General features: G+C 61.5%; 53 protein-coding genes, 1 pseudogene and 1 CRISPR repeat array (2 of these 55 only partly in view). Of the genes and pseudogenes, 27 read left to right on the forward strand and 27 right to left on the reverse strand.

Going from position 1 to position 57170, the window contains the following annotated elements; translation table 11 throughout:
• The 10 genes from trpB to leuC all read right to left on the reverse strand — a co-directional run.
• Window positions 1–632 carry the 5' portion of a tryptophan synthase subunit beta gene (gene trpB / locus V5B59_RS15080; RefSeq protein WP_034916005.1) on the reverse strand. 568 nt of this gene lie to the left of the window's left edge, so 632 of the gene's 1200 nt are visible here — the first part of the coding sequence; the start codon lies at window positions 630–632; the stop codon falls past the left edge of the window.
• A gap of 144 nt (window positions 633–776) precedes the next feature.
• Window positions 777–1424, reverse strand: coding sequence for a phosphoribosylanthranilate isomerase (locus V5B59_RS15085; protein WP_169068942.1), 648 nt, complete (start codon window positions 1422–1424; stop codon window positions 777–779).
• A 20-nt stretch (window positions 1425–1444) separates the two neighbouring features.
• Window positions 1445–2230 carry a tRNA pseudouridine(38-40) synthase TruA gene (gene truA / locus V5B59_RS15090; protein ID WP_169068910.1) on the reverse strand — a complete coding sequence of 262 codons (786 nt, stop codon included), beginning with the start codon at window positions 2228–2230 and terminating at the stop codon, window positions 1445–1447.
• A gap of 3 nt (window positions 2231–2233) precedes the next feature.
• Window positions 2234–2830 (reverse strand): CbiQ family ECF transporter T component, encoded by a 597-nt coding sequence (locus V5B59_RS15095; protein ID WP_169068909.1) that lies wholly within the window; start codon window positions 2828–2830, stop codon window positions 2234–2236.
• Window positions 2831–2903: 73 nt separating this feature from the next.
• Window positions 2904–5924, reverse strand: a complete 3021-nt coding sequence (locus V5B59_RS15100; protein WP_169068908.1) for a FimV/HubP family polar landmark protein — start codon at window positions 5922–5924, stop codon at window positions 2904–2906.
• Window positions 5925–6066: 142 nt separating this feature from the next.
• Window positions 6067–7197 (reverse strand): aspartate-semialdehyde dehydrogenase, encoded by a 1131-nt coding sequence (gene asd, locus V5B59_RS15105; protein ID WP_169068907.1) that lies wholly within the window; start codon window positions 7195–7197, stop codon window positions 6067–6069.
• A 22-nt stretch (window positions 7198–7219) separates the two neighbouring features.
• Window positions 7220–8284 (reverse strand): 3-isopropylmalate dehydrogenase, encoded by a 1065-nt coding sequence (gene leuB, locus V5B59_RS15110; RefSeq protein WP_169068906.1) that lies wholly within the window; start codon window positions 8282–8284, stop codon window positions 7220–7222.
• A gap of 10 nt (window positions 8285–8294) precedes the next feature.
• Window positions 8295–8933 carry a 3-isopropylmalate dehydratase small subunit gene (gene leuD, locus V5B59_RS15115; RefSeq protein ID WP_034915998.1) on the reverse strand — a complete coding sequence of 213 codons (639 nt, stop codon included), beginning with the start codon at window positions 8931–8933 and terminating at the stop codon, window positions 8295–8297.
• 142 nt (window positions 8934–9075) lie between these two features.
• The gene (locus tag V5B59_RS15120) at window positions 9076–9186 is read right to left on the reverse strand and encodes an entericidin A/B family lipoprotein (protein WP_372703478.1); all 111 of its coding nucleotides are present in this window, start codon (window positions 9184–9186) and stop codon (window positions 9076–9078) included.
• 14 nt (window positions 9187–9200) lie between these two features.
• Window positions 9201–10625 carry a 3-isopropylmalate dehydratase large subunit gene (gene leuC, locus V5B59_RS15125; protein ID WP_169068904.1) on the reverse strand — a complete coding sequence of 475 codons (1425 nt, stop codon included), beginning with the start codon at window positions 10623–10625 and terminating at the stop codon, window positions 9201–9203.
• 474 nt (window positions 10626–11099) lie between these two features.
• On the opposite strand from leuC, the gene V5B59_RS15130 reads away from it, so the two are divergent.
• On the forward strand, window positions 11100–12206 hold the full coding sequence (locus V5B59_RS15130; protein ID WP_332352011.1) for a sugar-transfer associated ATP-grasp domain-containing protein: 1107 nt from the start codon (window positions 11100–11102) through the stop codon (window positions 12204–12206).
• 76 nt (window positions 12207–12282) lie between these two features.
• On the opposite strand, the gene V5B59_RS15135 is transcribed toward V5B59_RS15130, so the two are convergent.
• From V5B59_RS15135 to V5B59_RS15145, 3 genes are read right to left on the reverse strand one after another with little or no spacing between them, the layout of a single operon-like run.
• Window positions 12283–12864, reverse strand: coding sequence for a TerD family protein (locus V5B59_RS15135; protein ID WP_034909988.1), 582 nt, complete (start codon window positions 12862–12864; stop codon window positions 12283–12285).
• Window positions 12865–12906: 42 nt separating this feature from the next.
• Entirely contained in the window at window positions 12907–13623 is a 717-nt protein-coding gene (locus V5B59_RS15140) for a TIGR00266 family protein (protein ID WP_034909986.1), read from the reverse strand.
• Window positions 13624–13628: 5 nt separating this feature from the next.
• The gene (locus V5B59_RS15145; protein ID WP_034909985.1) at window positions 13629–14204 is read right to left on the reverse strand and encodes a TerD family protein; all 576 of its coding nucleotides are present in this window, start codon (window positions 14202–14204) and stop codon (window positions 13629–13631) included.
• Between the two features lie 275 nt (window positions 14205–14479).
• A CRISPR array of direct repeats spans window positions 14480–16949; the repeat unit is 29 nt; unit sequence CGGTTCATCCCCGCGCCTGCGGGGAACAC.
• Window positions 16950–17231: 282 nt separating this feature from the next.
• Between V5B59_RS15145 and V5B59_RS15150 the strand changes: the two genes are divergently transcribed.
• A complete protein-coding gene (locus V5B59_RS15150) occupies window positions 17232–18767 on the forward strand; it encodes a DUF6399 domain-containing protein (protein ID WP_332351228.1) in 1536 nt (511 codons plus the stop codon).
• Between the two features lie 24 nt (window positions 18768–18791).
• On the opposite strand, the gene cas2e is transcribed toward V5B59_RS15150, so the two are convergent.
• The 9 genes and pseudogenes from cas2e to V5B59_RS15195 all read right to left on the reverse strand — a co-directional run.
• Entirely contained in the window at window positions 18792–19088 is a 297-nt protein-coding gene (gene cas2e, locus V5B59_RS15155) for a type I-E CRISPR-associated endoribonuclease Cas2e (RefSeq protein ID WP_034909374.1), read from the reverse strand.
• Window positions 19069–19995, reverse strand: a complete 927-nt coding sequence (gene cas1e, locus V5B59_RS15160) for a type I-E CRISPR-associated endonuclease Cas1e (protein WP_169069976.1) — start codon at window positions 19993–19995, stop codon at window positions 19069–19071. Before cas1e ends, cas2e begins: the two co-directional genes overlap by 20 nt.
• Window positions 19996–20162: 167 nt before the next feature.
• On the reverse strand, window positions 20163–20846 hold the full coding sequence (gene cas6e / locus V5B59_RS15165; protein WP_332352012.1) for a type I-E CRISPR-associated protein Cas6/Cse3/CasE: 684 nt from the start codon (window positions 20844–20846) through the stop codon (window positions 20163–20165).
• Window positions 20847–20848: 2 nt separating this feature from the next.
• The gene (cas5e, locus tag V5B59_RS15170; RefSeq protein ID WP_169069973.1) at window positions 20849–21607 is read right to left on the reverse strand and encodes a type I-E CRISPR-associated protein Cas5/CasD; all 759 of its coding nucleotides are present in this window, start codon (window positions 21605–21607) and stop codon (window positions 20849–20851) included.
• A 5-nt stretch (window positions 21608–21612) separates the two neighbouring features.
• On the reverse strand, window positions 21613–22677 hold the full coding sequence (gene cas7e, locus V5B59_RS15175; RefSeq protein ID WP_169069972.1) for a type I-E CRISPR-associated protein Cas7/Cse4/CasC: 1065 nt from the start codon (window positions 22675–22677) through the stop codon (window positions 21613–21615).
• Between the two features lie 33 nt (window positions 22678–22710).
• On the reverse strand, window positions 22711–23211 hold the full coding sequence (gene casB / locus V5B59_RS15180) for a type I-E CRISPR-associated protein Cse2/CasB (RefSeq protein WP_169069971.1): 501 nt from the start codon (window positions 23209–23211) through the stop codon (window positions 22711–22713).
• 230 nt (window positions 23212–23441) lie between these two features.
• Entirely contained in the window at window positions 23442–25076 is a 1635-nt protein-coding gene (gene casA / locus V5B59_RS15185) for a type I-E CRISPR-associated protein Cse1/CasA (protein ID WP_332352013.1), read from the reverse strand.
• Between the two features lie 290 nt (window positions 25077–25366).
• The gene (gene cas3 / locus V5B59_RS15190; protein ID WP_332352014.1) at window positions 25367–28192 is read right to left on the reverse strand and encodes a CRISPR-associated helicase Cas3'; all 2826 of its coding nucleotides are present in this window, start codon (window positions 28190–28192) and stop codon (window positions 25367–25369) included.
• 22 nt (window positions 28193–28214) lie between these two features.
• Window positions 28215–28373 (reverse strand): annotated as a pseudogene (locus tag V5B59_RS15195) (DUF6399 domain-containing protein); the annotation flags it as partial.
• Window positions 28374–28946: 573 nt separating this feature from the next.
• On the opposite strand from V5B59_RS15195, the gene V5B59_RS15200 reads away from it, so the two are divergent.
• The 6 genes from V5B59_RS15200 (at window position 28947) to V5B59_RS15225 (ending at window position 31116) form a co-directional block, all read left to right on the forward strand.
• Window positions 28947–29315 (forward strand): PRC-barrel domain-containing protein, encoded by a 369-nt coding sequence (locus V5B59_RS15200; protein WP_169069969.1) that lies wholly within the window; start codon window positions 28947–28949, stop codon window positions 29313–29315.
• A 16-nt stretch (window positions 29316–29331) separates the two neighbouring features.
• Entirely contained in the window at window positions 29332–29715 is a 384-nt protein-coding gene (locus V5B59_RS15205) for a hypothetical protein (protein ID WP_169069968.1), read from the forward strand.
• Window positions 29716–29721: 6 nt separating this feature from the next.
• Window positions 29722–29985, forward strand: coding sequence for a hypothetical protein (locus V5B59_RS15210; RefSeq protein WP_034909357.1), 264 nt, complete (start codon window positions 29722–29724; stop codon window positions 29983–29985).
• 94 nt (window positions 29986–30079) lie between these two features.
• Window positions 30080–30265 carry a hypothetical protein gene (locus V5B59_RS15215; RefSeq protein WP_248594773.1) on the forward strand — a complete coding sequence of 62 codons (186 nt, stop codon included), beginning with the start codon at window positions 30080–30082 and terminating at the stop codon, window positions 30263–30265.
• Complete coding sequence (locus V5B59_RS15220) at window positions 30237–30623, forward strand: YhjD/YihY/BrkB family envelope integrity protein (protein ID WP_288129338.1); 387 nt, start codon at window positions 30237–30239, stop codon at window positions 30621–30623. Before V5B59_RS15215 ends, V5B59_RS15220 begins: the two co-directional genes overlap by 29 nt.
• Window positions 30624–30969: 346 nt before the next feature.
• Window positions 30970–31116, forward strand: coding sequence for a hypothetical protein (locus tag V5B59_RS15225; protein WP_169069911.1), 147 nt, complete (start codon window positions 30970–30972; stop codon window positions 31114–31116).
• Window positions 31117–31125: 9 nt separating this feature from the next.
• Here V5B59_RS15225 and gcvA read toward each other — a convergent pair whose 3' ends face one another.
• The gene (gene gcvA / locus V5B59_RS15230; RefSeq protein WP_169069967.1) at window positions 31126–32091 is read right to left on the reverse strand and encodes a transcriptional regulator GcvA; all 966 of its coding nucleotides are present in this window, start codon (window positions 32089–32091) and stop codon (window positions 31126–31128) included.
• 114 nt (window positions 32092–32205) lie between these two features.
• On the opposite strand from gcvA, the gene V5B59_RS15235 reads away from it, so the two are divergent.
• The 8 genes from V5B59_RS15235 (at window position 32206) to V5B59_RS15270 (ending at window position 39081) form a co-directional block, all read left to right on the forward strand.
• Window positions 32206–32532 carry a DUF2917 domain-containing protein gene (locus V5B59_RS15235; RefSeq protein WP_034920101.1) on the forward strand — a complete coding sequence of 109 codons (327 nt, stop codon included), beginning with the start codon at window positions 32206–32208 and terminating at the stop codon, window positions 32530–32532.
• A 52-nt stretch (window positions 32533–32584) separates the two neighbouring features.
• On the forward strand, window positions 32585–33226 hold the full coding sequence (locus tag V5B59_RS15240) for a glutathione S-transferase family protein (RefSeq protein ID WP_169069966.1): 642 nt from the start codon (window positions 32585–32587) through the stop codon (window positions 33224–33226).
• A 60-nt stretch (window positions 33227–33286) separates the two neighbouring features.
• Entirely contained in the window at window positions 33287–33472 is a 186-nt protein-coding gene (locus tag V5B59_RS15245; RefSeq protein WP_169069910.1) for an Hsp20/alpha crystallin family protein, read from the forward strand.
• Window positions 33473–33660: 188 nt separating this feature from the next.
• The gene (locus V5B59_RS15250) at window positions 33661–34119 is read left to right on the forward strand and encodes a (2Fe-2S)-binding protein (protein ID WP_169069965.1); all 459 of its coding nucleotides are present in this window, start codon (window positions 33661–33663) and stop codon (window positions 34117–34119) included.
• Window positions 34120–34127: 8 nt separating this feature from the next.
• Window positions 34128–36326: a xanthine dehydrogenase family protein molybdopterin-binding subunit gene (locus V5B59_RS15255; protein WP_169069964.1), complete on the forward strand. Its 2199-nt coding sequence runs from the start codon at window positions 34128–34130 to the stop codon at window positions 36324–36326.
• A gap of 2 nt (window positions 36327–36328) precedes the next feature.
• Window positions 36329–37357, forward strand: a complete 1029-nt coding sequence (locus V5B59_RS15260) for an XdhC family protein (RefSeq protein ID WP_169069963.1) — start codon at window positions 36329–36331, stop codon at window positions 37355–37357.
• On the forward strand, window positions 37357–37941 hold the full coding sequence (locus V5B59_RS15265; protein WP_169069962.1) for a nucleotidyltransferase family protein: 585 nt from the start codon (window positions 37357–37359) through the stop codon (window positions 37939–37941). Before V5B59_RS15260 ends, V5B59_RS15265 begins: the two co-directional genes overlap by 1 nt.
• A gap of 159 nt (window positions 37942–38100) precedes the next feature.
• The gene (locus V5B59_RS15270; protein WP_169069961.1) at window positions 38101–39081 is read left to right on the forward strand and encodes an SGNH/GDSL hydrolase family protein; all 981 of its coding nucleotides are present in this window, start codon (window positions 38101–38103) and stop codon (window positions 39079–39081) included.
• A gap of 49 nt (window positions 39082–39130) precedes the next feature.
• On the opposite strand, the gene V5B59_RS15275 is transcribed toward V5B59_RS15270, so the two are convergent.
• Entirely contained in the window at window positions 39131–39394 is a 264-nt protein-coding gene (locus V5B59_RS15275) for a hypothetical protein (protein ID WP_169069960.1), read from the reverse strand.
• Window positions 39395–39613: 219 nt separating this feature from the next.
• Window positions 39614–40138: a periplasmic heavy metal sensor gene (locus tag V5B59_RS15280; RefSeq protein WP_169069959.1), complete on the reverse strand. Its 525-nt coding sequence runs from the start codon at window positions 40136–40138 to the stop codon at window positions 39614–39616.
• A 197-nt stretch (window positions 40139–40335) separates the two neighbouring features.
• On the opposite strand from V5B59_RS15280, the gene V5B59_RS15285 reads away from it, so the two are divergent.
• From V5B59_RS15285 to V5B59_RS15310, 6 genes are all read left to right on the forward strand, one after another.
• Window positions 40336–41055, forward strand: coding sequence for a response regulator (locus V5B59_RS15285; RefSeq protein WP_169069958.1), 720 nt, complete (start codon window positions 40336–40338; stop codon window positions 41053–41055).
• Window positions 41052–42374, forward strand: coding sequence for an ATP-binding protein (locus V5B59_RS15290; protein WP_169069957.1), 1323 nt, complete (start codon window positions 41052–41054; stop codon window positions 42372–42374). Before V5B59_RS15285 ends, V5B59_RS15290 begins: the two co-directional genes overlap by 4 nt.
• 102 nt (window positions 42375–42476) lie before the next feature.
• On the forward strand, window positions 42477–43454 hold the full coding sequence (locus tag V5B59_RS15295) for a YcjF family protein (protein WP_169069956.1): 978 nt from the start codon (window positions 42477–42479) through the stop codon (window positions 43452–43454).
• A 78-nt stretch (window positions 43455–43532) separates the two neighbouring features.
• Window positions 43533–45086: a protein adenylyltransferase SelO gene (locus V5B59_RS15300; RefSeq protein ID WP_169069955.1), complete on the forward strand. Its 1554-nt coding sequence runs from the start codon at window positions 43533–43535 to the stop codon at window positions 45084–45086.
• A 215-nt stretch (window positions 45087–45301) separates the two neighbouring features.
• A complete protein-coding gene (locus V5B59_RS15305; protein ID WP_169069954.1) occupies window positions 45302–45559 on the forward strand; it encodes a TIGR02647 family protein in 258 nt (85 codons plus the stop codon).
• 38 nt (window positions 45560–45597) lie between these two features.
• The gene (locus V5B59_RS15310) at window positions 45598–47802 is read left to right on the forward strand and encodes a patatin-like phospholipase family protein (protein WP_169069953.1); all 2205 of its coding nucleotides are present in this window, start codon (window positions 45598–45600) and stop codon (window positions 47800–47802) included.
• Between the two features lie 16 nt (window positions 47803–47818).
• Here the strand turns inward: V5B59_RS15310 and V5B59_RS15315 are convergent, their stop codons facing one another.
• A complete protein-coding gene (locus tag V5B59_RS15315; protein ID WP_169069952.1) occupies window positions 47819–49480 on the reverse strand; it encodes an isovaleryl-CoA dehydrogenase in 1662 nt (553 codons plus the stop codon).
• Between the two features lie 83 nt (window positions 49481–49563).
• Window positions 49564–50583 carry an NADP-dependent oxidoreductase gene (locus tag V5B59_RS15320; RefSeq protein WP_169069951.1) on the reverse strand — a complete coding sequence of 340 codons (1020 nt, stop codon included), beginning with the start codon at window positions 50581–50583 and terminating at the stop codon, window positions 49564–49566.
• Window positions 50584–50847: 264 nt separating this feature from the next.
• Here V5B59_RS15320 and cls point away from each other — a divergent pair, with 264 nt between their 5' ends.
• From cls to V5B59_RS15345, 5 genes are all read left to right on the forward strand, one after another.
• A complete protein-coding gene (gene cls, locus V5B59_RS15325; protein WP_169069950.1) occupies window positions 50848–52278 on the forward strand; it encodes a cardiolipin synthase in 1431 nt (476 codons plus the stop codon).
• 129 nt (window positions 52279–52407) lie between these two features.
• Window positions 52408–53019, forward strand: coding sequence for a transcriptional repressor LexA (gene lexA / locus V5B59_RS15330; RefSeq protein ID WP_034915668.1), 612 nt, complete (start codon window positions 52408–52410; stop codon window positions 53017–53019).
• A gap of 110 nt (window positions 53020–53129) precedes the next feature.
• A complete protein-coding gene (locus V5B59_RS15335) occupies window positions 53130–53570 on the forward strand; it encodes a bacteriohemerythrin (RefSeq protein ID WP_034915669.1) in 441 nt (146 codons plus the stop codon).
• A gap of 268 nt (window positions 53571–53838) precedes the next feature.
• Window positions 53839–55473 carry a glucose-6-phosphate isomerase gene (gene pgi, locus V5B59_RS15340; RefSeq protein ID WP_332352015.1) on the forward strand — a complete coding sequence of 545 codons (1635 nt, stop codon included), beginning with the start codon at window positions 53839–53841 and terminating at the stop codon, window positions 55471–55473.
• Window positions 55474–55534: 61 nt separating this feature from the next.
• Window positions 55535–57170: the 5' portion of an alpha-D-glucose phosphate-specific phosphoglucomutase gene (locus tag V5B59_RS15345; RefSeq protein ID WP_034915675.1), read on the forward strand. 2 nt of this gene lie beyond the right edge of the window; 1636 of the gene's 1638 nt are visible here — the first part of the coding sequence; it begins with the start codon at window positions 55535–55537; its stop codon straddles the right edge of the window (only 1 of its three bases is visible, at window position 57170).

Consider the following 57170-nt stretch of genomic DNA (forward strand, 5'->3'; position numbering starts at 1 on the left):
GACTGGAAGTCGCGCACCATCATCGGATAAGGATGCGGGCCGGCCACCGTGCCGATGATGTAGAAGGTATCGGAGACGTTGGTCACCCAGTCGCGCATCGCTTCATTCAAGGCATCCTTGAGCGTCCTGGAACCGCTTTCCACCGGTACCACCACGGCCCCCAGCAGTTTCATCCGATACACATTGGCCGCCTGCCGCCGGATGTCTTCCGAACCCATGTAAACCACGCACTCCATGCCATAGCGCGCGGCCACGGTGGCCGTCGCCACGCCATGCTGACCGGCTCCCGTTTCGGCGATGACGCGCGGCTTCTGCATGCGCCGCGCCAGCAGGGCCTGACCGATGCAGTTGTTGATCTTGTGCGCACCGGTATGGTTCAGATCTTCGCGCTTCAGGTAAATCTGCGCACCGCCAAGGGCTTCCGACCAGCGCCTGGCGTGATAGACCGGACTTGGCCGGCCCACATAATGCTTGAGTTCATCATTGAATTCGGCGACGAACTGCGGATCTCGCTGCGCGGCGGCGTACGCCTCCTTGAGTTCATCGAGTGCCGCGATCAGGGTCTCGGCGACAAAGACGCCACCGTAGGGGCCGAAATGGCCTCTGGCGTCTGGCAAATCGTAGTCATTCAAAAATCATCTCCTTGCGACGGGTTGGGACAGCTTGCACTGCATCTGCATGGAAGCAAGAGCCGCCCCCTCAGGTATGTTTGGCCAGGTAGTGCCGCCAGCAAGTCCGCGTCCGACCAGCAGTTGTCCTGCGCATCGATAATCCCGTCAAAACCTGTCGCATCCATCGCCACCCATCGATCCAGCCGCCCGCACTGCAACTACAAAGGCACGCATCTTTTCGGCATCCTTGATTCCCTTGCTCGCCTCGACTCCCGACGAGACATCGACCGCCGCCGGCCGAAGACGGCGCACCGCTTCTCCGACATTGTCCGCATCCAGACCACCGGAGAGAATCAGCGGCTTGCCCAGCGAGGGCGGCACCAGAGACCAGTCAAAAATCCTGCCGCCGCCGCCATAACCGTCCACAAAAGCGTCGAGAAGGATGGCCTGCGCCGAAGGGAAGGCAGCCGCGTATTGTACCAAATCCATTCCCGGCCTGACGCGCGCTGCCTTGATGTAAGGTCGATCGAACTGCCGACAATAGGCTTCATCCTCATCGCCGTGGAATTGCAGCAGGTGGATCGGCACGGCAGCCAGGGTTGCCCGCAACTCGGCCGGATGCGCATTGACGAACAGACCGACAATGCTGACGAAAGGCGGCACGGCACGCGCCAGCCGCGCCGCCGTCGGCAGATCGACGCAGCGCGGACTCGGCGGGTAAAAGACCAGACCAAGCGCATCAGCACCCGCCTGCACGGCAGAGTGCAGGTCATCGCTACGGGTCAGTCCGCAGATCTTGATACGCGGTGGCATGGGCAAGATACGTTTACTCCTCAGCGGTAGGGCAGGAACAGCGACTCATCGCTGCTCGGCAAACCCCAATGCGGTAGATACCGGACAGTAACGAGATACAGACCGGCAGCAGCAAAGGTCGGCGCAGCCAGACGACGATCCCCCTTCGCCAGCAACTCGGCGATCCATTCCGGTGGATGCTTGCCCTGACCCACATCCACCAGACTGCCGACCAGATTGCGCACCATGTGGTGCAGGAAGGCCGAAGCCTCGAAGTCAAAAACCAGCAAATCGCCACAACGTTGTATGTCGGCTCGGCGCATGATCTTCACCGGCGATTTGGCCTGACACTCGGCCGCACGGAAAGCAGAAAAGTCATGCTCGCCTAGCAACTGTTCCGCCGCCGCCTGCATCAGCTCCAGATTGAGCGGATGATGATACCAACCCACCCTGCCGTGCCAGACGCCCGTCCGATGTGGCCGGTTGATCAGCAGATAGCGATAATGCCGGGAATACGCCGAAGACCGCGCATGAAAATCGCTGGTGACGGCCTGCGCCCAGCGAACTGCCACTGCCGCTGGCAGAAAAGTGTTGGCTCCGCGCACCCAGGCATACATGGATCGATCAAGAGCGGTATCGAAATGCACCACCTGCCCGGTCGCATGCACACCGGCATCGGTACGCCCGGCGCAAACCACCTGTACCGGCACCGTGGCAAACTGCTGCAAGGCATCCTGCAGCGCGTCCTGAACGGTACCCCCGCCTGGCTGCGTCTGCCAGCCTCGAAAACCGCTACCGTCATACTCGACAGCCAGGGCAATTCTCATCCCTCACGTCTGCCGAAAGTAGAACACCGGCAGGATACTGGCCAGCGCAATCATGATGATCAGGTAGTCCCGCCTGGAGAGCCGGCGATCCGTGAGTTCGAAGACCTCGCTATTGGCACTTGCCGGAACATCAAGCAACTGGCGCCAGTCGCCTGGCCGTGGCATCGTCTCAAGATAGCGCAACACCAGCAGCAGCCGCACCAGACCGCGCTCGGTATCGAGTCCGCAGTGTCGTAGCGGCTCCAGCAGGCGATGTATGGCGGTCAACAAATCAGCCAGAGGCATTCGCTCACGCAGCACTGCGACCGCCATCAACATCAGCAGCAAACGTCCGACATGCGTCGAGGCATCAACCAGCCCCTCACGACTGGGAGCCATCACTCCGCTCCAGGCGGGATCACCGGCACCGCCCCAGGCAAGGATGACAAACACCGACAGCAACAGCCAGCGCGCCCCCCGGATGAGTTGCCCGCAGCGTCGCAGAGCCGGCCTGCCGAAGAGTGGCAAGACCAGCAGGGCAGCCAGCAGCAGGCGGCCTTCCAGACCTTGAATCGCCACCAGTACCAGAAACCAGACGAGCAGACGGGCGCTTGGATGCACAGCAGCTTCCGACCTTTCGTGTCAAGAGAGCGATGACCATCGCCCTGGGTGGCTAGGGCCGTATCGTCGACGACTACTCGCGCATTCCGCCAAGGAGGTTGAGCGCCTCTTGCCGCTGCGCCACATCGCCCTCATTGACAACCTCCTGCAAGAGTTCACGCGCTCCTTCCAGGTCGCCCATTTCCTGATAGGCTTTGGCAAGGTCGATCTTGGTGGCTACCTCTTCGCTGGAGGTGATCTCGGGGCTCAATGTCGAATCGGTCAGCGAGCCAAGCGGCGATTCTATCCCGGTGTCGGTCTCTTCCATCGCAAAATCCGGATTCACCAGGGTATCCTCCTGATCCTCCTCGAAGGCAGAACCCGTTGAACGGCTGACCAATACCGTGGGGGCTTCGTTGAAGGCATCGTCGCTGGCCAAATCAAGACTGATCGACGACATGTCAAACGCCGCATGCTGCATCGCGTCACCAAGGACGGTCGACTCCGTCAGCGCGACATCGAACTCCAGCGCTTCCGTATCCGACGATCCGATGTCGAAGGTCTGTTCCGGCTCAGCGTGCGTAACCGTTCGTTCATCCCAGCCGGCCTCGTCAGGCAAGTCGGATCCCAGCTCAAACTCGAAATCCAGGCCGGCGCTCGGCTTCGAGTCTGCAGCCACCAGCATGGTAACCTCCAGAGAACTGGCGTCATCCACCAGTTGCACATCATGCCTGTCCTCCTCTGGAGGCGGCTCGGCATTCGGCAGGGAGGCGGCCAGATCAAAATCGAGGGTGTCCCGTTTGGCAGGATTCGGGTAGGCGAGAGTGGCTTCAAGGTAGGCATCATCAGTGACCTCCGGCGCCGCTGAACGAGGCTTGTTGCTGCCGAAATCGAAATCCAGATCCGCCAAAGAGACCGGCTCCGGCCTCGCTTCCTGCACCTCGCCGGCAAGTCCCACTGCCGACCGCTCTGCGGCCACGCCAGCAGCCACACCAGCAGCAGCCGTCATCGCCAATATTTGCTCCGGCTTGGTAAGCGTGTCCCGCAAGGATTCAGGAGAGGTGGCGGGTGCTTCAGCTTCCTCAGACACTGCTTCAGCCTGCTGCCCGGCAGAGCCAAAGAGCGGATTCCGGGGATCAAGCTGGAGACCCATCGCCACCGCTTTCTCCCATTCCGCGCCAACCCCACCGGTGGCGTTGAACAGTTCGGTGGCGAGCACGCCAAATGGTTTGACATCCTTGCGGCTGGCGTAAATCTCGAGCAGCTTCAAATGAATGGCGTGGCGCCTGGGATCTTTCTGTTTTGCCTCGAGGAGAATCTCTTCCGCTTGTGCGTCACGGCCGTACGCCATGTAGACATCAGCTTCAGCAACCGGATCCACTTCATCGGTGTCGATGCTGCCTGGACCGGCCTGGCTGAAATCGGTTTGCGGCATTGAATTGGTGGTATCGACCGTTTGCCCGCCGGTAGTGCGGAAAACCGACTTGGCCGCGAGGTTTTCATCCACGGCTGGCGCCAATGTACTGTTGTCCTCGAGCGGCGCCTCGCCATCGCCGGCGCGACGACGTTTGGCAAACCAGTACGCGGCGAGAAGCGCGATGATGATGCCCCCTGCCGCCAGGAAGGCCGTACTGTTGAGCAACTCTTCGATAAAACCGGGCTCCTCTGCAGGCGGTGGGGGAACCACCGCCTTGGGTTTCGGCAGATCGACCGGCTTTGGCGGCTCCGCAACCGGGGGCACTTCTGCTTTGACCTCAGCCTTGACGGCTTCCGGCTTGGGTCCGACGGTCTCGGGCTTGGCCACAGGTTCCACCGGCTTGACATCCACCGGTGGTTCCAGAGGCTTTGCGGGAACTGCCGGGACGGCTGCCGGTGCAGCTTCCACTCTGGCTGGCGGCGGCGCCGCAGCGGGCGTAGGCGAGGCAGCGACCTCCGGCACCTTCTTTGCTTCGGTCGCGGGCACGGCCTTGGCAGCAGACTGCCGCTCCAGATCTGCCAGGTTCTGGCTCTTCAGTTCCACCAGGCGCTGCAGTTCCGCAACATTCCGCTCGAGGCTTGCCAGGCGTTCGTTGGCGTCCCGGAGAGCTTTTTCCTTGGCAATCAGATCCTCGTCGGTACGCTTGGACGCTGGCAGGGATTTGCTACCGGGGAGATCGGTTTTGGATACCTTCAGTTGATCCTTGGGTTCGGCAGCAGGCCCCCCCCGGTCTTCGACCCTGGTGGTGACCTTGCCGGCCGCCGCCTGCCTGGCACCTTCTTCTCTGCCGGGAGCATCGGCCGCGACGGTTGCGAGTTTCCGACGATAAGTGCCCCAGTTCGACGACTGTGCGACGATGACGGTCCTGGCTTCTCCTTTCGGAATCGTCTCAAGGGTCGCCTTGTCCGGTACGGAAAGAATCTTGCCAGCCTTCAGGCGGTTGATGTCACCACCGTCGAAGGCATTCTGATTGGCTTGAAAGAGCCCAAGCAGCATCTGGTCCAGAGACACACCCTCAGGCCGGAGTTCACTCGCGATCTTGCTCAGTGTTTCACCGCGTTTGACTTCGTAGGTGGCACCGCCATCCGCAGGCTTCTGCACCTGCTCGCTGGCCCGCGACCTGGAGGATGCCCTCGCTGGCCGGTCCTCCAGCGGCGGACTTGCTTCTGCGAGCGGCCTGACAATGGCTGGTGCCGCGGCGGCGTTCTTGGCAGCGAACTCGGGCGGATCGAGCAGAAAGGTATACTCGCGGATCAAGCGGCCGCTTGGCCAGTTGAGTTCAAGCAGCAAATCGACAAATGGATCGTTGATCGGCCGGGTCGAGGTCAGCCGGATGATCGGCTGGCCGTTGGCGCGCTTGTCCAGTCTGAGCGTAATGCCGGACAAGGCCGGCGCGTAATCCACACCAGCCTGTTTGAAGGCATCCTGAGAGGCGAGTTGTGCCCTCATTCCCGCGAGTTCTTCGCGGGTCGCAAAGACCTCCATTTCGGCGCGCAAAGGCTGACCAAGCGCAGAGAAGATGGTGATTTTGCCGAGCCCGGCAGCCTCAGCGGCCAAAGGCAAAGCCGCCAGCGCCAGAGACGACGCGACTGCCCATGCCGAGACCCGTAGTCGGAAATTAGCGGTTGTGTCATTCATATTCTTGGCCACGGCGCATCCCTGAGCGTCCACATCGGAATAATTAAAATAACATCATGAACTTAGCCATGCAAGCTAAACATTCTTCTGGTCCAAAGGCCTCGACAAGGTCAGAAACGACTTCCCGGACCCGATGATTCAATCAGTCCTCTATCAGAATACGGAGCATTCGGCGAAGCGGTTCGGCCGCTCCCCAGAGCAACTGATCCCCGACCGTGAAAGCGCCGAGATACTCCGGCCCCATCGCCAGCTTGTGCAAACGACCCACCGGAATGGCCAGGGTCCCGGTAACCGCGGCCGGCGTCAGTTCCCGCTCGGTGATCTCGCGTTCATTGGGAACCACTTTCACCCACGGATTGGCCTGGGCAATGATCTCGTTCAGATCAGTCAACGGCACATCACTCTTGAGCTTGATGGTCAAACCCTGCGCATGACAACGCATCGCACCGATACGTACGCACAAACCATCGACCGGGATGCTGCCCGGCGTGCGAAAGGCCGGACGACCGAGGATCTTGTTGCACTCGGCACCGCCTTTCCACTCTTCCTTCGACTGGCCGCCCTCGACCGGCACATCGATCCACGGTATCAGACTACCGGCCAGAGCCGTGTTGCGAAAGTTCCGGGTCGGGAAATCCGGCGATCGCATGCTCCTTGCAACCTTGCGATCAATATCGAGAATCGCCGAGGCCGGCTCGGCCAGATCGGAGCGCACCGCGTCATGCAGCGCGCCCATCTGCTGCAGCAGTTCGCGCATGTTCTGTGCTCCGGCCCCGGACGCTGCCTGATAGGTCATGGCGCTGACCCATTCGACGAGATCCTGCCGGAACAGACCGCCAATGCCCATCAACATCAGCGAAACCGTGCAGTTGCCACCGATCCAGTTGCGACCGCCCCTGGTCAGCGCATCCTTGATCACATCGAGGTTCACCGGATCGAGAATGATCACCGCGTCGTCGTGCATGCGCAGGGTGGAAGCCGCATCAATCCAGTGCCCCTGCCAGCCGGCAGCACGCAGCCGAGGGAAGATTTCCTTGGTGTAGTCGCCCCCCTGACAGGTGATGATCATGTCCATCCGGCTCAGCGCCTCGATCGACATCGCGTCCTGCAATGTGCCGGCGTCCTTGCCGGCCAGCACGGGCGCCTTGCTTCCGACCGATGAAGTCGAAAAATAGAGCGGATCGACCTGTTCGAAATCCCCCTCTTCGAGCATCCGCTGCATCAGGACCGATCCCACCATGCCGCGCCAACCCACCAGACCCAGCTTCCTCATTCTTGCACTCCTGTCATTCAACTCAAAGCGCCGCCAGAACGGCATCGCCCATGGCGCGTGTACCCACCTTCTGCATCCCTGGCTCGTAAATGTCAGCCGTTCGGTAACCCTGCTGCAGCACTTTCCTGACCGCATTTTCAATACGCAAGGCAGCCGACTCCTGTGCGAAGGTGTAGCGCAACATCATTGCTGCCGAAAGAATCGTCGCCAAAGGATTGGCCAGCCCGCGACCGGCGATATCCGGAGCCGAACCGTGACAGGGCTCGTACAGGCCCTTGTTGTTCGCATCCAGCGACGCCGAAGGCAGCATGCCGATCGAGCCGGTGAGCATTGCCGCTTCATCCGACAGAATGTCGCCGAACAGGTTACCAGTAACCAGCACGTCGAACTGTGAAGGATTGCGTACCAGCTGCATCGCGGCATTGTCGACCAGCATGTGGCTGAGATCGACGTCAGGATACTCGACCGCCGTTTCGTTGGCCACATCACGCCAGAGCTGGGTGGTCTCGAGGACATTCATCTTGTCGACCGAGCACAGCTTCCGGTTGCGTTTGCGTGCCGCCTCGAAAGCTACCCGCACGATGCGGCGAATCTCGCTTTCGCTGTAATGCATGGTGTTGAAAGCGAAACGTTCCTGCCGACCATCCACGACCCGCATCTCGATGCCGCGCGGCTGGCCAAAATAAATGTCGCCGGTCAGTTCACGGACGATCAGAATGTCCAGACCAGCCACCACCTCCGCCTTGAGTGAGGAAGCGTTGGCCAGTTCCGGATACAGGATCGCCGGGCGCAGATTGGCAAACAGGCCAAGCTGCTGGCGAATCCCGAGCAAGCCACGCTCCGGGCGCTGCGCGCGCGGCAGATTGTCCCATTGCGGGCCGCCGACGGCACCCAGCAACACCGCGTCGGCCTGCTGAGCCAGCGCTTGCGTCGCTGGCGGATAAGGATCACCGGTGGCATCGACGGCGCAGCCGCCGAGCAGTCCCTCCTCCATCTCGCAGCCGATTGCGAGTGCCTGCAGAACACGCACTGCTTCGGCAATGATTTCCGGGCCGATGCCGTCTCCGGGGAGAACACAAATCTTCATTTCCGCTCCCTCAGGCGAACAGCCAAGGCTGCTCGATACGCCGTTTGTCTTCAAAAGCCCGGATCAGATCGGCATGGCGCAGGGTGAGACCGATATCATCCCAGCCATTGAGCAGACATTCGCGCCGGAAGGAATCCACGACAAACGATAGCACCCTGCCATCCGGACAGCGCAGTTGCTGCTGCTCGAGGTCAACCACCAGCCGGCAGCCCGGGGTGGCCTCGACCAGCACAAACAGCGCGTCGATTTCGGCAGCCGGCAGCACGATCGGCAGAATACCGTTCTTGAAACAGTTGTTGAAAAAAATGTCGGCGAAGCTCTCGCCAATCAGCGCGCGAAAACCGAAGTCGAGCAAAGCCCAGGGCGCGTGTTCACGCGAACTACCGCAACCGAAGTTCTGGCGCGTCAGCAGGATTTGCGCCCCCTGATAGCGTGGCTGATTGAGAACGAAAGCCGGGTTGAGCCGCCGCAACGAGTCTTCCTTGCCGGGTTCTCCGGCATCGAGATAACGCCATTCGTCGAACAGATTCGGACCGAAACCCGAACGTTGGATCGACTTCAGGAACTGCTTGGGAATAATCGCATCGGTGTCGACATTGGCCCGATCGAGTGGCGCCACCAGTCCTTCCAGGCAAACGAACTTGTCCATACTCCTCCTTGTCAGGGCGCCTTAATGTGAAAGTCGCGTATGCGACTCACGAGTCTCCCCTCCCCCTCGCGGGGGAGGGGTCGGGGGAGAGGGAAACGGTCATGACTTCCATGATCGGGTGTGCCTGAAAAAGTCATGACCGTTACTTGGCAGCCCTCTCGATGGCCTGTCCGCCTTTTTCGATATCCCTGCCCACCCCTTGTATGGTGTTGCAGGACGCCAGCGAAGTCAGCGAAACGATCACCAGCAGCATCCAGGTCAGCCTGTTCATCCCTTCTCCTTGCGGCCAAGCAGCTCGCCAACATCACAGAAATGTCCGGCAATCGCCGCCGCCGCGGCCATTTCCGGACTCACCAGGTGGGTCCGCCCACCTGCACCCTGTCGCCCCTCGAAGTTGCGGTTCGAGGTCGAGGCACAACGCTCGCCCGCCTCGAGGCGATCGGCATTCATCGCCAGGCACATCGAACAGCCGGGCTCGCGCCACTCGAAACCGGCAGCAAGAAAAATCTCGTCCAGCCCTTCGCGCTCCGCCTGCCGTTTGACCAGTCCCGAACCCGGAACCACCAGCGCCAGCCGGATGTTGCTGGCCACTTTCCGGCCCTGGACCACCGCGGCAGCAGCCCGCAAGTCCTCGATACGCGAGTTGGTGCAAGAGCCGATGAAAATCTTGTCGAGACGGATCTCCCGGATCGGCTGCCTGGGGCTCAGACCCATGTAGCGCAACGCCCGCTCCATGCCTTCGCGCCTGACCGGATCGGCTTCATTGGCCGGATCGGGAACGCAGGCATCGACGGGCACCACCATTTCCGGCGAGGTACCCCAGGTCACCTGCGGCCGGATGTCCTCGGCCGTGATCTCGACGACGCGATCAAAGCGGGCATCGGCATCGCTGTGCAGGCCACGCCAGGCGGCAACGGCCTGCTCCCACTGCGCGCCCTTGGGCGCAAAAGGTCGCCCACGCAGGTAGTCGATGGTTACCTCATCGACCGCCACCAGACCCAGGCGTGCGCCGGCTTCGATGGCCATGTTGCAGAGCGTCATCCGACCTTCCATCGACAAGCCGCGGATCGTGCTCCCGGCGAACTCGATGGCATGACCGGTGCCGCCAGCGGTGCCGATCCGGGCAATGATCGCCAGCGCCAGGTCCTTCGCCGTCACTCCCCTGGCGAGCCTCCCATCCACCTGCAGGAGCATGGTTTTCGACTGCTTCTGCAGCAGGCACTGCGTGGCCAGAACATGTTCGACCTCGGAGGTGCCGATGCCGTGTGCCATGCACGCGAAAGCGCCGTGCGTGCTGGTATGCGAATCCCCACAGACGACCGTCATGCCCGGCAAGGTCGCACCGCTTTCCGGGCCGACGACGTGCACGATTCCCTGGCGAGGATCCCTGAACGGGAAATAGGCGAGCGCGCCGACCGCACGGATGTTGGCGTCGAGTGTTTCGACCTGCAGGCGCGAAATCGGATCCTCGATGCCCCGATCCCAGTGATCGGTGGGGGTGTTGTGGTCGGCGGTAGCGACGATCGAAGAAACACGCCAGGGCTTGCGGCCAGCCAGCTTGAGACCCTCGAAGGCCTGCGGGCTGGTCACTTCGTGCACCAGATGGCGGTCGATATAGATCAGCGCGGTCCCATCGGCCTGCTGATGGACGAGGTGGTCCTGCCAAAGTTTTTCGTACAGGGTCTGCGGCATCGATGGATCATCCGAAGAAGTTCGGCCCGCATCGGCGGGCAAGAAAAAGGATTATGTCACACCGCTGTCGCCGCTGTCAGCCACAAGCATCGACCCGTCCGCTTCCACGGCAAGAGGTTGTCTGAAGTGCTCGCCGGCGACCAGGCGTGGCCCACCTTGCGCTGCGGTTGTCCGGGCATGGCGGGGGGAGAGCATGCGAAGCCATCTTGGCACCTTCAAGCGATCTTGTTCGTCCCTGGAGCTGGTGCAATGACCAGGAAGGATCTCGTGAAGCGGCTGAAGATCCGTTCCAGGCCGGCAACAGGTTTGAACCCATGGCCCTGCTCGCTTACAATCCTCTGAACAGCCGTACCGCCATTGAGGAGCATCCATCCAGCGAGCTGCAAGCCCTTGTTCCTTGCCCGATGGGAGTGGAGAACGTGGCCTTGCTCGCCCCTCACTCGCCCACCTTTCATCAAAGGATGCGTGCTCGAAATGCTCAAGAAAATTGCTGCATATGTTCAGCAAGCCCGCCGGGTCAGTACTGACCACGGCATATCCATCATTCGCCAGCTTGCTGAAATTGTTCACCTCGCACGCCATCCTGGGCGGATTGGGCCTGGCGACTACTACTCCTATCGTCTTTTTGAAGCGTCGCTCCCCAGCGCCGAAAAGGAAAATTTTGTTGGCTGGAAGGCAGAATCCCGGCTCGACGCACTGAATGAGCGATCCTGGCATTGTCTCGGGTTGGACAAGGTGCTGATGTATTCACTGTTTCAAAGCATAAACCTCCGTATTCCCGAAACCCGCGCCATCTATTTGCCGGGTCGTTTCCGACCCCTTGCGGGAGCCGACGCACTTGAAGATCCCGTCGTACTCCATGCGTGGTTGAGAACTCCCGAAAACTATCCATTTTTTTCCAAGCCATCCGCTAGTGGATTTGGCCGCGGAGCGTTTCTTGCCGATGCCTATGATGTGGAGCATGATTGTGTATTGTTCCGGGGCGGTAGCCGCGTCAAGGTTCCTGATTTTATCCAGGAGTCCCACGACACCGAGCGTTTGGGATATCTCTTTCAGACCCCGATACAGCCCGACGCCAGGCTTGTTAACAGCCTTGGAAAAATCGTTTCAAGTTTGCGCATGATCGTCTTATGCGATGAAGATCAGGGGCCGATCCTGCATCGCTGTTTCTGGAAGTTGCCGACCGGCAGCAATGCTCATGACAACTACAACGGTGGTAAGACCGGAAATCTGGCAGCGGCAATTGACCAGGAAACAGGTAAAATTACTCGAGTCATCAACGGAACAGGCCTGGACGTGGTTGAGGTCGAACAGCATCCGGATACCGGCGTATTGCTCAAGACGCTATTCGTGCCGGATTGGCTACAGGTTCTTGATTTTACCCTCGGTGCTGCGCTTGCCTTGCCAAAGTTGCGATTTCAGCAGTGGGATATCGCACTGTCCAATGACGGGCCGTTGGCTCTCGAAGTAAACCTTTTCGGGACCGGGGGCTGTGATTTGACACAACTGCTGTACCGCAAAGGGCTTCTTGACGAGACGATGAGATCGTTTCTGTCGCGTCACTCATTACGGAATCACTGAAGAAGTAAATCACACCCATCGATCTCGCGGCATTGCCAGGCCGCAACCAAGACTCCGTCAGCTGTGCAGGAACAGATCAGATGTGCGGCACGATCAGCGGCAGCAGATCCTGGAAGGTGACCCCACTGCCGTTCTCGCCGATGGCATGCATCTTCCACTCGCCTGCGTGCCGATACACCTTGGCCATGATCTGCGCCGTGTGGCTTCCCTGAACGCTCAGGTCATAGCGCGCAATCTCCTTGCCGTTGGCCCCATCGACGATCCGGCAGAAAGCGTTATTGACCTGCGAAAAATCCTGTCCGGTGAAGGAATTGACCGTAAACACCAGTGACTTCACGTTGGCCGGCACGGCATTGAGATTGACGATAATCTGCTCATCGTCGCCCTCTCCGGCGCCTGTAAGATTATCGCCGGAATGCTGGATGCTGCCGTCCTTGCTGCGCAACTGCCTGAACCAGACCACGTCGAGCAAGCTCCGGTTCTCGTCGAAAAGAAGGCACGAGGCATCGAGGTCGATCTCCTTCTGCCCCCCGCCCAAGCCGAAAAATCCCTTTTTCTTTACGGCATCCCAGCCGAGACCCATGACGACCCGGTTGAGCGCACCTCCAGCCTCTTTTTCGAGCGAAATTTTCTGACCCTTTTGCAGGCTCACCGCCATTTTGATTCTCCTGTCGTTGAAAAGTGTAGTCCGATCCAAAGCTCAGCGGTTGCTCCGCTGTCCAGCCATTTCCTTGCGCATCCATTCGAGAAACGCGTCCCGGTTGCGCGAGCAGATGAAAACTTTCCCCTGGCCGGAAAAGCGCAGAACGACCCCCTCGCCACTGGTGGCGCTGTTGACCAGATTGCCGAGCATGCCACCCCCGCCACCACCGGTGGTTACCGAAATTTCGTAGTGCAATGAACTGTCCCAGCAGACGACATGCGAGTTGTCGATGATCACCTCCTTGCCGGGCATCACGTCAAGCTCAAACATCGACCCGAAGCCCGAAACAGCCAGCTTGCCGGTCCCGGCGGTCTTCATGAGAAAAAAACCGCCGGACTGGGCAAACAGGGCGCTGGCGATGTTCTGCATCTGGACCTGCATATCGACGCCGGATTCGGCCGCGACGAATGCGCCGTCATTGAGCAGGTATTGTCGCGGCCCGACATCGACCAATTGCATCGCGCCGGGCAGAACCGGAGAAAGCAGGCAGTCGCCGTCGCCGCGAGACGCCTCGATGTGCTGCTGAAAAAACGACTCGCCGTTGGCCAGGCGTCGCATCAGCGACCCGAGAATTCCCCCGGTCATCTTCCCCTTGAGATCGAGCGCCGCCTCCATCATCACCATCGCGTCCGATTCACAATAGATTCGTTCACCCCTGTTCAGCGAGACATGTAGAAAGGGATCCACTTCTCCGGTTACCGTGAAAACAGCCATGACCGTTAGGTGCTGACACCGAAGGAGCGGGCAAGCGGGGCGAGTCCACCCTTGAACCCCTGGCCTACGGCCTTGAACTTCCAGTCCGCGCCGAGCCGGTAGATCTCGCCGAAGACCATCGCCGTTTCGATCGAGCTGTCTTCGGAGAGGTCGTAGCGGGCAATCTCCTTGCTGGTGTCTGCGTCGATGCAACGGATGTAGGCTTTGCTCACCATGCCGAAATTCTGACCGCGCGCTTCGGCTTCGTGGATCGTGACGGCGATGGTGACTTTGTCCACCTCGGCAGGAACCTTGCCGAGTTCGATCGTCAGCGTTTCGTCATCCCCCTCGCCAATGCCGGTCAGGTTGTCGCCGTTGTGAACGACCGAACCGCAGGATGACTTGAGGTTGTTGTAGAAAATGAAATCGGCGTCGTTGCGAACCTTGCCGTCGCTCTTGAGGATGAATGCGCTGCTGTCCAGGTCGAAGGCCGCGCCATCGGTCGCCCGGGCATTCCACCCGAGGCCGATGATCATCCTCTTGAGGGACGGGGCTTCCTTGCTAAGATTGACGTTACCGCCTTTCTGCAGACTGATTGCCATGTAACACTCCTTTGTGGTCGAAAAAATTTGGTCGAGCAAATGCTGATTTACACGTCATTGGCCGTAGAGGACAAACGGATGACACCGGCGCCTGCGGACTCGACTGGTGGCAAGGGCCAGGCTTCACTTTCCGGGACCATGATTAAACCTGAAAACAACGATTAGCAGTGAAATATCGATCCTGCTTCCACAGGAATCATCTAGGCCCGAAACCGATTCATCCCCCGCGCCTATGGGGAACACGTTGATGGTGATGGTGGCTGGGAGTGCTGATGCGGTTCATCCCCGCGCCTGCGGGGAACACGAGATGTTGAAGAACGATACCGAGAGCACTCCCGGTTCATCCCCGCGCCTGCGGGGAACACAATCACCGTGTCGATCACGGCATTTATGTTTCCGGTTCATCCCCGCGCCTGCGGGGAACACCCTGCCACCATCGCGGAAGCTTTGGCCCTGATCGGTTCATCCCCGCGCCTGCGGGGAACACGATTTGTTACGAAAAACTAGTGTGACTGGGGGCGGTTCATCCCCGCGCCTGCGGGGAACACGGCAAACTGCCGTCAAGGCCAGCAATCACGGGCGGTTCATCCCCGCGCCTGCGGGGAACACATACCTCCCCCGATACGGCGCCGGAAATTGAACGGTTCATCCCCGCGCCTGCGGGGAACACGAGTAAGTTTTCGTGGTGGTTTTTGGACCGCCCGGTTCATCCCCGCGCCTGCGGGGAACACATTGTCCTGACAGAATGTGGTTTTGGATTCGTCGGTTCATCCCCGCGCCTGCGGGGAACACAATGACCCGCAGACGGGTACCAATGCGAGTGACGGTTCATCCCCGCGCCTGCGGGGAACACCTTCGCCTGCTTTTCGAGCAGATCGGCCATGTCGGTTCATCCCCGCGCCTGCGGGGAACACATACATGTATTGAATATTGCCAGAAATTGTGCCGGTTCATCCCCGCGCCTGCGGGGAACACCCGTTGAAATAGGCGCGGGCGATCATACCCAGCGGTTCATCCCCGCGCCTGCGGGGAACACCTCCGACAGCGCATTGCGCGCGCAGGGGATTTCGGTTCATCCCCGCGCCTGCGGGGAACACCTCGCCGAAGTCGGCGCATTTCCGCCACCAGCCGGTTCATCCCCGCGCCTGCGGGGAACACGCGGACGTTTGGAAATCGGCATCCGTTACGCCTCGGTTCATCCCCGCGCCTGCGGGGAACACACTACCGGCACCCTAAAGACACTACACCTATACGGTTCATCCCCGCGCCTGCGGGGAACACACTGGAAACTACAGGATTCATTCTTTCCTCTACGGTTCATCCCCGCGCCTGCGGGGAACACTTGCACGGCGAGGGGTGCCGCTTGGGCAGATTCGGTTCATCCCCGCGCCTGCGGGGAACACGAGAGCAGCCAGTGCGTTATCAATACCTCGAACGGTTCATCCCCGCGCCTGCGGGGAACACATCGTCCATTGGCATTGCCATGCATCACCTCACGGTTCATCCCCGCGCCTGCGGGGAACACCCGGCCATGGTGGCTACCGGGTGATGCGCGCGCGGTTCATCCCCGCGCCTGCGGGGAACACACAAAACGCGCTGCACCGGCTCAACGGGGTTGCGGTTCATCCCCGCGCCTGCGGGGAACACCCGGCACGACCATCCTTATGGAATCCAATTTCCGGTTCATCCCCGCGCCTGCGGGGAACACGCGTAGTTGAACAAAGTTTGATCCATCAGCGGCGGTTCATCCCCGCGCCTGCGGGGAACACGTGGAAAGTACCATCGCCTATCTCAAGCCGGGCGGTTCATCCCCGCGCCTGCGGGGAACACGGGCGTTTCCGTGCGATCGACGTCTCGCCCCGCGGTTCATCCCCGCGCCTGCGGGGAACACGAGTTTGCGTGGCTCAACGAACAGCAATCCACCGGTTCATCCCCGCGCCTGCGGGGAACACCCTGGTGCATGGCCATGCCCGACATTGACTGGCGGTTCATCCCCGCGCCTGCGGGGAACACGCCAATCAACCCGAAGCCGAAAGAAAAGTACGCGGTTCATCCCCGCGCCTGCGGGGAACACGGGTTGACCTATTATCTGTAATGTGGTGGTTCCGGTTCATCCCCGCGCCTGCGGGGAACACACAAGGGGCAATGGCTCATCGTCTACCCCTGTCGGTTCATCCCCGCGCCTGCGGGGAACACCCCTGGCACCTTGACCTGCGGCTCTGCGCACATGGTTCATCCCCGCGCCTGCGGGGAACACAAGAGGCCGCGAAAGCGGGCATTGAGGCCATGCGGTTCATCCCCGCGCCTGCGGGGAACACGCAATCTCGTACATCAGAGGATAGTGATCCTACGGTTCATCCCCGCGCCTGCGGGGAACACTGCCCTGTTCGCCAACTTGCCCTGACCGTCAGCGGTTCATCCCCGCGCCTGCGGGGAACACACCTCTGGAGCCTGCAGAACGCGGTCCAGGACCGGTTCATCCCCGCGCCTGCGGGGAACACTCATGCAGACATCCTGCTGCAAGTCAGGTTTTCGGTTCATCCCCGCGCCTGCGGGGAACACATGGAGAACCTTCCGCCTGCTGCTCGCATCGGCGGTTCATCCCCGCGCCTGCGGGGAACACTAGTAGCGACTCCAACGCTGGCCCTTACAGGGCGGTTCATCCCCGCGCCTGCGGGGAACACCTGCCATTGCTGGCAGGCTGAGGGTTAGACTGCGGTTCATCCCCGCGCCTGCGGGGAACACACTTCTTCCATCACCATGATTTTTCATGGAAGTATTTGGCCTTCAAATTCTACCAACAACAAGACATGTAAATGCCATTTTCCGGCTTCCCACTTAAAGCGGGACAGTCATGCTACCGATAGAGTCTGAGGATGAAGGGAGCTGAGGAGATGGGAACTGGTTGCCGCATCTCCTGTATCATCAGTTTTATGACAAAAAAACTCTACGACTCAAGCCATACGGACAACCAGCCGCGTCATTTTTGCCGCACTTACAGACCAGGGAAAACGAAGCCTGCGTGCAGTGGGGGAATTAATTCATCGCCCGAAAAGCAGTGTTCATCGCCACCTGCAAGCGCAAGCCCGTAGGAACCGACATCCTGAATCGGGGTTTTGGGAAACCGAAGAGGGGGAGGCATGGCTGAGATTGCTGGTATTTGCTGTGCTGTACACGTTCGGGCTGCAACATCATGTGGGGGCGGGTGCCTTGTCGGATTTCTTCCAATTGATCCGCCTTCATACCCATGTGGGGGTGTCTCCCAGCGCCTTGCAGACCCAACTCAGCCGGATGGAAGCGCTGTTGCCCCTGTTTCAGCAACAGTGTGAAGCCTCGGTACCGACGCGGACACGCCAAGCGGTGGTGGCCGCGGATGAGACGTTCTTTGGGGAGATTCTGATCTTGGTGCTGATGGATTTGTCCTCGGGCTACCTATTGCTGGAGTCGATTCAGAAGGACCGGGGTTTCGATACCTGGTTTGCCCAGGTGACCCCGCGCCTGGAAGCACTGGGTATCGAAGTCAACCACGCCATCAGTGACCGGGCGAAGGCCCTGATCAAATTAGCGGTCACAGGCTTTGAGTGTACCTCGGGCGCGGATACGTTCCACGAGCAATATGGCCTCAGTCGCTGGTTGTCACCGGCCTTGGGACGTCGAAAAGCCAAGGCGGATCAGTGCTGCGAACTGGCCCAGAAGGCCCTTGATCAGCCGTCGCGCGGAGCCAGTACCGAGGAAAAGGCGGCTTTGGCGGCACAACAGGCCTGTGCCTGGGAAGCCCGCGCGCAAGTGGAACAGGCGCAGCAAGAGTACCAGAAGCAGTTGCTGGGAATCGCCGAGGAAATCCATCCCTTCTCCCTGGAGGAGAATACTCGCACGACGGCGGAGAGCGTAGTGGCAGGACTGGAAACGCGAGCACAGGCCCTGGAAACTCTGGCGGCGCAACAAGGGATCCAGGATACCCGTTCCGCCCTGAAGAAGTTCCGTGCCCAGATCGGCGCCTTATCGAGTCACGTCAGCTTTTGGTGGCTTTGGGTAGAAGAAATCCTGCTGGGCTGGTCTCTGGATGAAGCGACTCGGCAATGGCTGACGAGCAAGCTGTTGCCCGTACTCTATTGGCACTACCAAATGCGGAAAACGCAAAACAGGGTTCACCGGAAACGGTATCAGGAGGCTTGGCAGCGAGCATTAGAGGCCTGGAAAGCAGACCCGTTCCATTCGGGATTCTCCGAGAGTGAGTTGCAGCGCTGGCTAGAATGGGGGGAATGGATGGTGCGACAGTTCCATCGCAGCTCCTCCGCCGTCGAAGGGCGCAATGGCCGCTTGTCCCAGTTGTATCATAACGGGCGAGGTCTGACGAAATGCCGCCTGGCTGCGCTAACGGTTATCCACAACTATGGGGTGAGACGTAGTGACGGCACTATCGCAGCCGAACGTCTGTTTAGCACCTCTTTCCCTGATCTTTTCGATTGGCTGCTCAACCAGATGGGGGAACTTCCCTTACCGAGGAAGTCCCGCCACCGGGTTGTGCATAACCCATTGAAGTTAGAGATTGTCCCGGCTTAAGTGGGAAGCCCATTTTCCGAATTGTTAAAGATCGCCTTCCTTGGGCTCGGGAAAGAAACTAACCAGGCGTACTCCATCGATCTCCGACGGAACCCGGCGGTTCGCCCCAAGCGTTTCGAAGTCGAATCCCGATTCGGTGTTGGAGCGCCAGACCATCACCGCGTTGCCGTCTTCGATGCCCTTCCCCACCTGCTCCCAGATCGCTTCCCGAACTTTACGCGAATAGTTGCCGACATAAACACCCGCCCGCACTTCGAGCAGCCAGATTGCCAAGCGGCCACGCAAACGTGGCGGCGCGTTTTCAAGAACGATGACCAGCATCGCCGAGGCTTTCCGGATTGGGAATGGCGGGACCGACTGCATCGGCAGGTGCCTCCGGGCGCGGAATCTCGCCCGCTGCGAGAATATTCTCAATATCCGGGATGATACGGTCCAGTAACCTGGTCTGTCGGAACATATCCCGGCACGCCAGCCGCACGGCACGTTCCGGGTTCGCTGGCGGGTTGGCAGCCACCTTGAAAGCGGCCGGCACCACCGTCTCAAATTTATAGATATCGGCAATGTCATACACGAAAGACAAGGGCTTGCCGGTATGAATGAAACCAACGGCAGGGGCGTAGCCAGCGGCAAGCACGGCGGCCTCGGTCACGCCATAGAGCGCTGCCGTCGCGGATGACAAACAGCGATTCGGCAGATCGGACACATCCCAATCTTCCGGGTCATAGTCGCGCCCACCCCAGTTGACGCCGAACTTCTGTGCCAGCAACTGATAGCTGCGCCGCACCCGTGCGCCTTCAATCCCACGCAGTTGTTCGACGCTGCGCCGCGCTGGCGGCTCCTCGCCAAAACGAATCGCGTACATCTTGCGCACCACTTTCAGTCGCAACACCTCGTCGAGCGCCAGCTTGGCCTGATACAGCAAACGATCGGCACGCGCGCCGCCCGGTTGCCCGGCTGAATACAGGCGCACCCCCGCTTCGCCGACCCATACCAGCAAAGTACCAACGCGCGCAGCCAGTGCCGCGGCAGCATGCGACACGCGCGTGCCGGGCTCCAGCATGATGCAGGCAACCCCACCGATCGGGATGTGTGTGAGCACAGGTCGCACTCGCAAGCCCTGTTGATCCACGCGCACGAAAGCGCCATCAACGACATCGATTTCACCCCGTTCCACGAAGACGACAGACAAACGCTCCTTGATCAGGATGGGTTTGAGAGGTGGCAGCATGAATAAAGCTCCCTAGCTAACGGTCATGACTTTTCCAGGCACCCCCGATCATGAAAGTCATGACCGTTTCCCTCTCCCCCAACCCCTCCCCCGCGAGGGGGGAGGGGAGATTCGTGAGTCGCATACGCGACTTTCACATGAACCTGTCTTGGCTGTAAACCCGTAGATCATGCCGCACGCACCAGCAACAGGCCACAGCCAAATGCTTTTGCATGCCCAATGCCACCGTACAAAGCATCAGAAAATGCCGCAGCATCAGTCACTCTCAATACCCCGGAAAAATCCACGCTGCTGAACCGCAGACTCCCCTTCTTCTCGGCGTGCTGCGTATAAGCTTCTACCAACAGGCTTTCCTGCACGATTTCGAAACCCAGCCGCGGAGATCTGGAGAACAGCCATTGCCCACAGGTATCACTCACCAGTTCATGGAGCGCGGGCCTGTCGTTCCCTTTCCACTGATTCCAGCAGGCAAGACCGCGTTCTGCGAGCAGGCGTTTTTTTTCCTGCATGACGACATCGTGACGTGCAGACTTTCCGTCCCTACTGATCGTGACGACTGGATTTGCCCGGAGGTCGAAGCGTAAGAACGCGCCTGCGGCAAGACGTGGCGAATATTCTCGCGTCTGGACGCGCCAAGCGCCATTCAGTAGTTGCGGAGATCGTTTCGAGACAAGGTAAAAACGCGGAAGGCCGTCAATGTCCATTCTCCGGAACAGAAAATCCCTGGGGGAGTTCTCTGCCGCAGGAAAAAAGTGCCACAGCCATTGATGTTCGGCGTAAGGGCCTATCGCCCGCTGATGCGCTGCCTCGCGTTCTCTGCCGGGCGATGGCGTGATCACGGTGAAGTACATGGTCACACTCCTTCGTTCCGCAACCAGATATGCTCGGTGCGATCACCAAACTGCCAGCCCTTGCGACGAATCACGCGATCCTTGCGTGGCACGCTGAGATCGGGATTTACACCGGCAGCGACACCGTCGGACCAGGCGATTCGTACCAACGGAGCCACATCCTCCAAGAGCGAGCGCCCCCGAGCATCCGGATGCGCCAAATGCAACTGTTCAAGCCGCGCCAGGTATTGTTCGAAGGCAGCCCGCGCCGAATCGGCATTGATCACTGTCGGGTACAGAGGAGCTGCAGGCGGACAGGCTTTGCGCCCCAGATACAGTACAAAGCGCGGCGTTCGCAACGCGCCTGCCAAGGTATCCAAAGGATACGGCGCGTCTACGCGCGCCTGCACCGCCACGACGCACGCGGCATTTTGCCGATAATCCCGTGTTGACAGGATGGTGTTCAACTCGCGCTTTGGCACCGCCAACTCGTCACGTCGCGTCGCCTGCGGCCGCCCCTTCAGTGCCGCACGTCCCGGCACCTGGGCCGTGTGGTAATCCCGCAGCAAGGTGCCCCCGTCTTGCACGCCGACGGCAAACCCATAGCCTTGCCTCAGTCCTGCCAACGTCGAATCCTCCTCGCGCCGGATGCCGAGTGCGGCGGCCAGCAAGCCGAGCAGGGCTGATTCACCGGGATACTCGTAGCTGCCGCGATACTCGCCCACCGCTGCGCCGCCCCAGGACGCCAGCGGCGCCTGCAGTTGAAAGACCAGAAAATCCATGGCTTTCAACTTTGTACGAAGGCGACGAGTTCCGGCAGCGTGCCTTCTCCCTTCTCCACATCAATGTGGTAGCGCAGCTCCGCGCACTTGCCATATACCTTGTCGAAATTTTCATAGCGCTTGGTCATGGCCTTCACTGCCTCTGCCAGCATGTCCTGTTCGTCATATGGTTTGACCGGTTTGAGAAAAGCTTGCGCCAGCGAACGTGGCTGCTGATTGCCTTTTTCGGCCAGCACATAGCTGGCATAGGCGCGAGAGGCGAAGCTGTTTTGCATGCCGGTCGGAGATACCTTGGTCACGGCATTGACCAGGGCTTCCAGGGATCTGGCGGTGAGTGCCTCGTCACCGCCGAGGTTTTCTTTCAGCAATTCCCGGTCAATGCACAGATAGAGGTAGAACAGGCCAGCGCCGTAGCCGCGTTCACCGATGTGCGAAGCGCCACTGTCCACCTGACCATTGTTCAGGTCATCCACGGCGACAAAGTAGTCATCTTCCACTGCCGCCTTGTGCACGGTAATCGCATGCGACACCTGCACAGCAGCCTCGACATTGAATGCCGGTGTATCGGCCAGCATACGGCCGAACATGGCAATGTCCACGGCACGCCTGGGCTTGCTTAGAAGCGCCAACTCGTCTTGAGTCGGGGCGCTGCCACGTTCAGCACACTGGTTGGTCAGGGTTTCAATGGCGGCTATTTCTTCCGGGCTGAAGTGTGCCAATTGCTCAATCTCCAGATCCTCGTCATTTTCCGTCTTCTTGTCCGATTTCAGCTTCCCGAAACGAGCTGCGATGGCCTTCGTCCATTCGCGGGCGGCTTTTTCTGTAATGCCGGCAGTCTTGAGCGCCTTGAAGATTTCCTTGCCCATCCACTTGGTGCGCTTACCGAGGTGCCCCGCCAGGGAAATCTCGAAAATGTCCGAGGTTCTCCACGCGCGCTTCTGGCTTTGCGATGAGAGACGCAAGCGCGTCGCATTGCCCATCAACGCGGTTTTTGGGCGACCGGTATCGTCGCGATTCAGGTTGGAGGGTGGATAGCTGGTCAGAACGTGAAGCTGAACAAAGCGTGACATCGCGTGTTTTCCTGAAAAGAGTTGAGAAAGAATTTAGCGAACGGATTCATCAGGCCACTCATAGCTATAAGCCCACTTTTTCTTGACCGCATCGCCCCAGTGCATCAGATCATTTGCCAGCACGATGACATCGACGCTGCGCATCAGGGGAAGAACGCGGCGCATGCCCGAAAACAGGGAATCCGGGTCGGGGGAATCGAGCAGTCGCATGAAGCGCAGTTCGCTGACGGGAGGTTTGTCTCCCGGCTTGACAGGCTCATGCTTGCTCATGGCCTGCGCCGGTGAGCGTGCGTCGTTGGCTTTTATATGCGACAGCACACCGACGACGACGGCAAATCGATCCCTTTCCCACGCCTTCCAGTTCAGCGCGCCCAAACGCCTGCATAACCTTTGATAAGCAGGGAGCAACGCGATCTCAGTGGGTGACGATGCTCTGCGCAGCACCGCGCGACTCGCGCGATCCTGGTCCAAATTTTCCCACCAGTCGAACAAGACCTTGCCACTCCCTTCGTCTTTCGTGAAGTAAACAGCCATACGGGACTCCTTAATGTGAAAGTCGCGTCAGCGACTCACGAATCCTGCCCTGAGCCTTGTCGAAGGGCTCCCCTCGCCCGCTTGGGGGGTCGGGAGGCGAGATGGGAAATTCGCGGAGCATGGCTCCGTGCCTATCGAACAATTCCGGCGTGCCAGCCGGAATGCGCCCAGCAAGGAAGGGACATGGTCATGGCTTCCATGATCGAGGATGCCTGCAACAGCCATGACCGTCAGATGGCGGCCATTTGTGTGACCTTCTTGCTTGACCTTGGTTTATCGGTTACGGATGACGGCAGATGAAGGGCCTGCCGCATTTTCGGCCCACGCATGTTTCTATTTAGTTGCTGGTATGCCAGGGCCACGCGTTGAGGCTTTTGCCGCTCCACCTGGCCGGCTCCAACAAATACCTCATCGAATAGCGAAGCGACAGTTTTCATCAGTACCTGGTGCCATCTCTGCCGAACTTGCAGCATGTCGCCCTCGAGACCCTGTCGGGTGAGATCGATCACTTCCTGCAACTGCATATAGAAAGCAGATTCGGTCACGTTCCAGAAAGCCGCATCAATGGCACTGAAATCCCCACGCGCGTCTGCGCCAAACCAGGCATCCTTGACGGCAGAGCGCAGGTAGAACGCCGCCAAATCGGCGCCCGCGAGCCAAATCTCCACCTGCGACTCCACCCATTGCTGGGCATCTTCATCACAGTCGGCCAGGCCATAGAGCGGCATGGTCGCTTCGTACCAGCAACGTGGCTTCATATTGTCCATGTCATAGCCGAAAGCCCACAGACGCAATTCCCCACGTCGGTGGGCGAGCGCATGTTCCACCACGCTGGCGCGCCGCTGCTTCTTCTTGCCGGTGCTTTGTCCAAACACCCAGCCGAGCCAGTGGCGATAGCCGAAGCCGCCAGGCTGCGGATGCAGTGGCAGCCACTCTTCCTTGGTCTCATAGTACGGTGAGAAGGGGTGGAGCCAGGCTCCCTTGTAATTGAAGCCGTAGTTTTTGGCGATGTATTGTCCGATCAGTTGTTTGCTGGCTCGACCACAGACGTCACATTCACCGCTGCAAACGGTGTCGAAGTCCAGGCGTATGCGACGCGGCATGGCCCAAAACACCTGATCCGGATGCACCTGGACAGGCGTAGTCTCACCACCCGTTTTCTGGATAGCTGACATATCGTTCATCCACGGAAAACGGAAGTACAGTGCTGACTTGCCGGCATCACCGCACAGACCCAGAAACCCTCTGCGATCGCGTACGTTGAGCCACAAGTCATGCCACAGGGAACGGGTAGGTCCATCGATCGACATGCTGACGACCAGGGTAGTCAATGGCCCTCCACCGCGCAGCCCGGTCCGGTTCCCGACACCTCCCGCTGGCGCATTGATCTGCAGGGTCAACAAGGCGGTGGCAGCGCAATGCGGGCACATGGCCGAGATGCGTCCGCGCTTGATGAAATGATCGCTATTGTTCTTGAGCGCGTTTTCACCAGGCGTTTCGATGAGCAACGTACCGATCTCATTGGATACCCCTTCTTCAGCGGTCAGGCTGAAGTCCTGCATAAAGCGAGCCCCCTCAGCATCCAGTTCGAAAGCCGGGGCGAGGGGCGCAAACCATTCGCTCAGAACGTTCGCCGGCGGCGGCTCTGCAAACCATTTACCCCATGCCGTCTCGCTATTCATGGGGGTGCTGCTCTGCAACAGACCCACAGCAAACTGCGCCAGCGCACCGTTGAAATCGGGCCGGTCAGCATCGAATGCCAGAAGGTCAGGATCGGATAAGCGATCCGGGGCAATCCACATTCGGCTGCCGTCACGGCACCGCACAGGCATCCAGGGTTCAGACAATAGTGAAACCATATGCATCCCTTCGTGCGAAATTGGGTAGCCGGGCGATTTTCGAGGCCGTCCGCTCTTGCTTTTTCTGCACCTGCCCGCCCGGTGCTTGGAGTGCCGGGAGGCGATTTGCAATACCAGCAAGATGAGCAAAGTCTAGCAGGAAATGTGGAGCGATGCAAATTTTACAAAGTATCAAGTTGGTTCGCCTAAGAGTTTTTTCCTGTTTTTGTGAGACACTTATCGCCGTGTTCCTCATTCCGATGGGGATGAACCGTACCAAGTCGGTTCGCCAGCCCTTTGCTGGGCAATGTTCCTCGCTATCGCGGGGTGGCACCGGACGAGTCCTCGTCCGGTGCTTCCAACCCAAGCAACCCGCTTTCGCTCTGGTATTGCCAGCGTCGAAGTACGAATGCCTCTTGGCCGGATTTCTTGCTCCAGGCCTCTCCGGTCCATGCCTCATTGATCAACTCCAGGGGCAGCAGAACTGCCCACTGGCCCCTCCCCGGCAATGTCAGCAGTGCCTGCTCCAGGGCTGCCTGCCGTTCGGGGTCCTTGGGCTCTGCCGTCTTGGCGATCAGTCGCTCGGCGACGCGAACCGTGCTGTAAGCCCAGGCATGCCGCAGATTCGCGTGCGCACACCAAGGCACCAGTTGGCCAGTCTCCCAACGCGCCAACACGACGTTCACGCTCGCCTCGCCCAAACGCGACGGCGTCTTGGCTTCGCTCCACCAGTCGAAGCCACCTCTTACATATCCCAACTCCAGTTTCACGGTGTTCTGCTGGGCTTGGCTGGCGTCACCGTAGGCTTTGCCTTCCGCCTGATTGGCGTTGTGCTCCAGCGCGGTCGGAATCTCCGTATCGCTTCCGAATACGCCCTCGATCAGACTGCGGGCACCGCCAGGCATGGCAAAACCGCCGTTTTGCAGCGCCTTCGCGGTCAGCCAGAGCTGGCCATGGTGGGAATAGACGTTGGCCGCTTTCCTGAACGCGGATTTGAACCAGTCAGCCTTAGGCACATCTGTCCACCCCGGGCCGAATACGCACAAACGGGGTTCGCCGCGCTGGTCGCGTGCGGCAGGGTCTTGCAAACGCCACCCTTGCTGATCACGTGGATGACGCTGCAGGCGACCGGCGCGCTGGATGAGACGATCAATGGGTGCGAGGTCACTGACGACGAAATCCCAGTCTGCATCCAGGCTTTGCTCGACGACTTGTGTAGCAATGACCAATCGGCCCCGCCGCCGTGCCGGTGTGCTGCGCTTACCGAATAACGTCAACACTTTGCGTTCGGTGTGCAGGCGGTCGCGCAAAGCGAAGCGGGCGTGAAAAAGGGTGAGCTTGTCGGCAGGCAGTTTGCCCCGAAAGAGTGCACAGGCTTCCAAGGCATCGGCTACCGTATTGCGAATCCAGCAAACACATTTGCCGGCAGCAAGCGCCGTTTCGATGGCTGCAATGACTTGCGCCTCATCACTGAGATAGTCGACGGCGACCGTGCGCTTTACATCGTCGCGTGTGGCGATGGGAATCTCGGCGGGACGATCGGGCCGATCGCTATGCCAGGAAGTCACCAGCGGGTAGTCGGTCCGACCCGCCATCATTGACAATTCTCTTTGACATCCACATCCGCGCGCAAACGCCCGTAACAGTGCTTTTTTCATGCGTTGCGGCAGCGTTGCCGACAACAGGATGGCGCTTCCACCGGCACGCGCATGAAAGATCAGCAGGTTCTCGAGGATGCCCTGCATGTACGTGTCGCAGGCATGCACCTCGTCCACTACCAACACCTTGCGGAACAATCCGAGCAGGCGCAGCGACTGATGCCTGCTGTGCAGAACGGCCAGCAATGCCTGATCGAGCGTGCCGACGCCTGCCGGAGCCATCAGCGCACGTTTGTTGTGGTCGGCCAGCCAGGCACTACAACGGGCGCTCGCCGTCTCGTCCAACTGCTGCTTGTCTGCATCAACTGGGCCGGCAGGGATCACGGATTCCGCGAACGCCTCCACCAGATTGCGCTGACCGTGCGCCAGCACAAGACTGGCGTTCTCTTCAAACAGGCGCGCATAGACTTGCGCAATGCGGCCGTACATCGCATTAGCCGTGGCCATGGTCGGCAGGCCGATGAAGAAGCCATCGGCATGCCCTGCCGCCATCAGACGATGTGCAAGCAAAACAGCCGCTTCGGTCTTGCCCGCGCCGGTCACATCCTCCAGCAGATAAATCTGTGGGCCTTGCGAAAGCTCGGCCGTTGCAGCCCAGGCCTGCAGTGGAGATGGCGTGATGATGCTGGGGAAAAGCGCATCGAACGCTAATGCGCGCCCGACATTCAAAGGCAACACGCCGGAATGATCAAGCGCAACGACGGCTTGCCGCCTGGCGTGCTCCCAATACTCCCGCAGTGGCAGCGGATTTTCCGTGTCGGCACGATACGCAAAGTAGTCCGTATTGGAGCCCAGCCAGTCCGCGAGAACAGCCAATCCCGCCATCCACCATGACAGATCCTGACTCGCCAACTCAAAGGCTTCCGGGTCGAGCATGGTGGGAATGGCCGCCTCCCGATCCTCAAAGATCAGGGCTCTGATGTCTGTTGTGAATTCGAGAATTGCATACGGATCATCTTGCCAATGAAAATTGGCTTTCCATGAACCACCCTCTTGCGGCGGTTGACCATGATGTCCCGTCACTGCGCGTGCCCAGTAGTTGAGTCCGCACTCGTATAATCCGGTTTGAGGGCCAAACCACACATCCTTCTTCACGTAGTCCATGAGAGGCTTGCTCCAGAACTGCATGCCCAGGCTGTCATGGCGAAGCTTGTACTCTTTGCTGGCGTCCGGCGGGCGACCTCTCATGGCCTTGAACAAGTCTGGCCGTTGGCTCTGAAAGGCTTCGGAAAACTTGCCGAGATCGTGTATGGCAAGCCAGAACACGATCCATCGTTGCAGCGCCACGTGATCATTAAAGTTCAGTCGTTGGCCGAGAAGACGACAGAATGCGGGCGCCTTGCGACAGAATTCCAACCCGACCGCCGCGACATCCAGACAGTGATATGGCAACAGATGAAACTGCGTCCCACTGCCGTCTTGCGGCTTGGCCTTACCCCAGTAACGAAAGTACGGTTTTGAGGCATTGATCATCATTCCGGCCATCCCCGCTACGCCGCCAGCGGCATCAGATAGGGCGGCTTGGACGGGCGAGGTCGTCGGCACGCCGGATGTAGTAGTGGTGCACGGCGGTGAGCGCCGAGAGCTTGCGGTCGCTCAGGCGATGGCAGCCATGGTGATGCAGGGCCAGTTGAGCGTTGCGGCCCTCCACGCCGGAGCTGCTGCGCTGAAAACGATCTTTCGGTCTGCACTACATCGCTCACGGCGGCGTGGATGCGGACGGGCGACCGCAGGGACGTGGCGAGGGGTCTTCGTACGCCTGCTGGGCCGCCCGCTCAACCGCCCAGCACGCCTGGGCGGCTGTCCCGCTGCCAAGCGCGCGCTGGCCGTTTCACGCTGCTCCGCCCGATCCAGGCGCGAGCGGCGCCTCACGACCCACCGGCCATCGATGGCCGTGCAGCGCGCCGTGGCACCGGCCTCGTGTCTGGAGTCGATCCCGGCAGGACCTTCGAGCATCTTCCTTCTCCCTCGGTTGGTTTGCACTTCCAAGGGTACGTGATTTCGAGGGTCCTGCCACGCTTCCGCAGGACTTTCACCAGGTGCAGCACTCGGCTTTGGCCGGAATGATGATCAAGGCCGTTTCCCCCTTATGTTTGCCAACGCACAGATATTGCGCGATTCCCCACCTATCCTGAGCGCTGGAATTCATCGTGTGGGCTTCTCCGGATGTATTTCCCACCTGCGGAGATCAACAGCGCTGAATTCCTGTTTCCATCCACCCTGCAGAAGGAAAAGCAAGATGAGTGCAACGCAAACATTTTCAAACCCTCCCATTAAAGCTTCGAGCATCACCGACAAGAAAGTGCTTAACCCTGAAAACGAAAGCCTCGGAAACATCAAGGAAATCGTTATCGACCCCTGCACCGGTCGCGTTGCGTACGCGGTCCTCTCTTTTGGCGGTTTTCTCGGCATGGGAGGAAAACTCTTCGCAGTTCCGTTCGGCGCGCTCAAGTACAACGTGACGATAGGCTCCTACTATCTTGATATTGCCAAGGAGCGATTGGAAGCGGCGCCTGGATTCGATCCGGAACATTGGCCTTCGATGGCAGATGAAAAGTGGAACAGCGAAGTGCACGCGTTCTACGAGTGCACGCCGTATTGGCAATAGTGTGATGCAGTCCCCGATGGCCACCGGATCGATGGTATCGCTGATTGCTTCGCTTCGCGCCGTCGGCGAACGCTTCCTCGCTCTGGTCATGCTGGAATGCCAACAGGCCGGCCAGAGTCTGGCATGGATGGTGGGGCTGGCGCTCGTTGCCACCCTGCTGGCGCTCGTTGCCACCCTGCTGGCGCTCACCGGCTGGCTGACGATGCTGGCCTGCGTCGTGCTGACCCTCGTTCAGAACCAGATCGTCGGCTGGGAATGGGCGCTGTCGATCGCGGCATTGCTCAGCTTTGCGGGCGCCGGCGGAGTCGTGTTGATGGTGATTCAGCAGAGCCGATACCTGCTCTTCCCGGCAACGCGGCGGCAACTGCGGCGAATTTCCGACGGGAGGGAATCGACATGAATCCACATGAATAAACACACTGACTCGATTGTTCTGGCCGAACAGCAGGTTGCCGAAGCACGCATGGCTGTGCTTGCCGAATACCAGGCGGCACGGGCGAATCTACGCCGCCACATCGGTTCACCGCTAGTCATCGGCGGCGTACTGCTTGGTGCCCTCGTGCTGGGCTATCTCTGCCGTAGCCGCAGCAAACCAATGGCGGTGGTTTACCCGGCAAGCCCGAGCGTATTGACGCAGGTGCTCAAGACGTTACAACTGCTGTTACGGTGAGGCATGCGATGCAACGGCCAGGCCGCGCAAAAGCACTGCGCCAACTGGAGCGGGCAAGCAAGATGACACGGGGAAACGACACCAGGAGACCGGCATGCACCTCAAGCAACTCTGGGATCTGAGCAGGAAATCCGTCAGGGCGTGGGTGGACGATTACGCCCCGAGCATGGGCGCAGCGTTGGCCTACTACACGCTGTTCTCGATTGCGCTGGTGGTCAGCAACATTACGCCGATCATCGGGGCCAACCACTGTGTTCGGAGAATTACAGAGCGACCTTGACCGCATCTGGCGCGTTCCCGCCGCGGCCACGGAGAACGGCCTATGGACCTTGCTGCGCAAGCGCCTGCTTTCTTTCGGCCTGGTCCTGGGACTGGGGTTTCTGCTGCTGGTCTCGCTGATCGTCAGTGCGGCGATCGCCGCATTCGAAAAATTGTGGGATGGGTTTTTCGCAGGCTGGGAAGCGCTTCTGCATGCGCTCGATTTCAGCATCTCTTTCGCCATTACGACTGTACTCTTCGCGATGATCTACAAGTTCATGCCACGAGCCAAAATCGCCTGGCGGGACGTGTGGGTCGGCGCCGAGTTCACCTGGGTGTACGCGCACGAGCACGGTTCGAAAGTGGCTCAAACCGGGTAGCAATCGACTTCTGCAGTGTCTGGTCGTTCGAGCGTAGCAGCGGCTGCAATCTTGATCATCGTTCCGGCCCACCCCCGCTACGCAGCCACTGGCATCCGATACGGGCTGTGGGCAGGGCGGGTCGTCAGCGCTACCGATGGCCAGAACGATAATCAAGGCCGTTTCCGATAAAGTCTAACGGTCATGACTTTCATGATCGGTGGTGCCTGCAATAGCCATGACCGTTAGGGCGATTTCCGGGAATCAAGATCCCGAACAACTACCGCATTGGCTTGTTTTGCTGGCCCTGAGCCCGGCCTAACGCGATGACTCTTGGTATGGCGTTTTGCGGAAATCACCCAAGAGCATGACGAGCAGGGCGAGACGCAACCACACACCGGCATTCCAGGCGCAAGTGGCACTGGCGGCGTTGAAGAGCGACAAGACGCTGGCGGATCTGGTCGAGCGCAGCAGCTGGTATGCGCGCCTGGCGGCGCAGCAGTTCAGCGCCTGATGGCTGGAGTCACTGCGCAGCGGTGCCGCTGCCTTCTTGCGGCGTTGGCGGGTCGCTGCGGGCCACCGCGAGTTCGCCGTCAGGCGGGCAATACAGAGCGGCTTCCTGGAACAGCCAGTCACGAAAGGCGACGACAGCGGCGTGCTGCTCGTCGGCGAGGCGGCAGACGAAAAAGTAGGAGAAAGGCGACTCAACGGCCATCGTGAAAGGCCGGCACAGGCGTCCGCTTGTCAGATCGTCGACGGCCAGCGTATGCCGGGCCAGCGCCACGCCCTGGCCCGAGGCGGCGGCCATCAGCATCAGGCTCGAGTCATCGAACACCGCACCCCGCTGAGGCTCCTCGACCACCACGCCGGCGGCACCGAACCATGGTTGCCACAGTTCATCGTTCGAGCGCAGCAGCGGCAGTCCCTGCAACTGCGCCGGGCTGACCAGCGCGTGGCGAGCGATGAACTCGGGTGAGCAAACCGGGTAGTACCAGTCCTTCATCAGCAGCCGGCAACTGAGTCCCGGGTAACGGCCAGGGCCGAAACGCAGGGCGACGTCGGTTTCGCCCCCCTTGATGTCGGCCAGCCGGGCGCTCGATTGCACCTCGACATCGAGCTCACGATGGCAGGAGATGAAGCTGCCGAGCCGCGGCAGCAGCCAGCGCGCGGCGAACGATGGCATGCAGGTCACGCGCAGACGGCGGTAGTCGCGTGCGGCAATCAGTTGCTCGGTCGCCTTGCCGATCTCGGCGAGTGCCCGCGAAACCCGCTCGGCATAGGCGGCGCCCTGCGTCGTCAGTTTCAGGCCGCGGCCGCTACGTTCGAACAGGGCGACGCCAAGGTAGTCCTGTAACTGTCGCAACTGATGACTGACCGCGCCATGCGTCAGGTGGAGCTGCGCGGCGGCCTTGGTGACGCTCTCGCTGTGCGCGGCCGCCACAAAAACGCGCAGGCTGCCCAGCGGTGGGCTACGTCGGCTATCTGTCAATTTGCTTCACATGTCACGTGAGAACAATTCGATTGTACTTGCTTCGCGCGACGATGAGAATCGCACTGTCTGTCCAGGACCGGGCAGGCACTACCGCCAGCAAAGGAGAACCCCATGACCGCTCTGTTACCCTACATCGAGTTTGAAGTGCGTGCCGCCGAGGCCGTTTCCCTCGACCGGCTCGCCGGCTGGACAGTCGTCGCGCTCGGTACGCGCATCTGGCTGACCGAAGAGAAGGGTGGTCGCGATATCTGGCTGCTTCCCGGCGACCGCCATCGTATCGCGGGTGCGGGCAGGGTCGTTGTCGAAGCGTGGCCGGCGGCGGGCGCGGACGCCGACCTGCCGGCGAAGATCCGGCTGGCGCCGCCGGCGGGAACCTTTGGGCGGCGCTGGTGCCTGCCGAAGTTCAGGCTAAGCCGCGTTGCGTCGGCCTGGATATGAACGTCCGGACGGATGCCCGGATCGCATCAACCATTGACGATTGGAGAAAAAGATGACGGACTTGACGGAAGCCACGCCACACCAGTTGCTGGGTCTCTATGATTCACCCTTCGTGCGACGCGTGGCGGTGACGATGAACCTCTACGCGATTCCCTTCACACACCTGTCGTTGTCGGTGTTCCGGCACATGGATGCCATGCGGCCCCTCAACCCGCTCTTCAAGGTGCCGATGCTGACGCTGCCGAGCGGCGAGAAGCTCTTTGAAAGCGCCTACATTCTCGACTATCTCGACGAACTGGCCGGCGAACGCGACATCCTGCCTCTGACGCCGCGCAGCGGTCCCGAGCGCCGGCAGGTGCAGCAAATGATGGCGCTGGCGATCGTCGCGACCGAGAAAGCGGTGGCCATCGAATACGAGCGCAAGCGCCCCGGCGAGTTGCAATGGGCCGACTGGACGGGCCGCCTGCGCGGCCAGATGCGGCAGGCATTCACCATGCTCGAAGAACGGCTCGCCGGCGATTTCCTGGTCGGAGGCCGCCTGACACAGGCCGACATCACTACCGTTGCCGGGATCGGTTTCGTTCGCTACGTCCTGCCACACGAGTGGCCGGCGAGTGACTACCCGGCACTTGCCAGGCTGGCCGACAGACTCGAGGCGAGTGCCGCGTTCAAGGCCGTGCCGATCGACGAATGAACCGCAGCGCGCCGCCGACGGACCCGCGCAGGGAGCGGACGAGGCGACTAGTGAATCTCCGTGCCGCCTTCGACGACCTTTCAGCCAAGAGACTTCCTGCGCTATTTCGTGAGTCTGGCTGCCTTCGGCATGCTGGTGCTGATCATCGTCCAGGAAGCGGCCAAAGCCGCGTTCAAGGATGGTATCCTTGAAGTGACACTGCCCAAGACGGCCTCGGCGACGCGGACGAACGTGCCGATCGAGTAGCCTGCGGGGGCGTGCGGTTTCGCGGGCGGCGCTCTTGCCGTGGCGGGCAGGCCGGAAGGATGCCCGCCTTTTGCCCGCGGCGAGCGCGACAGGCGCAAGGGCTGAACGAACTGGCCGGCCTCGACCACAGACGCGGCCAGGGAGTCGATACTTGCGCCGTGTACTTCAATCCACTGCAGGAGAGCCTCATGCTTCAGCTCAAAGTCAATGGCCAGCCTCGGCAGGTCGATGTTGCCCCCGACACGCCGCTTCTCTGGGTGCTGCGCGACACGCTGCAGCTTACCGGAACCAAGTATGCCTGTGGCCAGGCGCTGTGCGGCGCCTGCGTCGTCCATGTCGACGGCGTCCCGGCACGCGCCTGCCTGACGCCGGTCTCGGCGGTCGCGGGACGCGAGATCACGACCATCGAAGCCGCACACCAGTCGCGCGTCGGCCGGGCGGTGCAGGCGGCCTGGCGTAAACTCGATGTCGTGCAATGCGGCTACTGTCAATCCGGGCAGATCATGAGTGCGATCGCCCTGCTCGGCCGCCAGCGAAAGCCGACCGACAGCGACATCGACGATGCGCTGTCGGCCAACCTGTGCCGCTGCGCGACCTACCAGCGCATCCGTGCGGCAATCCACGAAGCTGCCCGATCCCTTGCCTAGGAGCTGAAATGGTCAACACGAAGATTGCCAATGCCAGCCGCCGGAGCTTTCTGCAAGGCGCCGCCGGTCTGACGCTGGGTTTCTGCCTGCCAGCGATCGCCGCCCCGGCCGGGGCCGGAAAAGCCGCCGCGCCGGCCGGCCAGCCCTTCGAAGCGAACGCCTTCCTGCGCATCGGCACCGACGATAGCGTGACGGTGATCGCCAAACATCTCGAGATGGGTCAGGGAAGCTACACTGGTCTGGCGACGATCCTCGCCGAAGAACTCGACGCCGACTGGCAGACTGTCCGCCTGGAGGGCGCACCGGCCGACGCATCGCGCTACAACAATCTGTTCTGGGGAGCGTCACAAGGCACTGGCGGTAGTACGGCAATGGCCAATTCCTGGGACCAGCTGCGCGCCGCCGGGGCGGCGGGCCGCGCCATGCTGGTCAACGCGGCCGCCCGGCGCTGGCAGGTGCCGGCGGGCGAGATCACGGTGCGCGACGGCATCGTCAGCCATCGCCGGTCGAAGCGGCAAGCGCGTTTCGGTGAACTTGCCGCGGACGCCGCCCGGGAAGCGGTGCCAGCCAGCGTGGTGCTCAAGGAGGCCAAGGATTTCCGGCTGATCGGCAAGCAGGCACCGCGCAAGGACAGCGTGGACAAGACCAATGGCCAGGCGCAATTCACGCAGGACATTCAGTTGCCGGGCATGCTGGTTGCCGTCGTCGCGCATCCGCCACGTTTCGGCGCCACGGTTCGCGGTTTCGACGCCAGCGCGGCCAGGCGCGTCCGGAACGTCGTCGATGTGGTGCAGATTCCTTCCGGCGTCGCGGTGCTGGCCAGCGATACCTGGAGCGCGAAAAAAGGGCGCGATGCGCTGCAGGTCGACTGGGACGAAAGCCGCTCGTTCAAGCTCGGCAGCGAGGAAATCGTGGCGCGCTATCGCGAAATGGCAAAATCGCCCGGCCTGGTCGCCCGTCGGGTCGGCAATACCGAGCAGGCCTTTGCCGGCGCGGCCCGAATCGTCCGGGCAACGTACGACTTCCCCTATCTCGCGCATGCGGCGATGGAGCCGATGAACTGTGTCATCCGCCTGAGCGAACGGGGGTGCGAGGTCTGGAACGGCGAACAGATGGCCACCGCGGACCAGTCGCGCCTGGCGGCGATCTTCGGCCTCACGCCGGAACAGGTGCGGATCAACATGCTTTATGCCGGCGGCAGCTTTGGCCGCCGGGCGAATACGCATTCCGACTATGTCGTGGAAGCGGCACAGATCGTCAAGGCGATCGGCGGCAAGGCGCCGGTGAAGCTCGTCTGGATGCGCGAGGACGACATGCGGGCGGGCTATTACCGGCCGCTCTTCCACCATGCCCTCGAAGCCGCCCTCGACGCGGGCGGCCAGCTCACCGGCTGGCGGCACCGGCTGGTCGGCCAGTCGATCCTGCTCGGCTCGCCGTTCGAGTCGATGATGGTCAAGGACGGGATCGACGCCGTCTCGGTTGAGGGAGCAGCCAACCTGCCGTACGCGATTCCCAACCTGCTGGTCGACCTGCACACCCCGAAGGACATCGACGTGCCGGTGCTCTGGTGGCGTTCGGTCGGCTCATCGCACACCGCCTATTCGACCGAGGTATTCCTCGACCAGGTGGCGAGAGCCGCTGGCAAGGATCCGGTCGCCTGGCGCCTCGAACTGCTGGCCGATCATCCCCGGCATCGCGGCGTCCTCCGACTGGCGGCCGAGAAGTCCGGCTGGGGAACACGGCTGCCGGCTGGCGTCAAGGGAACCCGGCGCGGCAGAGGCGTCGCGGTGCACGAGTCGTTTCACTCGTATGTCGCACAGGTTGCCGAAGTGACGGTTGCCGCCGATGGCACGGTCAAGGTCGATCGGGTCGTTTGTGCCGTCGACTGCGGTATCGCGATCAATCCCGACAACATCCGCTCACAGATCGAAGGGGCCGTCGGCTTCGCCTTGTCGGCCGCTCTGCATGGCGAAATCACGCTCAAGGAGGGCGCCGTGGTCGAGGGTAATTTCGACACCTATCGGCCGATCCGGATCGGCGAGATGCCACGGCTCGAGGTGCATATCGTTCCCTCGACGGCCAAGCCGACGGGTGTCGGTGAGCCTGGCGTTCCGCCGCTCGCCCCGGCGGTGGCCAATGCGATCGGCGCGGCAACCGGAAAGTATCCGGACCGTCTGCCGTTCCGTGCCGAAGACCTGCGTGCCTGAGAATGGACAGCGTCGATCGGCAGGTGCTCTCGGAGGTGCGACGCTGGGCGGAGCAAGGTTACCGCTTCGCGCTGGTGACCGTCGTCCGGACCTGGGGATCGGCACCGCGCCCTGCTGGCGCCTGGATGGCCTTGCGCCAGGACGGGCGGGTTTGTGGCTCGGTTTCGGGTGGCTGTATCGAGGACGACCTGATCGGCCGCCTGCGGGCAGGGGAGCTGGCCGGAGATCTTCCTTTCAGCCAGACGTATGGCGTGACGCGGGCCGAGGCCGAACGCTTCGGCCTGCCCTGCGGCGGGACGCTCGAACTGGTCATCGAGCCCCGTCCTTGCGTTTCCTTGCTTGCCCAACTCGAGGAAGAACTGGCGTGCGGCAGGCTCGTCGTCCGCTCGCTCACTCTCGCCACTGGCCAGGCAAGCCTCGCTGACGCGGTGCCGGGGGAATCGATCCACTGGGACGGCAAGCTGTTGCGAACCCCGCATGGTCCGGCCTGGCGCCTGCTGATCATCGGCGCTGGCCAGATCTCGCGCTACCTCGCCGAAATGGCGCAGGCGCTCGATTACGCCGTCACCATCTGCGATCCGCGGCCGGAGTATCGCGACGCGTGGCAGGTGCCGGGCAGCCGTCTGGCCGACGGCATGCCCGATGACGTCGTCCAGGCGATGCGTCCCGACCCGCACCTGGCGGTGGTCGCCGTCACCCACGATCCGAAGCTTGACGATCTGGCCCTGCTCGAAGCACTCAAATCGCCGGCTTTCTATGTCGGTGCACTGGGATCGCGGCGCAATAACGCCAGGCGCCGCGAGCGCCTGATGCAATATTTCGATCTCAGCGCCGAACAGGTCGGCCGGCTGCACGGACCGGTGGGAATGGCGATCGGCAGCAGGACCCCGCCGGAAATCGCGCTATCGATTCTGGCCGAAATGACGGCCACCAAATACGGCATCGTGACCCGGACAGCCGATAACGGCCCGTACCGGCACGAATCGACAGCGGCCGCAAAGGCCGCCGTCGCGGGCCCGCCGCTCGCTTGATGAGCAGGACGGCTGGCGAACTCGTCGGCATCCTGCTGGCTGGAGGCTGCTCGCGCCGCTTCGGCGCCGACAAGCTTCTGCACCGGCTGCGCGATGGCACGCCAATGGCCATCGCATCGGCCAGGACCCTGATCGCCGTCTGCCCCCATTCGGTCAGCATCCTGCGCCCCCAACAGACCGAACTGCGCCGGCTCCTGACCGACACCGCGGTCGATGTACGGCTTGCTCCGGAGGCCGAAGCCGGCATGGGCAGCAGCCTGGCCTGCGCCGTTCGAGCGAGCGCCGACGCCGATGGATGGCTCGTGGCTCTGGCCGACATGCCTTTTCTGACGGCCGCGACCTTGCATTCGCTGCTGCAGGCCTTGAGAAACGGTGCCGACATCGTCGCGCCCGTCTATCGCGGACGCCGGGGCCACCCGGTCGGTTTCTCCCGGCGCTGGTTTGCCGACCTCGCCGGCCTGCAAGGCGACGTCGGCGCCAGGCGAATCCTGGACGATCACCCCCGGTCGGTCACGCTCATCGCGTCGGATGATCCTGGCGTCCAGCGGGATATCGACACGCCGGATGATCTGCGGATCGAATAGCACGCGTCGTCGGCTTGGCGAGTGGTTCCTGCCGCTGTCCGCTCGATCCGGAAGGAGGGCGTTCGCCGATTCCGCCGTGCCGCTACGGTAGAAAGTCGGTTCGTGAGCAGTCACCGCAAGAGAATAATTGCTGCCCCTTGATGAACACCGCATCCCCCGATGACCAAGACCACAACCATGAATAAGCCGCGCTGGCATCAGATCCGGCTCAAGTTTGTCCTCATCATGCTGTGCCTCGCGGGCGTGCTTTACGTGCTTTACCGCGACATCCATCCGGGGATGGGATCTGGCCCCGCTGGCCCGGGCGTGCCGGCCGAAGCCTTCGCTTCATCCTGGAACGACGGTGATGTGCTGCTGCTGGGACTGGGTGACAGCATCGTCACGGGCTTTGGCGCACCGCCTGGGTTCGGCTTCTTCGACCGACTGGTCAAGGTACCCGACGGAGACGAAGCGGACATGACCGGCAAGGACTTGCGACACGTCTTCGCGAAGCTGCGGGTGCTCAACCTCGCGCAAAACTCCACCAGTTCCGGCGATCATCTTCGTTACCAGATCGCCCTCATTCCTTTACAGTCACAAAGCACTCGTGGCGTTGTCGTTCTCTCCACCGGCGGCATCGACCTCATTCACGACTATGGTGCGAGCCCGCCGCGTGACGAGGCTCTCTATGGAGCGACCTGGAGCGATGGACAGCGGTACGCCGCAGCCTTTCGTCAACGCCTCGATCAACTGCTCGACGCGATCAGTGCGCGTTTTCCCGGAGGTTGTGAAATCTTCATCGCGACCATCTTCGATCCCACCGATGGTGTTGGCGACATCGAGCGTGTGAATGTGTTCTTGCGATTCATCAAACCGTTCCCGGCCTGGCCGGATGGACTGCGCATCCATGCTGAATTCAATCGCCACATCCGTGAAGCCGCAGCCGCACGCGCCAATGTACATGTCGTCGACGTGCATGGAACCTTACTCGGTCACGGACTGCATCATCGTGATTCCAGGCATCCGCACTACCATTCCGAAGATCCAACGTATTGGTATTTCGCGAACCTCGAGGATCCCAATCAGCGAGGCTACGATGCAATCCGCCGCGCTTTCCTCAACGAAATGATCCGTTACCTCGTGCCAACAGCAACACAGTAATGCAGGGGCCGGGTTTCCCCGGCCCCGAAATCACCCGATCGCTGGGTATTTACTTCCAGCCGGACTGCTTCTCGCAATCATGCATGGCCTTGGGGTTGGCCTTTTCCCATACGGAAATGGAGCGGGTTTCGTTTTCGTCCATCTTGTCGTTCATGCAGACGCAGTACTTGCGGACCACCTCAGCGGTGGCGCCTTCGCCCTTGTTGTCCTTGATACACTGAGAAATCCACTTCCTGTCATCGGCATCGGCAAAAGCGGCTCCGCTGAACAGCATGGATAGCAGGAGGCACGTTGCGCTGATATTCAATTTCATCTGATTCTCCAAAGTGGTTTGTAAGAAAGGAGTCGCAATGCTAATCATTGTGACGTCAAAGTCAACCTGGAGAGCCGGATGATTTTATGGAGATCTTCAATCTCCCCGCGACAATCATGAACAGCGGGATGGCCGCTGTAGGACACACCTTCCTCCCCCGGACTCTCCTCCGCACCGGAGAAAGGGAAAATCGTCGCGGGAGGAGAGAAGCGCTGCGGCTCAGTAACGGGCCGGGCCACCGGGACCACCGGGACCACCCGGCCCGAAGCGGCCGCCCTGCCCCATCCGTTCGATCTTGCTCTTGAAGAACAGGCGCGCTTTTTCCTTCTGCGCGGCGTCGAGGCTGTCGTATACCGCCAGCCAGCGGTCGCGGCCGGCTTCGCGCTGCTTGCGGCCGGCATCTTTGAGTTCGTCCATCTGCTTGACGACGGCGCGCAGGTCGGCACCCGGTTTGCTGACGCTGGCCAGGACTTCCTCGTGGTGCTTGCGCCACTGCTCGCCCATCTCGCGCATGCTGGTCCTACTGAACTGCTCGGCGTCCTGCCAGAGGGCATCCTGCCTGGCGTCCAGCTTGAGGTCGTCGTGCAGGCGTGACATCTCTTTCATGTGGTATTGCATCCGATGTTCCATCCGGCCGCCGGGCGCGCCGCAGCGCTCGGGGCTCATGGCGAAAGCCGCACCGCCGGCGCCGAGCGCCAGAATCAGTGCAGCGACGAGAATACGGGGGGTGAATTTCGATTGCATGGAGTGACTCCTGAAAGTGGGGTTGATCGATCGCGACGGGCACGCTTGCCTGCCCCTTTCGCGATGCAGCCATTCTGCTCCTCCCCGCATTTCAAACGATTTCATCGCCACGGCGTCGCGTTGCAAATTGTTTCTTTCGCCCGGACCGGCGCCGCCGACGGCATAGAATGCAGTTCATCGCCACAATCGCCACGACCATGAAAAAAATCCTCCTCATTGACGACGACGCCGAGCTGCGCCAGTTGCTCGCCACCTATCTCGGCCGACACGGTTTCGACACCTTGCTGCTCCCCGACACGCGCCAGCTCGATGCCTTTCTCGAACGCTACCAGCCGCAGTTGCTGATACTCGACCTGATGCTGCCCGGAGAAGACGGTCTGGCGGCGTGCCGGCGGCTGCGCGCGCGCGGCGAGATGCGACCGGTGATCATGCTGACCGCGCGCGACGAGCCGGTCGACCGGGTGATCGGCCTGGAAATGGGAGCCGACGATTACCTCGGCAAACCTTTCGACCCGCGCGAACTGGTCGCCCGCATCGAAGCGGTACTGCGACGTGGAGCGCGCTCGCTGGTGGCGCCTGATCCCGAGGGAGGCGTGACGCGCTTCGGCGAATGGCTCTTCGACCGTGCTGCGCGTCAGTTGTCGAGAAAGGATCAGGCGGTGACGCTGACCAGTGGCGAATTCGCGCTGCTGAACACCTTGATCCATCACGCCAGGCAGCCAATGAAGCGCGAGCGTCTGCTCGAGTTGACGCGCGGCGACGCCAGCGAATCCTTCGACCGCGCCATCGACGTTCAGATCCACCGCCTGCGGCGCCTGATCGAGACCGATCCCGCCCACCCGCGCTATCTGCAGACGGTGTGGGGAATCGGTTATGTCTTCGTTCCGGATGCGCCTGGCGACGCCGCTGCAGAATGAGAATCTTCCCCGCCTCGCTGGCCGGACGGACGGTGCTGCTGGTGATTGCCGTCATCGCCGTCGCGGAGATTGCCACCTTCTCGCTGCTCGGGCACTTCCGCCGCAGCTCGCACGTCCATCAGACGGTGCAACTGATCGCCGGCCAGGTGCGTCTGCTGCAGGTGGTGCTGCCGGGACTCGGCGATGCCGCCCGCCAGGCTCTGAGTGCTGCCGATGCCGGCGAGCAGGGACTGCAACTGCGTCCGGATGGCAGCGGTGTACCGCTCCACCAGCCACGCTTTCCCTTCGCCCGCCGCCTCGCCAACGATCTCGCCGAACGTCTCGGCGAGCCGGTATTGCTCCGGCACGGCGGTCCTGGACAGCGCAGCGGCCTGTGGATCGGTTTCATGGCCGGCAGCGAGCGCTGGTGGCTGCTGCTGCCGCCACCGCGCTTCGAACCGCAGGCGCTACCCACCGATCTGTGGCTGTTTCTGGCAATGACGCTGGCCGCCGTGCTGCTGATCGCCGGCCTTTTCGTGCATGGCATCGTCGGTCCGCTGGCACGCCTCGGCGACGCCGTCGCGGCGACCGGCGACGGCGCTGCACGCACGGCGATACCGGAAGGTCCGCGCGAGGTGCGGCGCCTGGCCGAGCGCCATAACACCATGCTTGGCCAACTGGCCGCAGCAGCGGCCGAGCGGCGTGAGATGCTCGCCGGTCTGACGCATGACCTGCGGGCACCGCTGACGCGCTTGCGTCTGCGTCTGGCGCTGCTCGCCGGCGATGCGCAAGGAAGTAGCGAATGTGCCGGCCTGGTGCGCGACGTCGATGACATGGAGCGGATCGTCGGACAATGCCTGGCCTTCCTGCGCAGCGAAAACCCCGATGCTGCGCCAGCGCCGCTGGCCATCGCGGCGCTGCTGCGCGAGGGCGTCGCCCGCCAGCGCGAACTCGGCCGTGCCGTCGAGTTGACGGTCAGCGACGCCGCGGCGCAATGCCGGGTGGCGATCACCGCCGGCAATCTGCAACGCTTGCTCGACAACCTGATCGACAACGCCCTGCAGCATGGTGCGCCACCGGTCGAGGTGCAACTGGCACTGGCCAGTACAAGCATCGCGACGCTGCGCGTGCGTGATCACGGGCCGGGAATCGCCGGCGCAGATCGCAGCCGCGCCCTCGAACCCTTCGCCCAGCTCGAACCGGCGCGCGCCACCGACGGCAGTTGCGGACTCGGTCTGGCGATCGTGCGGCGAATCGCCGTCGCTTGTGGCGGTGAGGTGCTGTTGGCCGACGCGCCCGGCGGCGGCCTGGAAGTTCTGGTGCGGCTGCCGACTCGCTGAATGCCCGAGCGCAGCGCACTGGCAACACATCCGTCTTGATCGTGGCGCGGAACTTCCGGATACTCGCCGGGCCAAACCACCATTTCCCAGGAGACACTTCGCATGAACGAGCAGGAACAACAAGCCATTCTCACCCTTTGCCTGATGGCCGCCTTTGCCGACGGCCACAAGAACGAATCCGAGCGTGCCGAACTCAAGCGCATCGCCGACGCCCTGGCCGGCGAGGGATCGATCAATATCGCCGCGCTCTATCAGGATGTGCTGCTCAAGCGCGTATCCATGGCGTCAACCGTGGCCACGCTGACCTCCCCGGAAGCGCAACAGCTCGCTTTTGAAATGGCGGTCTGTGTCTGTGACGCCGACGGCGTGCAAAGTGCTGCCGAACAGGCTTTTCTCGCTGAACTGCGCAGCGCTCTCGCGCTCGACCTGCAGCAGTCGGCGGTCTACAGCCAACAGGCGGAAGCCATCGCGGCGCTGCCGCTTGCTGCAGGCGCCAGCAGCAGCTCACAGATCCCGCCGCCGGCACCCGCCTCCATTCCTGCTGCCGAGCATGCGTCTACGCTGAGCGAGACGGAACTGGAGCAGGCGATTCTCAATGCCGCGATCCTGAATGGCGCACTCGAACTGCTGCCGGAATCGCTGGCGACGATGGCGATCATCCCGCTGCAGATGAAACTGGTCTATCGCATCGGCAAATCCTACGGTTTCGAACTCGATCGCGGCCATATCAAGGATTTTCTTGCAACCCTCGGCGTCGGGCTGAGCTCGCAGTATCTCGAACAGGCTGGCCGCAAGCTGCTCGGCGGCCTGCTCGGCAAGATCGGTGGCGGCCTCCTGGGCAGCCTCGGCAAACAGGCGGTGAGTTCGGGAATGAGTTTCGCCAGCACCTATGCGCTCGGGCACGTCGCCAAACGCTACTACGCCGGCGGCCGCAGCTTCTCGGCGCCGATGCTGCGTGCAGCTTTCGACGACATGCTCGGCGAAGCCAAAGGGCTACAAAGCCGTTACCTGCCCGAGATGCAGGCCAGAGCGCGAACACTGGATACTGCCCGGATCGTCGAACTGGTCAGACAGGGTTGATTTCCTGATACGCTGACACGCCTCACATGGCGCAGCAATGCCGCCGGCTCGTCACCGCTCTCCTGACACGGTCTTTTCATGCTCACCTTCGATAATCGTTTTCTGCGCGAACTGCCGGGTGACCCCGAGCAAAACAATGTGTCGCGGCAGGTCTTCGGCGCCTGCTGGTCGCCGGTCGATCCGACGCCGGTCGCCGCGCCGCGCCTGCTCGCGTATTCGCGCGAGGTGGCGGCAGCGCTCGATCTCGACGAACAGTCGATGGCCGCACCCGAAGTGCTCGCCGCGTTGTCCGGCAACGGACTGCTGCCCGGCATGACCAGCTATGCCAGTTGCTACGGTGGCCACCAGTTCGGACAGTGGGCCGGACAGCTCGGCGATGGCCGCGCGATCCTGCTCGGGGAAGCGATCAACCGTCAGGGACAGCGCTTTGAACTGCAACTCAAGGGTGCCGGCCCGACGCCCTACTCAAGACGCGCCGACGGCCGCGCGGTGCTGCGCTCATCGATCCGCGAATTCCTGTGCAGCGAAGCGATGCATCACCTCGGCGTGCCGACGACACGCGCATTGAGTCTCGTCGGCACCGGCGAAGCGGTTGTCCGCGACATGTTCTACGACGGGCATCCGGTCGCCGAACCGGGTGCGGTGGTCTGCCGGGTCGCACCCTCGTTTACCCGCTTCGGCCATTTCGAGCTGCTGGCGGCGCGCAGCGATCGCGCCCTGCTGCAGCGCCTGGTCGAGTTCACCGTGACACGCGACTTCCCCGAACTGGTCGCTGGCCCCGAGTACGACCTGGCCGCCTGGTTCAGGGAAATCTGCGAGCGCACCGCGCGCCTGATGGTGCACTGGATGCGCGTCGGCTTCGTGCATGGGGTGATGAATACCGACAATATGTCGATTCTCGGCCTGACCATCGACTACGGCCCCTATGGCTGGGTCGACAATTTCGATCCCGGCTGGACACCCAACACCACCGACGCCTCGACCCGTCGCTACTGCTTTGCCCGGCAACCGGCGATCGCGCTCTGGAATCTCGAACGACTGGCCGAGGCACTGGCGATGCTGATGCCCAGACCCGGCGCTCTGGCCGACGCGCTCGAACGTTATGGCGAGGTCTATGCCAACGAATTCCGTGCGGCCTTCGCTGGCAAATTGGGCCTTGAACGCTGGCAGGAAGACGATGTCGACCTGCTCGAGGATCTCTACGGACTGATGCATCGGACGGAGATCGACATGAGCGAGTTTTTCCGCAGCCTGGCACGGCTGGACATCGAGCAACCGAGCGTCGATGTCGTGCAGGGGTCGTTCTACCGTGAAGATCTCCGGCAGCGTTTTGCCGGCGATCTGCTGCAGTGGCTGCAGCGCTACGCTGCCCGCCTGCGGCAGGAAGGGCAACCGACAGAGCGACGTACCGCACGGATGAACGCCGCCAACCCACGCTACGTGCTGCGCAACTACCTGGCGCAGCAGGCGATCGACCTCGCGGAAGAGGGCGACACGCAGATGATTCACGATTTGCTGGAAGTCTTGCGCCATCCCTATGACGAACAGCCGGGGCGGGAAGCGTTCAGCGCCAAGCGGCCTGACTGGGCGAGACACCGGGCGGGGTGTTCGATGCTTTCTTGCAGTTCCTGACGGTATCGCTCTGCTCTCGATTTACCGGGTTCGCCCGCTGACGCGTCATGGCGAGTGGGAGACTTGCCGGGCTTCGCAGGCTCAGCCCAAGCCACGACACTGGCGCATCCCTTTGCATCACACCCAGCTCATGCACTTCCCGAGAGCCACAAGGGCAAGCCGGGTTAGAATTGCGCCTCACGGTCACCACTGGTTGCGACCAACGAGGAATTACCATGCCTTTTACACCCGATCTGGTCGATGAACTCAACACCCTGGTCTTTTTCGATCTCGGCAGCACCCAGCAGGGAATCAAGATTCACAAGACCGCCGACCCGGCGATCATCGCGGCGACGCGGCGGCTGCATGCCAAGGGGCTGCTGACGCTGGTCGACGGCGGTTATCTGACGAGCATCGGCCGTGATGCCGCGGAACACGCGCAGGCGGTGCTGACCATTCTCAGCTCGACGCCTTCGCTGACGACCGGATCGTAGGCGGGCAGCAGCTTGCCAATCTGGGGTACGGAGCGACCATGAACGGAATTCCCTGCCGGCACCTGCTGCTCGCGCTGCTCGCCGCCAGCGCCATGGCCAGCGCCAACGACCAACCCCCCGCCCGACAACCGCGTGTCGGCCTGGTTCTCGGCGGTGGTGGCGCGCGCGGCGCGGCGCATATCGGCGTCCTCGAAGTGCTCGAAAAAATGCGCGTGCCGGTGGACTGCGTCGCCGGCACCAGCATGGGCGGGCTGGTGGCCGGAGCCTACGCCGCCGGACTCACTCCGGCGATCATGCGTCAGGAACTGGCAAAAGCCGACTGGGATGACCTGTTCCAGGACGACCCGCCGTACTCGCAGCGAAATTATCGCAAGAAGGCCCTGGAAAAGCATTTCCTGCCGGCTTCGGAAACCGGCGTCGGTGCGGATGGACTGAAGTATCAGACTGGCGTAGTGACCGGGCAGAAGATCAAACTGTTCTTCAACCAGTTGGTGGGTGATTATCAAGGGGAACGGGAAATCGCGGCACTGCCGCTGCCGCTCTCGATCATCGCCACCGACATCGTGCATGGTGAACGGGTGGTCTTTCGCAGCGGCAGCCTGACCACCGCGATGCGCGCCAGCATGTCGGTTCCCGGCCTGATGTCGCCGGTCGAAGCCGAGGGCAAAAAACTGGTCGACGGCGGCCTGGTGGACAACGTACCGATCGACGAAGCGCGTACGCGTTGCCAGGCCGACATCGTGATTGCCGTCAATGTTGGCTCGCCGCTGCTGAAGGCCGACGAGATCAGCGGGCTGCTGAGCGTCGCGGCGCAGATGGTGAATATCCTGACCGAGCAGAACGTCACCCGCTCGCTAGCCACGCTCAAACCAACCGACATTTACATCAAACCCGACCTGGAAGGGGTCAGCGCGGGGGACTTCAAACGTACCTCGGAAACCGCCGATCGCGGCGTGGCGGCGACCGAAGCAGTCGCTGAGCGCCTGCGCCCGCTGGCCGTCAGCGAAGCCGCTTATGCCGCCTGGGCCGGGAAGTTCCAGATGGCCCGACGCGAAGCACCGAAGGTTCATGAAATCCAGATCGCCGGACTCAAACGGGTCAACCCGGTGATGGTGGAACAGCATATCGATCTCAAGCCGGGGGATCCAGTCGACCCGACCAGAATCAATGCCGAGCTGCTGCGGACCTATGGCGATGGCTATTACGAGCATGTCGATTACCAAATGCTCACCGAGCGCGACCGCAACATCCTGCGCGTGACGCCGCTCGAGAAGAGTTGGGGACCCGATTACCTCCGCTACGGCGTCAACCTCGACACCAACTTCAAGGCCGATTCGACCTACAACCTGCGCCTTGCCTACCACAAGACCTGGCTCAACTCACTGGGCGGAGAACTGCTGACCTTTGGCGAGATCGGTTCGAACAACGGCATCGGGATCGACTATTACCAACCGGTCGATGAGCGCCAGCGCTACTTCGTCGAAACCAACCTGCGCTATGGCAGCAAATTGAACGGCATCTATCAGGACGATCAGAAGCTCGCCGAATACCGGCTTCTCCAGGGCAGCGCCAAACTCGGCGGGGGAATCAACCTCGGTGCGATCGGCCAGGCCCGCCTTGGCTGGGAGGAAAAATGGTGGAATCCCAGGCTCGATACCGGTTCGCCGCTGCTGCCGAATGCATCGAAGCGGTATGGCGGCTGGTTTGGCCGGATCGACCTCGACCAGACCGATCGCCTCTATTTCCCGACCAGCGGTTGGCGTTCCACGATCGAGTATTTCGACTCACCGGCGAACCACTTCAGCAAACTCGATGCCGGTGCCAGCGCTTTTCACAGTTTTGGCGACTGGGTATTGAGTAGTCGGCTGTCGTATCAGGGCTCACCCGTCGGGCAGTTGCCCATTTACGATCCCGGCAAACTCGGCGGCATGCTGAACATGACCGCTTTCGCCGTTGGCCAGTTGAAGGGCGATGACATCAGTTATGGCAATCTGCGTGCCGAAAGGATCATCGGCCGCCTGCCGCTCGGCCTGCGCGGCGACATGCGCCTGGGGCTTGCTTTCGAAGCGGCCAAGGTCGGCACGCCCTACACCGAAACCAATCTCAAGGGCTGGATCAACTCGACCGCCATCTACCTTGGGGGAGAAACGCCACTCGGCCCGGTCTACCTGGGTTACGGTTACTCGACTTCGGGATCGAGTGGCGGCTATTCCAATCTCTACCTGTTTCTCGGGACGCCCTGAGCGCCTGTCATGCAGCTCAGACCATCTGCGCGGGATTCGCCCGCGTAATGATGGCGTCGACATCGGTGCCAGCCGGCAGCAGGCCGAAAACGTCGGCGGCGGCCTCGAAGCGCGATGCACAGAAAGCATCGAAGACCGCATCGCTGGCATGCTGGCGCAGCAGCGCTGCCTGCAGCAGCAATGCCAGATCGCGCGCCAGGCGACGGGCCTGGGCTTCTTCGGTGAGACCGTCGATGGCCCGCAAGGTGGCCGCCAGGCTCCGGTCCAGGACCGCGTGCGCGTGCCGTGCCGGCGCAACCTCGTGTTCCAGGGCGCCGGCCATTTCCGGTGCACGCAAAGCACGCAGCAGGTCCAGCGCCATGATGTTGCCGGCACCTTCCCAGATCGAATTGAGCGGCATCTCGCGGTAGATGCGTGCCATCACGCCCTCGCCCTGCTCCTCGACATAACCGTTGCCACCCAGGCATTCCATCGCCTCCTGTGCGAAGTGGCTGCCGCGCTTGCAGATCCAGAACTTGGCGATCGGCGTCAGCAGACGGCGGAGCCGTGCTTCGTGCCCGCTGGCATCCTGTCCGTTCTCGCTACGGTCCACCGCGCGCGCCAGACGCAGCGCCAGAGCGGTCGCGGCCTCGCTCTCGAGCGCCAGGTCGGCGAGCACATTCTTCATCATCGGCTGTTCGGCAAGGCGCCTGCCGAAAGCCTGGCGCTGCCCGGTATGGTGCAGGGCCAGCGACAAGGCATGCCGCATCAGGCCAGCGGTACCAAGCGCGCAATCGAGCCGGGTGAGCGCACCCATGGCCAGGATTTGCGGTACGCCACGGCCCTCGTCGCCGACCAGCCAGGCGCAGGCCGCATCGAACTCGACCTCAGAACTGGCGTTGGCATGGTTGCCGACCTTGTGCTTCAAGCGCTGGATGGCGAGCGCGTTGACCGTGCCGTCGGGCAGGATGCGCGGCAGGAACAGACAGGACAGGCCAGCGGGGGTCTGCGCCAGCACCAGGAAAGCATCGCACATTGGCGCCGAGAAGAACCATTTGTGGCCGGTGATGCGGTAGCGGCGTCCCCAGGCGTCTTCGCCGTCGAAGTCGGCCCGGCTGGTGTTGGCACGCACGTCCGAACCGCCCTGCTTCTCGGTCATGCCCATGCCCATGGTCAGGCCGGTCTTCTCCTGGAAGGGCAGGAAGCGCTGGTCGTAGCGATCGCTGGCCAGTCCCGCAGCCCACTCGGCATAAATCGCAGCATTGGCGCGCAGTGCTGGTGTGACCGCATAGCTCATCGACACCGGGCAGAGTACCGACGGCTCGCATTCGGTGAACAGCATGAAGGCCGCGGCGCGCTCGACATGCGCCCCGGCAGCCGCCGACCACGGCGCACCGTGCAGGCGATGGCGCAGCGCCGCCGCCAGCAGGGCATGATAGCTCGGATGAAATTCCACCTGGTCTACGCGATGACCATAGCGGTCATGGCTTCTCAGTTGCGGAGCAAAGGCGTTGGCCAGCCGCGCATGCCGCTGCATCTCGGCCGACCCCATCTCGGCGCCAAGTTTCGCAAAGCGCGCGGCGTCGAAGCCGGCATGGTTGAAGCGGAGCGCGTCGGCGAGAGCGCGGTTCGCGGTAAACAGGTTGATATCCACAAAGGGGGTGCTCTGGTTGAACACCGCGTGCGTGCCTCGACTCATCGAATTCTCCACGTCCTGAATGTGAAAGTCGCGTCAGCGAAGCGTCTGTAGTCAGGGATCGACAGGCGCGGCAAGCCTCGCGCTCAGATCAGGCGGACCAGCTGCTTGCCGAAGTTGCGGCCCTTGAGCAGACCGAGAAAAGCCGCTGGCGCACTCTCGATGCCCTGCGCGACGCTTTCGCGGTACTTGAGCTGGCCGCTCGCCACCAGCGTGCCGAGTTCCTTGAGCGCCTCGGGCCAGAGCGGCAGGTGCTCGCTGACGATGAATCCCTCGATCTTCATCCGGTTCACCAGGATCAGTTGCGGCGCACGCATCGGGATCGGCTCGCCGTTGTAACCGGAAATCATGCCGCACACGGCGATGCGGGCGAAGGCGTTGCAGTTCAGCATCACCGCGTCGAGGATGGTGCCGCCGACGTTCTCGAAATCACCGTCGATGCCGTTCGGACACGCCGCCTGAAGCGCCGCTGCGAGTGACTGCGGCTCCGGATGCTGGCGGTAGTCGATGCAGGCGTCGAAGCCGTAATCCTCGACCACCGCGCGGCACTTCTCGGTGCCGCCGGCGATGCCGACGACGCGGCAGCCACGCAGCCTGGCGAGTTGGCCGACGACACTGCCGACCGCGCCGCTCGCCGCCGATACCACCACTGTCTCGCCCGCCTGCGGAGCGATCACCTTCAGCAGCCCGTACCAGGCGGTGACGCCCGGCATGCCGACCGCGCCGAGGTAGGCCGAGAGCGGGATCTGCGAGCTGTCCACCTTCTGCAGCACACCGCGCTGATTGGCATCGACCAGCAGGTACTGCTGCCAGCCGCCCATGCCGACGACCTGGTCACCGACCTGGAACTGCGGACTGCGCGAATCGACGACTTCACCGACCGTGCCGCCAACCATCACCTGGTTCAGCGGCTGCGGCTCGGCGTAACTCCTGCCCTCATTCATGCGGCCGCGCATATAGGGGTCGAGGCTCAGGTAATGGTTGCGCACCAGCACCTGACCATCGACGAGGGCAGGAATCGGTGTTTCGACCAGCCTGAAGTTATCGACGCTGGGCTCCCCGGTCGGACGGGAGGCCAGAAGGTACTGTTTGTTCACGAGATTCATGATTTGACCATATATGATGGTTATTTTCTGCTGCAGGATAGCGCGTGGCAGTGGCAAATCCCGCGAGCCCTGTTCACCAAGCAAGAATCACGCCGAACCATGACAAGCAAATCGAATCAACCACTTGTCACCATGACGCGGCAGCGAAGACGATGAACTGTAAGAATTTTCGACAGTTGGCGACGCGCGCGCCTGCAAGGGCTAAGCAATCGTGGGGGGAACGCGCATTGACCCGTGCCCGGCAACAGTCTCATACTCCTCTGCATGGTGTTCAGTCTTCTCTCTTTCGTCTATCTGGCACTGGCGCTGGCGGTTTCGCTGCGCATCTTTTCGCGGCGAAGCTCGCACGGCACGGCATTGGCGTGGCTGCTGCTGGTCATTCTCGTGCCGGCCATTGGTGCCCTGGCGTATCTGCTGATCGGCGAACGCCGTCTCGGCAGAACCTGGATGCAAAGGGCGATCACCCTGCAACCGCAGATTCTGCGCTGGGCCGGGCGCATTCCGGCGAAAGACGTGGTTGCTCCAGCCACCCTCTCCAGCGGAGCGGAGAGTATCAGCCGGCTTGCAACCGGTCTCGCCGGCCTGCCGCTGATGGGCGGCCATCGCCTGCAACTGCTCGTCGACAGCGAGTCGATCATGCGCATGCTGATTGCCGACATCGACGCTGCCCACAGTACGGTGCACCTGGAGTTCTACATCTGGAGCGCCGGCGGCTTCGTCGATGACCTCGTGAACTCCCTGGTTCATGCCGCAGGCCGCGGCGTTTACTGTCGCGCGCTGATGGATTCGCTAGGTAGCCGTTCCTTTTTCCGCAGTGCAGCGATCGAACGACTGCGCGCTGCCGGTGTCGAGATCGTCGAAGTCCTGCCGGTCAATCCCCTGCGTATGCTGTTCGTCCGTCTCGACCTGCGCGATCACCGCAAGATTGCCGTCATCGACCGCTGCCTCGCCTACACTGGCAGCATGAACATCGCCGATCCACGATTTTTCAAGCAGAACGCCGGCGTCGGCGAATGGGTCGATGCCATGGTCCGGATCGAGGGCCCGGCCGCCTGGGCACTCGAAGCGGTGTCGCTGTCGCTGACCTTCCTGCAGTCCGGCGGCGATTTCGCGCCGCCGCAGGCACCGGCGCTGGCGCTCGCCGGCAATAGCCAGGTGCAAATCTTTCCGTCCGGGCCGCAGGCTTCGACCCGCCACATCGAGGCGCTGCTGCTCACGGCAATCTACGCAGCCAGGCGCGAGATCGTCCTGACTACGCCCTACTTTGTTCCCAGCGAGACGCTGCTCGTCGCCCTTCGCTCGGCGGCGGTTCGCGGCGTCCGCGTCATCCTGATCGTTCCGGAGAAGGTCGATTCCTTGCTCGTGCGTTACGCCAGCGACGCTTATAACGACGACCTGCTGGCTGTCGGCATCATCATCCTGCATTTCACAGACGGTCTGCTGCACACCAAGAGCATGGTCATCGATGAACAGGTGACGATCTTCGGCACCGTCAACCTCGACCTGCGCAGCTTCGAACTCAACTTCGAAATCTCGCTGATCGCCTACGACCAGCAATTCTCGGCGGAAGTCCGCGAACTGCAACGCCACTATGAATCGCGCTCACGACCCTTGCTGCTGGAACACTGGCGCGCGCGCCCACACTGGCGCCGAGTGCTCGAAAACGCCGTGCAGGTGATGAGTCCGCTACTCTGACCGGGACGGCAAAGGCAGGAATGGCGAGGAGCAGACTTCCTGAGCAAAGCCCCGGAGTACATCACTACGGCTTGCATTGTTGTTATAAACTGTACGGAGGTACAGATTCAACGACAGGAGGCCACGTTCATGCCCAAGGTTACGCTGCTCACCCCGCGCCAACAGGAGATACTCGACTTTATCCGCGATACGCTGGAGAAGCTTGGCGCACCGCCGACGCGCGCCGAGATTGCCCATGCCTTTGGCTTTGCCTCGCACAATGCGGCGGAAGAACACCTCAGGGCGCTTGCCAAGAAAGGCGTCATCCTGCTTGAACCGGGCTCGGCGCGAGGGATTCGGCTGGTCGAACAACTTGGACTGCCGTTGATCGGCAGCGTGGCTGCCGGCAGTCCGATACTGGCCGCGGAAAACGTTCAACGCCGTTACACCCTGGATGCCGGTCTGTTCAGCCCACGCGCCGATTTTCTCTTGCGCGTACGCGGCCTGTCGATGCTCAATGCCGGGATTCTGGATGGTGACCTGCTCGCCGTACACCGCAGCAGCGAAGCGCGCAATGGCCAGATTGTCGTGGCCAGGCTGGATGACGAGGTGACGGTCAAGCGTTTCCACCATCAGGGCGACACGATCGAACTGATCGCAGAGAACCCCGATTTCGCGCCGATCATCGTCCATGCGGGTGCGCAAACATTGGCCATCGAAGGCATTGTGGTCGGCTTGATCCGCAGCGGTACGGCGAGGTGAGAGCGGCCAGACTTGTTATTTGAGCACGAGCTGATTTTACTGGAATTATTGACTCTCTTTTTTTATACTGTGCGAAGAGAATAGCTGACCTTTTCCTGGAGAGCCTTGTGATGGAGATCAAATATACCGGTCTGCTGCCGGAGGCTTTGATGATCGATCTCCCGGAAATCGATGCACAGCATGAAGAGATTTTTCAGCAAGTGGAATCGCTCAAGGCGGCGTGTTTCGGAAGCGAACCGGTCTGCTTCTCTGCGTTCGACAGCCTGCTCAATTATGTGGAGCACCATTTCGCCACGGAAAAGCGCATTGCCCGGGAAGTCGGAGTCGACTTCCTCGATCACGATGCGGTGCACCGAGAAAATCTGCAGTCGCTGCGCAAGGCGTTCGACGAAGTGCGTAATGGTGCGCGCGATGTTCATTCCTTCCTGCGCTATGCCGAGTACTGGTTTGAACGCCATATCTCCGAGGAGGACAAGTCTTTCGCCGCCAGCGTGCGCGCCCGCAAGGCGAGGTTTGCCAGCAGCATTCCGTCTGCTGCCCCGACCATCTGATTCGCCATCCGCTGTCGGGTACGCGCCGACCGCCCGGTCGGCGTATCGGCAACCAGGCCGCCGCCATGATCAGCAGTGATCGGATCTGACCCGAAGACCTTCCACAAATGCTCTCGAGATGGCTTTCCCTCATTCTTTTTTGCGTTCTTCCGTGCATTCTGGCAAGCTGATAACCGGAACAGCATATCTTGTCATATTTCGTCACATACCCCTCCCCAAGGGCCGTTTGCAAACGGCCTGACCACTCATCCATGAGCTTTCATCGACCATGAACATCACCGCCTCAGCCTCCTGGAAGGCTATTGAAGCGCACCGGCTATCGCTCTCGCCTGTGCATCTCAGACAACTTTTTGCCAGTGATCCTGGCCGTGTGGCATCTCTCTCGCTAAGCTACGACGGAATCCTTTACGACTTCTCGAAGCAACGTATGGATTCGACGACGCTTGCCCTGCTGGTCGGGCTGGCCCGCGAGGCTCGGCTTGACGAATCGACAGACCGCATGTTCAGCGGTGAAAAAATCAATGCCAGCGAAGATCGATCGGTGCTGCATGTCGCCTTGCGACGATCGATTGGCCCCTTCCCCGGCACTGATCTGGATGTCATGCCCGAGGTGCTCGCCACACGCCAGCGGATGGCTGCTTTTGCCGACCGTATTCGCTCCGGGCAAATGCTTGGTTTCACGGGCATGCCGATTCGTCATGTGGTCAATATCGGCATCGGAGGCTCCGACCTCGGACCGAAAATGCTCGATTACGCTCTACGTTCCATATCGCATCCGGCGCTTGGCGTACATTACGTCTCCAATCTCGATGGGGCTCAACTGGCACCGCTCCTGCAAACGCTCGACCCGCGCACGACCTTGTTCCTGGTTGCCAGCAAGACCTTCACCACGCAGGAAACCATGCTCAATGCGCAGACGGCGCGCGACTGGCTGGTGGCCAACCTTGGTGATGCCAATGCAGTATCCCGCCACTTTGCGGCGCTAACGGCCAAACCCGAGCGCGCAGTCAAGTTCGGGATCAAGGCAGATGCCGTATTTCCGCTCTGGGATTGGGTGGGTGGACGTTTCTCGCTGTGGTCGGCGGTTGGGCTGGCACTGATGATCGCCATTGGGCCACATGCTTTTGCCGATCTGCTTGCCGGTGCGGAACGTATGGACGAACATTTCCGCAGCACGCCCTACGAGCGCAACCTGCCAGTGGTGATGGCGCTCATCGGTATCTGGAATACCAATTTCCTGGGTGCGACGAGCAACGCGGTGCTGCCCTACAACGAGTCGCTGAAATATTTCCCGTCGTTCCTGCAGCAACTCGAAATGGAAAGCAACGGCAAGTCGATCGGCAGCGATGGGCAGCCACTTGCCTGTGCGTCGAATCCCATCGTCTGGGGCGAACTCGGCAACAATGGTCAGCACGCCTTCTTTCAGCTGCTCCACCAGGGTGGGCGACTGGTACCCTGTGATTTCATTGCCGCCGTACGCTCGGACTATCCGCTCCCCGGCCATCAGGAGGCCTTGCTCGCCAACTGTTTTGCGCAAAGCGCAGCACTGGCGTTCGGCAAGACGGCCGAAGAGGCACGTAGCGAATTGAACGGCACGATGCCGGAGGCGGAGCTTGCGTCCCTTCTGCCGCACAAGGTGTTTGCCGGCAATCAGCCATCATCGACGCTGCTGCTTTCCCGCCTCGATCCGCAAACGCTGGGCGCGCTGATCGCCCTGTACGAACACAAGGTATTTGTGCAGGGTGTCATCTGGGGGCTCAACTCTTTCGACCAGTGGGGCGTCGAGCTGGGCAAGGCCGTTGCCAGCAGCATCCTGCCGGCGATTGCCAATCCGCTGTTGGCCGAAAAACTCGATGCATCGACCCAGGGATTACTGGCGTTCAGCCGACAGCATCTGGCATGAATCCGGGGTTTACCAGTAGCAATTCAGGGCTTTCCTATTAGCGACGAGGCATGACATGACTATGCAGGTGATCAGCGTTCCCAGTACGCCTTTCTCCGGTCAGAAGCCGGGGACATCCGGGCTGCGCAAGAAAGTGACCGTATTTCGGCAGGCGCGGTATCTCGAGAATTTCGTACAGGCCATCTTCGATACCTTGTCTGGCCAGCAAGGCCAGACGCTGGTCCTTGGTGGCGACGGCCGCTACTACAACGAAGTCGCCATCCAGACCATCCTGCGCATGGCGGCGGCAACCGGTTTTGGTCGGGTGCTGGTCGGCTGCAACGGAATTTTGTCCACCCCCGCGGCCAGTGCCGTGATCCGCAAATGGCAGGCTTTTGGCGGCATCATCCTGTCAGCCAGTCATAATGCGGGCGGTCCCGACGGTGATTTCGGCATCAAGTACAACCTTGGCAATGGCGGACCAGCCAACGAAGGCTTTACTGATGCCGTTTATTTGCGCACGCAGGAAATCAGTGCCTATAGCACCGTCGAGTCCCCGGATATCGACCTGAGCAAAATTGGCGAGGCGCGCATCGGTGACATGATCGTCAGCATCATCGATCCGGTTGCCGACTACGCCGAACTTCTCGAATCCCTGTTTGACTTCGATCGCATTGCCCGTCTGCTGGCTCGCCCGGACTTTCGCATGCGTTTCGACGCCATGCACGCAGTCACCGGACCCTATGCGCTGGCGATTCTCGAAGGCCGTCTCGGTGCACCCGCCGGTACGGTGGTCAACGGCATACCGCTGCCCGATTTCGCTGGCGGACACCCCGATCCCAACCCGGTTTATGCTGCTGATCTGGTTGCAGCACTGGCTGACAGCAGTTCGGGCCTGTCCTTTGGCGCAGCTTCGGATGGTGATGGTGATCGCAACATGATTGTCGGTCCCAATTTCGTGGTCAGTCCGAGCGACAGTCTGGCAGTTCTCGCGGCCAACCATGCGCTGGTTCCGGCCTACGCCAGCGGCCTGGCGGGTGTCGCCCGTTCCATGCCGACGAGTTGTGCAGTCGACCGCGTCGCCGAGGCACTCGGAATCCCCTGCTACGAAACGCCAACCGGCTGGAAGTATTTCGGATCACTGCTGGATGCCGGCCTGTGCACCCTGTGCGGTGAAGAGAGCGCCGGCACCGGTTCCAATCACGTTCGCGAGAAGGATGGCCTGTGGGCGGTGCTCTACTGGCTCAACATCCTGGCCGTGCGCGAGATGCCTGCCGACGTGATTGTGCGTGAGCACTGGCAGCGCTTCGGGCGCAATGTGTACTCCCGCCATGATTACGAAGGCATCGAGACTGCGCAGGGGGATCGCCTGATGAATGAATTGCGGGCGCGTCTCTCGCAACTGCCGGGCTCGGAGTGCTGCGGCCTGCGCATCGCCGCCGCGGATGATTTCGCCTATACCGATCCGGTTGATGGCTCACGTTCGGAGCGTCAGGGCATCCGCATCCTGCTCGACGATGGTTCGCGGGTGGTATTTCGCTTGTCGGGTACTGGTACCGAGGGGGCCACGCTGCGCGTCTATCTCGAACGTTTTATTGCCGACCCCAGCCAACACGAAGTTCCCACGCAGAAGGCACTGGCGCCTCTGGTCGGCCTCGCCGATACACTGGCACAGATCGCCTCCATCACCGGCAGAACAGCGCCGGATGTGATCAGCT

The organism is Candidatus Accumulibacter contiguus, assembly GCF_036625285.1.
In the GTDB taxonomy this organism is placed as follows: Bacteria; Pseudomonadota; Gammaproteobacteria; order Burkholderiales; family Rhodocyclaceae; genus Accumulibacter; species Accumulibacter contiguus.

Coding starts and splice junctions, on each gene's coding strand:
- V5B59_RS15085 (WP_169068942.1), bottom strand. CDS start 1,424: ATGCCACCGCGTATCAAGATCTGCGGACTGACCCGTAGCGATGACCTG.
- truA (WP_169068910.1), bottom strand. CDS start 2,230: ATGAGAATTGCCCTGGCTGTCGAGTATGACGGTAGCGGTTTTCGAGGC.
- V5B59_RS15100 (WP_169068908.1), bottom strand. CDS start 5,924: ATGAATGACACAACCGCTAATTTCCGACTACGGGTCTCGGCATGGGCA.
- asd (WP_169068907.1), bottom strand. CDS start 7,197: ATGAGGAAGCTGGGTCTGGTGGGTTGGCGCGGCATGGTGGGATCGGTC.
- leuB (WP_169068906.1), bottom strand. CDS start 8,284: ATGAAGATTTGTGTTCTCCCCGGAGACGGCATCGGCCCGGAAATCATT.
- leuD (WP_034915998.1), bottom strand. CDS start 8,933: ATGGACAAGTTCGTTTGCCTGGAAGGACTGGTGGCGCCACTCGATCGG.
- V5B59_RS15120 (WP_372703478.1), bottom strand. CDS start 9,186: ATGCTGCTGGTGATCGTTTCGCTGACTTCGCTGGCGTCCTGCAACACC.
- leuC (WP_169068904.1), bottom strand. CDS start 10,625: ATGCCGCAGACCCTGTACGAAAAACTTTGGCAGGACCACCTCGTCCAT.
- V5B59_RS15130 (WP_332352011.1), top strand. CDS start 11,100: ATGCTCAAGAAAATTGCTGCATATGTTCAGCAAGCCCGCCGGGTCAGT.
- V5B59_RS15135 (WP_034909988.1), bottom strand. CDS start 12,864: ATGGCGGTGAGCCTGCAAAAGGGTCAGAAAATTTCGCTCGAAAAAGAG.
- V5B59_RS15140 (WP_034909986.1), bottom strand. CDS start 13,623: ATGGCTGTTTTCACGGTAACCGGAGAAGTGGATCCCTTTCTACATGTC.
- V5B59_RS15145 (WP_034909985.1), bottom strand. CDS start 14,204: ATGGCAATCAGTCTGCAGAAAGGCGGTAACGTCAATCTTAGCAAGGAA.
- cas2e (WP_034909374.1), bottom strand. CDS start 19,088: ATGCTGGTCATCGTTCTTGAAAACGCGCCGCCACGTTTGCGTGGCCGC.
- cas1e (WP_169069976.1), bottom strand. CDS start 19,995: ATGCTGCCACCTCTCAAACCCATCCTGATCAAGGAGCGTTTGTCTGTC.
- cas6e (WP_332352012.1), bottom strand. CDS start 20,846: ATGTACTTCACCGTGATCACGCCATCGCCCGGCAGAGAACGCGAGGCA.
- cas5e (WP_169069973.1), bottom strand. CDS start 21,607: ATGGATTTTCTGGTCTTTCAACTGCAGGCGCCGCTGGCGTCCTGGGGC.
- cas7e (WP_169069972.1), bottom strand. CDS start 22,677: ATGTCACGCTTTGTTCAGCTTCACGTTCTGACCAGCTATCCACCCTCC.
- casB (WP_169069971.1), bottom strand. CDS start 23,211: ATGGCTGTTTACTTCACGAAAGACGAAGGGAGTGGCAAGGTCTTGTTC.
- casA (WP_332352013.1), bottom strand. CDS start 25,076: ATGCATATGGTTTCACTATTGTCTGAACCCTGGATGCCTGTGCGGTGC.
- cas3 (WP_332352014.1), bottom strand. CDS start 28,192: ATGGCCGGAATGATGATCAATGCCTCAAAACCGTACTTTCGTTACTGG.
- V5B59_RS15200 (WP_169069969.1), top strand. CDS start 28,947: ATGAGTGCAACGCAAACATTTTCAAACCCTCCCATTAAAGCTTCGAGC.
- V5B59_RS15205 (WP_169069968.1), top strand. CDS start 29,332: ATGGCCACCGGATCGATGGTATCGCTGATTGCTTCGCTTCGCGCCGTC.
- V5B59_RS15210 (WP_034909357.1), top strand. CDS start 29,722: ATGAATAAACACACTGACTCGATTGTTCTGGCCGAACAGCAGGTTGCC.
- V5B59_RS15215 (WP_248594773.1), top strand. CDS start 30,080: ATGCACCTCAAGCAACTCTGGGATCTGAGCAGGAAATCCGTCAGGGCG.
- V5B59_RS15225 (WP_169069911.1), top strand. CDS start 30,970: ATGACGAGCAGGGCGAGACGCAACCACACACCGGCATTCCAGGCGCAA.
- V5B59_RS15235 (WP_034920101.1), top strand. CDS start 32,206: ATGACCGCTCTGTTACCCTACATCGAGTTTGAAGTGCGTGCCGCCGAG.
- V5B59_RS15240 (WP_169069966.1), top strand. CDS start 32,585: ATGACGGACTTGACGGAAGCCACGCCACACCAGTTGCTGGGTCTCTAT.
- V5B59_RS15250 (WP_169069965.1), top strand. CDS start 33,661: ATGCTTCAGCTCAAAGTCAATGGCCAGCCTCGGCAGGTCGATGTTGCC.
- V5B59_RS15255 (WP_169069964.1), top strand. CDS start 34,128: ATGGTCAACACGAAGATTGCCAATGCCAGCCGCCGGAGCTTTCTGCAA.
- V5B59_RS15260 (WP_169069963.1), top strand. CDS start 36,329: ATGGACAGCGTCGATCGGCAGGTGCTCTCGGAGGTGCGACGCTGGGCG.
- V5B59_RS15265 (WP_169069962.1), top strand. CDS start 37,357: ATGAGCAGGACGGCTGGCGAACTCGTCGGCATCCTGCTGGCTGGAGGC.
- V5B59_RS15270 (WP_169069961.1), top strand. CDS start 38,101: ATGACCAAGACCACAACCATGAATAAGCCGCGCTGGCATCAGATCCGG.
- V5B59_RS15275 (WP_169069960.1), bottom strand. CDS start 39,394: ATGAAATTGAATATCAGCGCAACGTGCCTCCTGCTATCCATGCTGTTC.
- V5B59_RS15280 (WP_169069959.1), bottom strand. CDS start 40,138: ATGCAATCGAAATTCACCCCCCGTATTCTCGTCGCTGCACTGATTCTG.
- V5B59_RS15285 (WP_169069958.1), top strand. CDS start 40,336: ATGAAAAAAATCCTCCTCATTGACGACGACGCCGAGCTGCGCCAGTTG.
- V5B59_RS15290 (WP_169069957.1), top strand. CDS start 41,052: ATGAGAATCTTCCCCGCCTCGCTGGCCGGACGGACGGTGCTGCTGGTG.
- V5B59_RS15295 (WP_169069956.1), top strand. CDS start 42,477: ATGAACGAGCAGGAACAACAAGCCATTCTCACCCTTTGCCTGATGGCC.
- V5B59_RS15300 (WP_169069955.1), top strand. CDS start 43,533: ATGCTCACCTTCGATAATCGTTTTCTGCGCGAACTGCCGGGTGACCCC.
- V5B59_RS15305 (WP_169069954.1), top strand. CDS start 45,302: ATGCCTTTTACACCCGATCTGGTCGATGAACTCAACACCCTGGTCTTT.
- V5B59_RS15310 (WP_169069953.1), top strand. CDS start 45,598: ATGAACGGAATTCCCTGCCGGCACCTGCTGCTCGCGCTGCTCGCCGCC.
- V5B59_RS15315 (WP_169069952.1), bottom strand. CDS start 49,480: ATGAGTCGAGGCACGCACGCGGTGTTCAACCAGAGCACCCCCTTTGTG.
- V5B59_RS15320 (WP_169069951.1), bottom strand. CDS start 50,583: ATGAATCTCGTGAACAAACAGTACCTTCTGGCCTCCCGTCCGACCGGG.
- cls (WP_169069950.1), top strand. CDS start 50,848: ATGGTGTTCAGTCTTCTCTCTTTCGTCTATCTGGCACTGGCGCTGGCG.
- lexA (WP_034915668.1), top strand. CDS start 52,408: ATGCCCAAGGTTACGCTGCTCACCCCGCGCCAACAGGAGATACTCGAC.
- V5B59_RS15335 (WP_034915669.1), top strand. CDS start 53,130: ATGGAGATCAAATATACCGGTCTGCTGCCGGAGGCTTTGATGATCGAT.
- pgi (WP_332352015.1), top strand. CDS start 53,839: ATGAACATCACCGCCTCAGCCTCCTGGAAGGCTATTGAAGCGCACCGG.